We start from the raw sequence: 45,648 nt of genomic DNA, 5'->3' as shown, positions 1-45,648 counted from the left end.
GCCGCCCAGCGATCCAACGCGCACATCAAGGCGTTTTGCGACCGCCTGCGCGCCAGAGGCAAAAAGACCAAAGTCGCATTCGTCGCAGCAATGCGCAAGATGCTCACCCAGCTCAACGCCATGATGCGCGACGGCACAACTTGGAATCCCCCAAACCCATGATCCTTACCAACTCAACCCTTGACGCTCAATACAGTTGCTTTCTTTGCAGCAGCAAAGAAAGTGACTGCCGCCCCGCACAGGGGCAGTGCTAATAGACCGACGCGAAAACGGGATCCGGCGACAACCCCAAAGCGCCAAAGCTCAAAAGCCCCAAAACTCAAAAACCAAAAAGCCCCCTACGGCCAGCATCATTCTTTTGGGCTATGATCAAACCCTACCCGCAGGAGCAAAAATATGTCACAGATCGCTGACACGGCGAATCTCGAAGCTCAATCCAGAACCGAAACGCCCATTTCCCTGCCGTGGATCGAACGGCTCGTATCCATCGATACCGTAAGCCGCAATCCGAATCTCGGCCTGATCGAAACGGTACGCGACGAACTGCGAAAAGCGGGCATCGAAGCGACCATCACCAACGATCCGCGCGGCCAGTGGGCGAATCTCTTCGCCACGGTCCCGGCGCACGACGGCCAAACCGACGGCGGCATCGTGCTGTCGGGTCACACCGATGTCGTTCCGGTCGACGGTCAGGACTGGCAGAGCGATCCGTTCAAGCCCGAAGTGCGCGACGGCCTGCTCTACGGCCGCGGCTCGTGTGACATGAAAGGCTTCATCGGCGCCGCGCTCGCCATGCTGCCGAAGATGCAGGCGACGAAGCTCGCGAAACCCATCCACTTCGCGCTTTCCTACGACGAAGAAGTCGGCTGCGCCGGCGCGCCGCTGATGATCGCCGACCTGAAAAAGCGCGGCCTCAAACCCGGTGGCTGCATCGTCGGCGAACCGACATCGATGCGCCCGATCATCGCGCACAAAGGCATCAACACCTATCACTGCTGCGTGCGCGGCTTCGCGGCGCATTCGTCGCTGACGCCGAAGGGCCTGAACGCGATCGAGTACGCAGCGCGGCTCATCTGCCACATCCGCGATCTCGTCGACGAGTTTCGCGCGCAAGGTCCGTTCGACGAACTCTACGACGTGCCCTTCACCACCGGTCAGACGAGCACGATAAAAGGCGGCAACGCGATCAACACCGTGCCCGCCGAATGCAACTTCGAGTTCGAATTCCGCAATTTGCCGACGATCGATCCCGATCAGATCTTCAAACGCATCCAGTCGTACGCGCATGACACGCTGCTGCCGAAGATGCTGAAGGAACACGGCAACGCGGCGATCGAATTCACGAAGCTCGCGTCCGCGCCCGGCCTCGACGCCACCGAGCAGGCCGCGATCACGCAACTCGTGCGCGCGCTCACGCAAAATCAGGACAAGCACAAGGTCGCCTACGGCACCGAAGCGGGCTTGTTCGCGAACGCGGGCGTGCCGAGCATCGTCTGCGGGCCGGGCAACATCGAACAGGCGCACAAGGCGAACGAGTATGTGTCGCTCGAACAGCTCGTCCAGTGCGAGGCGTTCCTGGGCAAGTTCATCCACAGCATGTCCGTCGAAGCACAGCCCCGTTGACCTCTCCAGATCGACAACACGTCATGTCCACTGCCATGCAGCATTCCGACAATACGATCGACGGCACGCCGATTCCGACGCTCGACGAAATCGCCGAGCAGCATATGGCGCTCACGCCGTGGGTGACGCGCACCCCGACCTTCGAGCGCCACGACTTTCCGACGCTCGAAGGCACGCCGGTCACGTTCAAGTTCGAACTCTTGCAGGCAAGCGGCACGTTCAAGGCGCGCGGCGCGTTTTCGAATATCCTCGCGCTCACCGACAGCGAACGTTCGGCGGGCGTCACGTGCGTATCGGCGGGCAATCACGCGGTGGCGGTCGCGTACGCGGCGCAGCGCATGGAAGTGGGCGCGAAGGTCGTCATCATCAAGAGCGCGAGCCCGGCGCGCGTGGCGCTGTGCCGGCGCTACGGCGCGGAAGTCGTGTTCGCGGAGAACGTCGCCGAGGCGTTCGATGTCGTGCGGCGCGTCGAAGCGGAAGAAGGACGCGTGTTCATCCATCCGTTCAACGGCTATCGCACGGTGCTCGGCACGGCGACGCTCGGCTACGAGTGGACGTCGCAGGCGCCCGATCTCGACGCCGTGATCCTGCCGATCGGCGGCGGCGGCCTGGCCGCGGGCGTATCGACGGCGATGCGCCTCGCAAATCCGTCGCTGCATGTCTTCGGCGTGGAACCGGAAGGCTCGGATGCGATGAAACGCAGCTTCGAGGCGAATCACACGGTCAAGATGGGCGCGATGCACGGCATCGCCGATTCTTTGATGGCGCCGCATACCGAGCAGTACAGCTACGAGCTATGTCGGCGGCATATCGACGAGATCGTCACCGTGTCGGACAACGAGCTGCGTCACGGCATGCTGCAGTTGTTCGGTGAACTCAAACTGGCGGTCGAGCCGGCATGCGCCGCCGCCACCGCCGCCCTGCTCGGACCGTTGCGCGAGCGGCTGGAAGGCAAGCGTGTCGGCGTGCTGCTGTGCGGCACCAATACCGACCCGACGACCTTCGCGAAGCATCTCGCGCTCGCGCGGGAAGCGTCGGGCGACTGAAGCTTTCGCAAGCAGGCGTTTGCATGTCTTTTCTCGGGGCGCATCGTGCGCCCCGAACTCGTTTTGCGCAAACTTCACGCTGAGATTTTCTCAAAGCGTATTAATGAAAAAAATAATTGATCTTTGTGCATATCTTTGTCATTCCGGCGGCAAAGCTTGTCTGCGCACGTGCGCGCTGATAGTGTCGCCAACCAAATGCAGTCGGAAGATCTGTTTCTAAACCTGAGTACTGTTTAATCTTTTTCAATCGCCATTAGCGCCCGTTTCAAAGTTCGCGGAGCTGATTCGGCACGAACAAGAACTCTCTCCGGCAAGTACAGGCAGCAACGATCCATCGTTGCGGGAACACGCACACCTACGAATAGCGATTAAATTCAATTAATGTCTACCGCAGTATTTACAAAGCGGATAGATAGACGGATCCATTTATTACGGCGCTTTTGGACGCACCAATTTTTCAAACAATGAGCAAAATAAATCGAATCCCAGAAACGGGAATAATGCAATGCGTTTTATCTGAATTCGGCACGCGTCGCGGACTTACCGCGCGCCGATCAGTTCTGGCGCTGATGCTGGCGGCCTCATCGGCCTGCATTCCCGTTGCTCATGCAACCGAAAGCGCGCTCGGCCGGCCTGTCGCGGGCATGAGCGTCGGCCCGAGCGCGGGCATCGTGCCGCCCGAGCCGATGACCATCGTGAACTTCGAGAACATCTATCTCGACGGCTCGATCGGCGCGAACCGCTCCGTGCCGATCGCCGGCACGGCGACTGCCGGCGTCGACGCGAAGATCGACTTCACGCTCGCTACCCTGATGCGCTCGTGGGGCAGCACGGGCGGATGGAGTTTCGCGTCCGCCATCACGCTGCCCTACGTCTGGACCGACGTGAAAGCAGGCGCGTCCGTCGGACGCCTGAACGGCGCGCGCAGCGACAGCGCCGCGAACTTGTTTGACCTCTACTTCACGCCGATCGTCGCGGGATACCACTTCTCGCGCACCGATCACATCGCGCTCAGCTTCAACGTCTGGGCGCCGACCGGCCGTTACGACCCGAACGCGCTCGCCAACACGAGCCTGAACAACTGGACCTTCGTGCCTCAAGTGGCGTACACGAAGCTCGTTCCGCAGTACGGCCTGGAATTCGACGCCGTCGCGGGACTGCAGTTCTACACGCGCAATCAAGCCACCGATTATCAAAACGCCCCGCTCTTCACGCTCGATCTAATGGGCCTGAAGAAATTCGCCAATGGCGTCGGCGTAGGCCTCGTGATGGGCACCGTTCAGCAGCTCGGCAAGGACTCCGGCCCAGTCGCCGATCGGCTCGACGGCTTCGTCGGACATGACTTCTCGCTCGGTCCCATCGTCACTTACGACACCAAGGTGGGCGGCAAACATCCCGTTTCGGCGAGCTTGCGCTGGGTGCCGAGCATCGCGAGCACGAACCGGCTCAAGAGCACCAACAGTTTCATGGCAAGCGCGACGCTGGCGTTCTGATGCCTGCCCGCATCGCGATATGAATTCAACCCGAAGAAGGAGCAACGCATGAAAAAAACCTCTATCAGCACGATAACCGCGCTGCTGTTCGCTGCGGGCACCGCGCACGCGCTGGAAGCGAAGCAGCCGCCGCGCAACCCGTTCCTCGCCGCCGAGAAATATTCGATCACGCACTTCGATTCGTCGCAGAGCGATGCGTTTCCGTATGCGGTCAAGCCCGGCTTCTTCAACGTCGATATCAGCAAGGCGCCGCGCGTCGTCGCCGGTCCGGTGAACATCATGACGCTCGCGTCGACGTCGCCGAACTACATGTGGGGCGTGTCCAGCGAAGGCGTGACGTATATCGACGTGTCGAACGGCGGCTTCAAGGAAGTCGCACGCGCCCCGTCGCCCGGCAACAAGGTCATTCCGGCCGCGCTGCACGACAAGGTGCTCGGCGAGCGCTACACGAACATCAAGCAGGCCGAAGACGCAGTGTTCAAGACCTACGGCCTCGACTGGACGCGCGTCGTCAACGGCGTGTACTCGGTGGTGGACAAGGATAATCATGTCTACTACAACGATTCGGACGGCAACATCAGCATGTTCGGTCTCGTGGACGAAAAGAATCCGGCCGCCGGCATCAAGGTCATCAAGACCGTCGACATGAAACCGATCGTCGGCAAGGCGCATCTCGTCGGCACGGGTGTCACGTACGACGGCAAGTTCGTCGTGGCATCGAACGTGTCGATCAGCGTGTTCGACCGTTCGCTCGAAGGCCAGCCGCAGACGATCCGCTTTGCGCCGGGCGAATTCGTGAGCAACTCGTTCGCGATCGATCAGAAAGGCGGCATCTACATTGCGTCGAATCGCGTGATGCATAAGGTCGTTTGGACCGGCACGAAGCTCTCGGAAGACGAAGCAGACGGCGCATGGAAGGCCGAATACGAGCACGGCGATCAGCCGCCCGCAGTCAAGTTCGGCGACGGCACCGGCTCCACGCCCACGCTCATGGGCTTCGGCGACGACCAGGACAAGCTCGTGGTCATCACGGACGGCGCGAACCGCATGCACCTCGTCGCGTTCTGGCGCGACCAGATGCCCGCGGGCTGGAAGCAGATTCCGGGTACGAAGTCGCCGCGCATCGCCGGTCAGATCGGCATCACGGCCGGACTCAAGCATCCGCCGAAGTTCGTTCAGAGCGAACAGTCGGTGGTCGTGAACGGCTACGGCGCGTTCGTCGTCAACAACGTTGCCGAGAAGGGCCATCCGGACAAGCTCGTCGACGTGCTGTCGCTCGGTCCGGTCAACAAGCCGGCCTCGGGTGCCGAGCGTCTCGAATGGGATCCGAAGAAGCACGCATGGCGCTCGGTCTGGACGCGTGACGACGTCGTTTCCATCAGCATGGTGCCGAGCACGAGTTCGGCGTCGAACATGGTGTTCGTGAACGGCTACTATCCGAAGACGGGTTGGGAAATCACCGGCATGGACTGGAACACCGGCAAGACCGTGCATCGCGTGTCGTTCGGGCAGAGCAATCTGGGCAACGGCGCTTACGCCATCATCCAGTACCTGTCCAACGGAGACCTGCTCATGAATAGCATCGGCGGTCCGACGCGCGTCGTTCTGAAGGACGCAGCAGCGAAGTAAGCGGCGCGTCTTGATGCAAGAAGGGCCATCGCGACTGAACATCGCGATGGCCCTTCGGCGTTTACAGCGTCGTGCCGGACGCGCTTTTTGCGTCCGGCCACTTGACGTCACATCACCGTTGCGAGCTTTCTCCGTTCGCTGCGCAGCATGAAGACGTTCGCCGCGATCACGCCGACCGTCACGAGCGCGATGAACAAAGTCGCGAGCGCGTTCATCTCCGGATTCAAGCCAAGACGCACGCGCGAGAACACGACGAGCGGCAATGTCGTCGAACCGGGACCGGACAGGAACGCCGACAGCACGAGATCGTCGATCGAAAGCGTGAACGACAGCAGCCAACCGGCGACGAGCGCCTGCGAGATCAACGGCAGCGTGATCGAGAAGAACACGCGCAGCGGCGTCGCGCCGAGATCGAGCGCGGCCTCCTCCAGCGAAGGATTCAGCTCCCGCACCCGCGATTCCACGATGATCGCCACATACGAGATGCACAACATGACGTGTCCGATCCAGATCGTGAAGAATCCGCGATCCGGCCATCCGATGAGCTTCGCCATTTCGACGAACAACAGCAGCAGCGAAATGCCCTGAATGACTTCGGGGATCACGAGCGGCGCGTTGATCATGCCCGCGTAGAGCGTGAAGCCCTTGAAGCGCCCCATGCGCGCGAGCACGAAGCCCGCCCACGTGCCGATGACGACCGACGCGCACGCCGTGAAAAACGCGATGCGCAACGACAGCCACGCCGCGTTGATCAGTTCGTCGTCGGTGACGAGCGCGCGATACCACTTGAGCGACGGCTCGGTCCAGACGGTGACGAGCGGCGAATCGTTGAACGAATAGACGATGAGACTCAGGATCGGTATATAGAGGAACGCGAACCCGAGTCCGAGCGCGGTGATTTGCAACGGACGGCTGACCTTGATCATCGCTTTTCCTCCAGTTGCTTCGCCTGGAAGTGCTGGAAAAGCGCCATCGGCACGAGCAGCAAGAGGACCATCGCGCAAGTGACGGCGGAAGCCATCGGCCAGTCGGCGTTGTTGAAGAACTCGTTCCACATGACGCGGCCGATCATCAGCGTATCCGCGCCGCCGAGCAGTTCGGGAATCACGTACTCGCCCACCGCCGGAATGAACACGAGCAGGCAGCCCGCGATGATGCCGTTCTTCGACAGCGGCAACGTGATCTGCACGAACGCCTTCCACGGCTTCGCGCCGAGATCGTAGGCCGCTTCGAGCAAAGTCAGATCCATCTTCACGAGATGCGCGTAAAGCGGCATCACGAGAAACGGCAAATACGAATACACCATGCCGATATATACCGCGATGTTCGTGTGATACAACTCGATCGGCGAATGCAGCAGGCCGATCGAAATCAGGAAGTTATTGAGCAGGCCGTTGTTCTTCAGAATGCCGATCCACGCGTACACGCGAATGAGGAACGACGTCCAGAACGGCAGCATCACGGCCATCATCAGGATGTTGCGCGTGGCCGGATTCGAACGGGCGATGTAATACGCCATCGGATAGCCGATCAGGAGGCACAGCACCGTCGATACCGCCGCGACCAGCAGCGAGTTCATGTAGGTCGCGAAGTACAGGCTGTCCTTGACGAGGAACGCGTAGTGCGCGAAGTCGAGCGCGATATGCATCACGCCCTCTTCCATCGTCACGAGATCCGTGTACGGCGGAATGCCGAGCTGGCTGTCGGCGAAGCTGATCTTCACGACGAGCAGGAACGGCACGAAGAACAGCAGCAGAAGCCACAGATACGGACCGCCGATGACGAGCGTGCGTCCGGAAACGCCGATGCGCTTGAGCCAGTTCGTCATCATGCGGTCAGCACCACGCCCGCCGACGCGCTCCAGCGCACGTAGACTTCGTCGTCGAACGTGGGCGAATCGATCTCGCCGATCGCGAGGCTCGACAGGTTCGCGACCACGACCTTGCCGGAATCGAGCGTCACGTGATAGAGCGTGTAGCCGCCCATGTACGCGATGTTCGTCACCTTGCCGCGGCCCCAGTTGTAGGTGCCTTCGGGCGGCTTGCGCGTGAGCGCGATGCGTTCGGGACGCACGGATATCGTCACCGGCATGCCGAGCGGCCCGGTGATGCCGTGGCTCACATAGAGCCGCACCGGAAGGTCCGGCGATTCGACGAAGATGTGATCCGGCTCGTCCTCGACGACATTGCCGTCGAAGAGATTGGTCGAGCCGATGAACTGCGCGGAGAAGCGGCTATTCGGATACTCATAGACTTCGTGCGGCGTGCCGAGCTGCACGATCTGCCCTTCGCTCATCACGGCGATGCGATTGGCCATCGTCATCGCTTCTTCCTGATCGTGCGTCACCATGATGCAGGTGACGCCCACCGTATCGAGAATATTGACGAGCTCGATCTGCGTGCGCTGGCGAATCTGTTTGTCGAGCGCGGACATCGGCTCGTCGAGCAGAAGCAGCTTAGGTCGCTTGACGAGGCTGCGCGCGAGCGCGACGCGCTGCTGCTGACCACCCGACAACTGGTGCGGCTTGCGCTTGGCGAACTTCGCCATCTGCACGAGTTCGAGCGCGTTGTGGACGCGGTCCTTCAGCTCGCCGCCCTTTACGCCTTCCTGCTTCAGCCCGAACGCGACGTTCGATTCCACGCTCATGTGGGGAAAGAGCGCGTAGGACTGGAACATCATGTTGACCGGCCGGTTGTACGGCGGCATCTTCGCGAGGTCTTCCCCGTCGATCAGAATCTGCCCTTCGGTCACCGATTCGAGTCCGGCGAGCATGCGCAAAAGAGTCGACTTGCCGCAGCCCGAGCTGCCCAGCAGCGCGAACAGCTCGCCCTTCTTCACCGACAGGTTGACGCCCCGCACGGCCGTCGTCTCGCCGAACTTCTTCACGACATCGACGATCTGCACGAAGCTGTCGTCCGTGCTCGAGACCGATGGGAAACTGCCCGGCTCGCGCCGGCCGGAATTAGGCGCTGCCTTCAACGCGCTCGACTGCTCACTCATGATTGCCTGTTCGACTCCTTGCTTCCATGCGTCTTTCGTGACTCGCCCCGCCACGCGATGCGATCACGAACAAAGCCCCCGGAGGTCCAGGGGCTTCGTCGTTTCAAAAGAATAACCGGCTTATCGGATTCATCGGCCGGACTTGAATTCCGTCCAGAGCCGCGTCTGCAGGCGCTGGATTTCCGGCGGCAGCGGCTTCAGCAGGAACAGCGTCTTGATGACATCCTGCGGCGGATACACGGCCGGATCGTTCGCGACGTCCTTGTCCACGTACTTGCGCGCTTCGAGATTTGCGCTCGGGTAGTACACGGCGTTGGTGATCGCGGCGTGAACCTGCGGCGTCTCGATGTAGTTGATCCACTCGTGCGCCGCGTCCTTGTTCTTGGCGTCCTTCGGAATCGCCATCACGTCGAACCACACGGGCGCGCCGCCCTTCGGAATGTAGTACTCGATCTTGAACGGCTTCTTCGCATCGACGGCGCGATGCTTCGCGATCACGACGTCGCCCGACCAGCCGTAGGTGAAGCAGATATCGCCGCCGACCATGTCGTTGATGTAGCCCGACGAGTTGAACTGCGTGATGTACGGACGGATTTTCTTCATCATCGCGAGCGCTTCGCGATAATCGGCCGGGTTCGTGCTCATCGGATCCTTGCCGATGTAATGCAGCGCGGCCGCGAACATCTGGTCCGGCGCGTCGAGCACCGAGACGCCGCACGCCTTCAGCTTCGAGATGTTCTCGGGCTTGAAAAGGATGTCCCAGTTGTTCAGTTCGGCGTTCGCGCCGAGGATCTGCTTCGCCTTGTCGACGTTGTAGCCGAGGCCCGTCGTGCCGTACGCCCAGGGCACCGTGTATTTATTGCCCGGATCCGCGCCCTCGACGAGCTTCATCAGGTCGGGATCGAGATATTTGAGGTTCGGCAGCTTCGACTTGTCGAGCGGCGCGAAGATGTTCGCGGCGATCTGCTTGCCGGCGTAATTGCTGGTCGGCACGACGATGTCATAGCCGGAACGGCCGGTCAGGAGCTTGGCCTGCAGGGTGTCGTCGCTGTCGTAGTTGTCGTACTTCACCTTGATGCCGGTCTGCTTGGTGAAGTTGGGAATCGTGTCCTTCGCGATATAGTCCGACCAGTTGTACACGTTCAACTGCGTGTCTTTCGCGAAGGCCGCGAGCGGAGTCAACATCGCGGCGCATGCCAGGGCGCCCGCCAGCTTGGCCGTGCGGCTCGCCAGTTTCTCGTTCATTTCGATTCTCCCTTGTTCCGACTTGTCACGACGTCGTGCCGCCCGGACCCGGCGCATTTTCGCATCGCCGAGCGACCCGCGACTCCCCTAAAACCCCGAAAACTACCATTAAACGCGGACGCGACAAAAAATAATCCGCCGCTTGTCGCGCACAATGTACACGCCCTTGCGTCACGCGGCGACGGTCTTGCCGCGCGGGGCTCTGCCCGGCTTAGCGCCGCGCGCCGACAGCCGGAAAGAGCGCGCATTTTAGCCCCTAATCCCCTGCCGCGGCACGTGATAAACCCACACTCGTCAAAGTGACACGCAGGCGTAAGCCCGATGCAATGTCATTATTCGTGGTCGGTCGCCTGCGTCCCCTTGCGCCCGCCGTTTTGCGAGTCGTTTCTTCGTCGTTTCGTTGACTCGCACGAGCGCGGCCGACACGGGACAAGCCTGACGAATAGCCAGCGGAACAGTTGTTGCGAGCCAATTCGACGTGCGCCGCGAAAAGCGGCGTCTTCTGAACCGGCAACGCGCACCGTTGCAACGCTATTCGAGGCCGCCTCCCGCATGAATACCAATCCCTCCGCGCTCGCCCGGCCGTCAGCCGCGAAATCCGACGCGCAGTCGCCCGTGGCGACCCGTGAAGATCGGGAGCGCGCGCCGCGTCCGCGCAGACACTGGTATTCGTTCGCCGGCGCGGGCGCGCTCGTCGCTGTCGGCTACATGGATCCCGGCAACTGGGCGACGGCGCTCGCGAGCGGCGCGCGCTACGGTTACTCGCTGCTTTTCGTCGTCCTGCTCGCGAGCCTGATGGGGATGCTGCTGCAATGGGTCGCGTCGCGCGTGGGCGTCGTGACCGGGCGCGACCTCGCGCAACTGTGCCGCGAACGCTACAGCCGCCGTACGACGCTTGTCCTGTGGATCGCGTGCGAAATCGCGATCATCGCGTGCGACGTCGCGGAAGTCGTCGGCAGCGCGGTTGCGCTGCAAATGCTCTTCGGCCTCTCGCTCACGGCCGGCGTGCTGGTTTCGGCGGTCGGAACCTTCGCGATGCTCGCGCTGCAAAACCGCGGCAAGCGGTCCCTGCAGCGGGCGGTGTCGACGCTCATCTTTCTCGTGAGTTTGTGCTTCGTCATCGAACTCGCGCTGGCGCATCCGGTCTGGGGCGATGCGCTGCGCGGGCTCGCGCCGTCGCGCGAACTCGTCCGCGATGCCGGCATGCTCTGGCTCGCCGCCGGCGTGCTCGGCGCGACCGTGATGCCGCACAACCTTTACCTGCACTCCGCGCTCGTCAAGGAGCACGCGAGCGCGCGCGACGACGCGACCATCGGGCGCGCGCTTCGTGGCGTGAACATCGATACGTTCGGCTCGCTCGGGCTTGCGTTCATCGTCAACGCGTCGTTACTGATCGTCGCGGCCGCCGTCTTCCACGCGAACGGCCACACCGGTGTGAACGATCTCGCCGACGCCCACCGTCTCATTGCGCCGCTCGTCGGCAGTCATTGGGCGGGCGTCGTGTTCGCCGCCGCGCTGCTCGCGTGCGGCCTGAACGCGACGGTCACGGGCACGCTCGCCGGCCAGGCGGTGATGGAAGGCTTCCTGCGCCTCAAGATGGCGCGCTGGGCGCGGGCGCTCCTGACGCGCGGGCTCGCGATCGGTCCGGCGCTCGTCGCGGTCGGAAGTTTCGGCCAGCATGGTTCGAACGCGCTCCTCGTCGCGACGCAAGTCGTCTTGAGCCTGCAATTGCCGCTCGCCGTGATTCCACTCGTGCGCTTCGCTTCCGATGCCGGGCTGATGGGCCGCTGGCGCGTCGCGCGCGTGCCGCTGGCGCTGGCGTGGATGTGCGCGGGCGTGATCGTCGCGCTGAACGGCGCGATGCTCTGGCAGGCGGTGTTTTCGGCCTGACGCACCGGTTTCGATGCCATTTCGTCTGGAATGTCGGGATCGCGGCGCGGCTCGCGCTGTCAGACTGTCCTGATGCCCGCCCCGCCCCAACAGGACACGAACTACATGGCCCACGGCCCACGATCGATTTCGCTGAAAAATTCCCGCCGCTCTGCCGGCCGCGCACGCATGTTCGCGCTTCTTCTTGCCGGCCTTTGCACAAGCGGCGCTACGCACGCGACCGTCGCGGTGCTGCAACCCGCGCGCGAAGCCGCCGCCTCGCAACCGCTCGAACTGACGCTCCTCTATACCGACGATGACGCGAAATCCCTGACCGTCGATGTCCCGAAGCAACTGACCGTGAATCTGACCAATGGCGATTTGCCGCCGGCGCCGCTCACGCTCGAGCGCGATCCGACAGTGCCGGACCGTCTGCGCCTTGCGCCCGGCCAGTATCGCCGCGTGCGTTTTTCGGCGCCGTGGCCCGATTCGGCGCGCGGCGCGGTGAAGATCGATCCGGTCGGCTTCGATGCTTCGCCGATGCTCGTCACGCTCAATCGCAGCGATACGCAGACCGAGGTCGCCGCCGCGGAGAAGGCCGAGTCGCAAGCGACGACGCCCGGCCAACTCGCCGTCGCGACGGCCGCGGCGAATACCGCCGTCCAACCGGCGTCCAGCACGGACACGTTGCTCTCGGGCCGCTTCTCGACGTTCGAGCCGATCTATTTCGCGGATGGCAAAAACGGCGACAATCTCGCGAAATTCCAGTTCAGCTTCAAATATCGCCTGCATCTGCCTGACGATCCCCGCTCGCGCGGCTTCCTCGACAACCTCTATTTCGGCTACACGCAGACGGCCATATGGAATCTCTCGGCCGAATCGGTGCCGTTTCGCGACATCAGCTTTCAGCCGCAACTGTTCTATTACGTGGAGGACACCGGCTGGAAAAGCGCGCTCTTCACGCGCATGGGCGTCGCGGCGGGCATCGGGCATGAATCGAACGGCAAGAGCGGCGACGAATCGCGCTCGATCAACATCGCGTTCGTGCGCCCGACATGGGATTTCGGCGATCTGAACGGCAATCACCTGACGCTCTCGCCGAAGTTCTATTACTACCTGTCGAAGGCGGGCAACGAGGACATCGCGGATTATCGCGGCTACGTCGATTTCCTCGTGAAATACGGCAGCCCGGACGGCTGGCAACTCGCGACGACATTACGCAAAGGCTCGAAGCACTGGTACGGCAGCGTGGAATCGCAGTTGACCTATCCGCTCGCGAAGCTGATCGGCAGCGCGTGGGGCGGCTATCTGTTCGTGAGCTACTTCAACGGGTACGGCGAGGACATCCTCGATTACAACCAGCGGCATCACTGGATCGCGCGGATAGGCTACAGTATCGCGCGTTGAGTTTTTTTACGATTTTGAATGCCGCGTTGCCGCCCCTTTTTGTTCGGCGCCGATGCGGTCACGAGCTAGCCCAATGTCTTCGAATCTTCACGATCTGCCTGATAGCCCCTGCATCGGCGTGTGCTCCACGCTCTTCGACGACGTCTGCAAAGGCTGCGGCCGCACGGCCGGCGAAGTGTCCAACTGGGTGTTTCTGAACGACGACGAAAAACGCGCGATCTGGGAGCGCATTACGCGCGAAGGAACGGCGATGCGGTTTCGCAACGACAGGCTTTGACCGGCATGTAAAAACGGCCCGCTCTTTCGAGGCGGGCCGCTTGTTTCAGCGCGAGCGCGAAGCCGGTGATTACTGAATCCCCTGGCTCGCCAGAAAATCTTCGTAATTCCCGCCGAAGTCGCGCAGCGTGCCATCCGTCTTCACTTCGATGATGCGATTCGCCAGCCCGCTCACGAACTCGCGGTCGTGCGACACGAAGATCAGCGTGCCTTCGAACTTCTCCAGCGCGATCTGCAGCGACTCGATCGACTCCATGTCCATGTGGTTGGTCGGCTCGTCCATCAGCAGCACGTTGTGGCGGCCGAGCATCAGCTTGCCCCAGATCATGCGGCCCTTTTCGCCGCCCGACAGCACCTTCACGTTCTTCTTGATATCGTCCGCGTTGAAGAGCAGACGGCCGAGCGTGCCGCGCATCATCTGCTCGTCGTCGCCCTCCTTGCGATACTGGTCGATCCACTCGGTCAGCGTCTCGTCCTTCGGAAACTCTTCGTACGTGTCCTGCGGCATATAGCCGACGTTGGCGTTTTCCGCCCACTTCACCGTGCCGTGATCGAGTTCGAGCGCGCCCTTGAGCGACTTGAGCAGCGTCGTCTTGCCCGCGCCGTTCTCGCCGATGATCGCGATACGCTCGCCCGGCTGCACCGAGAGCGAAAAGTTCTGGAAGATCGTGCGGTCGTACTTCTTCGTGATTTCCTCCGCGACCACCGCGATGTTGTGCAGCTTCTTCTCGTACTCGAAGCGGATGAACGGATTCTGACGCGACGACGGCTTGAATTCCTCGATCTTGATCTTGTCGATCATCTTCAGACGGCTGGTCGCCTGACGCGCCTTCGACTTGTTCGCCGAGAAGCGGCGCACGAAGTCCTGCAGGTCGGCCACGCGCTCCTTCGCCTTCTGGTTCGCGGCCTGCTGACGCTCGCGCGCCTGCGTCGACGCCAGCATGTAGTCGTCGTAATTGCCCGGCCAGACCTTCAGCGTGCCGTAGTCCATGTCCGCCATGTGCGTGCAGACCTGGTTCAGAAAGTGACGATCGTGGGAGATGATGATCATCGTCGAGTTGTACTGGTTCAGCACGTCTTCCAGCCAACGGATCGAGTTGATGTCAAGGTTGTTGGTCGGCTCGTCGAGCAGCAGCACGTCGGGCTTCGAGAACAGCGCCTGCGCGAGCAGCACGCGCAGCTTCCAGCCCGGCGCGACGTTGCTCATCGGGCCATTGTGATCGTTGATGTTGATGCCGATGCCGAGCAGCAGTTCGCCCGCGCGCGCTTCGGCCGTGTAGCCGTCGTATTCGGCGAACTTGGCTTCGAGGTCGGCGGCGCGCATGTAGTCGTCGTCGGTGGCGTCGGGGTTGGCGTAGATCGCGTCGCGCTCGGTCATCGCGGCCCACATTTCGGTGTGGCCCATCATGACGACGTCGAGTACGCGCATGTCTTCGTACGCGAACTGGTCCTGGCGCAATTTACCGAGACGCACGTTCGGCTCCAGCATGACGTTGCCCGATGACGGCTCGAGATCGCCGCCCAGGATCTTCATGAAGGTCGACTTGCCGCAGCCGTTGGCGCCGATCAAGCCATAGCGGTTGCCTTCGCCGAACTTGACCGAGATGTTCTCGAAGAGGGGCTTGGGCCCGAATTGCATGGTGATATTGGCGGTAGACAGCACGGCGCGTCCTTTTGAATGGGGTACGACGAAAAACCTGAGATTTTAACAGCTTTTGGCGGGCTTTTGCCCGCGAGCGGCGATTCTGCCAAGCTGGCTCGGGCGGCGGATTTCGTGCCGCATCATGAAAAACGGGGCGCGGCCGTGCAGCCGCGCCCCGTTCATCCCGATGACGATCCTGTTACGTGCGCTCGGCGATGAACGCCTTCACGACGCCAGCATCGGCAGGAACGATATCGAACCTTTGTGGCAGTTTTTCAAGTCCGACGAACGCAGCCGGCCGCTCGGGCTCGCGATTGAGCGCCTCGCGGATCGTCTCGCCGAATTTGATCGGCTGCGCGGTTTCGAGGACGATCATCGGCACGCCGGGCTTCAGATTTTCGCGCGCGACCTTCACGCCGTCGGCGGTGTGCGTGTCGATCATCGTGTGATAGCGCTCGAATACGTCGCGGATCGTCTCCACGCGGTCCTCGTGGCCGCTCTTGCCCGACGCGAAGCCGAATTCCTTCACGCGCGCGAAATCGCCGCTCACCGCGAGGTCGAAGCCGCCCTTCTCTTCGACGTCGCGGAACAGTTGCAGCACGCGCGCCGGATCGCGTCCGAGCAGGTCGTACACGAAACGCTCGAAGTTCGACGCCTTCGAGATATCCATGCTCGGGCTCGTCGTGTGATACGTCTCCGCCGCGCCGCGCACGCGATACACGCCGGTCTTGAAGAACTCGTCGAGCACGTCGTTTTCGTTGGTCGCGACGACGAGTTGATCGATCGGCAGGCCCATCATGCGCGCGATGTGCCCCGCGCACACATTGCCGAAATTGCCCGAGGGCACCGTGAACGACACGCGTTCGTCGTTGCTCTTCGTCGCGGCGAAATAGCCTTTGAAGTAGTACACGACCTGCGCGACGACGCGCGCCCAGTTGATCGAATTGACCGTGCCGATCTTGTGCTTCGCCTTGTACGCGTGATCGTTCGACACGGCCTTGACGATGTCCTGGCAATTATCGAAGTTGCCTTCGACCGCCAGATTGAAGATGTTCGGATCCTGCAGCGAGAACATCTGCGCGGTCTGGAACGCGCTCATCTTCTTGTGCGGCGAGAGCATGAACACGCGCACGCCGGTCTTGCCGCGCATCGCGTATTCGGCGGCGCTGCCGGTGTCGCCCGAGGTCGCACCGAGGATGTTCAATTCATCGCCGTGCTTGGCCAGTGCGTACTCGAACAGATTGCCGAGCAGTTGCATCGCCATGTCCTTGAAGGCGAGCGTCGGGCCGTTCGAGAGTTCCAGCAGCGACAGCGTCGTGCCGTTTTCCTCGCCGAGCGTCTTCAAAGGCGTGATCTGAACCGCGCTCTCTTCGTGGCGCACGTTGCTGTACACCTGCGCGGTGTACGTCTTGCGCGTAAGCGAGCGCAGGTCGTCGGCAGGAATGTCGTCGCTGAACTTCGACAGCACTTCGAATGCGAGATCCGCGTACGACAGCGTGCGCCAGCGCGCGAGTTCGTCGGCGCTGACTTTCGGATACTCCGCCGGCAGATACAGGCCGCCGTCTTTGGCGAGGCCGCCCAGCAGAATGTCGGAGAACGTGTGGCGTTCGTCGGTGCCGGCGCCGCGCGTCGAAATGTAGTTCATCGTGCTTGCCTTTAGTTGAGCGCTTCCATGCGCAGCTTCGTCACCTTGGAGACGACCGTGGACAGCGCCTCGATCTGCGCGATCGCCGCGTTCACGTTCTTTTCGAGCGTCTCGTGCGTGATGAGGATGATGTCGGTCTCGCCCTTGTTCGCGCCGTCGACTTCTTCCGATTCCTTCTGCAGCAGCGCGTCGATGGAGATGCCCTTGTCCGCGAGAATGCGCGTGATGTTCGCGAGCACGCCCGTCACGTCCGCGACGCGCAGGCGCAAGTAGTAGCCGCTCGTCACTTCGTCGATCGGCAGGATTGGCGTGTTCGACAGGCTGTCCGGCTGGAACGCCAGATGCGGCACGCGATGCTCGGGATCGGCCGTATGCAGGCGCGTCACGTCGACGAGATCGGCGACCACGGCGGACGCCGTCGGCTCCGCGCCCGCGCCCTTGCCGTAGTAGAGCGTCGTGCCGACCGCGTCGCCGTGCACGACGACCGCGTTCATCGCGCCTTCCACATTGGCGAGCAGGCGCTTGGCCGGAACGAGCGTCGGATGCGTGCGCAGCTCGATGCCCTTCTCCGAGCGCCGCGCGATGCCGAGCAGCTTGATGCGATAGCCGAGATCTTCCGCGTAGCGAATGTCGATCGCGGCCAGCTTGCTGATGCCTTCCACATACGCGCGATCGAACTGCACCGGCACGCCGAACGCGATTGCGCTCATGATCGTGACCTTGTGCGCGGCATCGACGCCTTCGATGTCGAAAGTCGGATCGGCTTCGGCGTAACCCAGTTCCTGCGCGGCCTTCAATGCGGTCGCGAAGTCGAGCCCGCGGTCACGCATTTCCGAAAGAATGTAGTTCGTCGTGCCGTTGATGATGCCCGCGATGTACTCGATGCGGTTCGCCGTCAGCCCTTCGCGCAGCGCCTTGATGATCGGAATGCCGCCCGCCACCGCGGCCTCGAACGCGACCATCACGCCTTTCGCGCGCGCGGCCTCGAAAATTTCCGTGCCGTGCACCGCGAGCAGCGCCTTGTTGGCCGTCACGACATGCTTGCCGTTCGCGATCGCGCGCAGCACCAGTTCGCGCGCGAAGCCCGTGCCGCCGATCATTTCGCACACGATGGCGATGGAAGGATCGTCGACGACCGCGTTGAAGTCGTCCGTCACCGCGATGCCTTCCTGCTTCGCCGCTTCGGCCTTCGCCGTCGTACGCACGGCGACACGCGAAATTTCGATGCCGCGTCCCGCGCGTCGTTTGATTTCTTCCTGGTTACGGCGCAGCACCGTGAAGGTGCCGCTGCCGACCGTGCCGAAGCCCAAGAGTCCTACTTTGATCGGTTCCATGCAGCGCGAGTCTTTAAAAGAGAGATTAAGCGGAATGTCGTTTGCGATAGCCGTCGAGGAAGCGCGCGATGCGGTTGATCGAATCCGCGAGATCGTCGACGTTCGGCAGGAAAACCACGCGGAAGTGATCCGGCGTCGGCCAGTTGAAGCCGGTGCCTTGCACGAGCAGCACGCGCTCCTCGAGCAGCAGATCCGTGATGAACTGCTGGTCGTCCTGGATCGGATACATCTTCGGATCGAGCTTCGGGAACATGTAGAGCGCGGCTTGCGGCTTCACGCACGTGACGCCCGGAATCGCCGTGAGCATGTCGTACGCGAGTTCGCGCTGCTTGAAGAGGCGCCCGCTCGGGACGATCAGGTCGTTGATGCTCTGATAGCCGCCGAGCGCCGTCTGGATCGCATACTGGCCGGGCACGTTCGGGCACAGGCGCATCGACGCGAGAATGCCGAGGCCTTCGAGATAATCCTTCGCGCGGCGGCGGTTCTCTTCGATCAGCCCGGAGATCGCCATCCAGCCCGCGCGATACCCGCACGAGCGGTAACTTTTCGAAAGGCTGTTGAACGTGACCGTGACGACGTCTTCGGAGAGCGCGGCCATCGACGTGTGCGTCTTGCCGTCGTAGACGATCTTGTCGTAGACCTCGTCCGCGAAAATGATGAGACCGTGCTCGCGCGCGATCGCGATCAGATCGCGCAGCAGTTCGTCGGAGTACAGCGCGCCTGTGGGGTTGTTCGGGTTGATGACGACGAGCGCCTTCGTGTTCGGCGTGATTTTCGCGCGGATGTCGTCGAGATCGGGCATCCAGCCGTTGCTCTCGTCGCACATGTAGTGGCGCGGCGTGCCCGACGACAGGCTCACCGCGGCCGTCCACAGCGGATAGTCCGGCGCCGGAAGGAGCACTTCGTCGCCGTCGTTGAGAAGCGCCTGCATCGCCATGACGATCAGTTCCGACGCGCCATTGCCGATGTAGATATCGTCCAGTTCGACGCCCGTCACACCCTTTTGCTGCGTGTAATGCATGATCGCCTTGCGCGCGGCGAACACGCCCTTCGAATCCGAATAGCCCGACGAACCCGGCAGATTGCGGATCATGTCCTGAATGATCTCGTCCGGCGCCTCGAAGCCGAACGGCGCCAGATTGCCGATATTCAGCTTGATGATGCGATGGCCTTCTTCTTCGAGGCGCTTCGCGTGTTCGAGCACGGGCCCGCGAATGTCGTAGCAGACGTTTTGCAGCTTGTTGGATTTGAGAATCGGTTTCACGGCTGGCGCTCTGGGTCTGATGTGAATGCGGACGGGTTCTGGTGATGTCGGTCGCGTGCGGCTCGGAATTCGGGGCAGCCAGCCTCGCGCGCGGCGGACGGGCGTTGCAATAAATACCGAGGTGAAAGCCGATGGCGGCTCGCCCGGACGGCTCGCTTTTCCCGAGCGCCGAACGATGCATTTTAGACGCCGCGCCAGGTAAGGCATGGGCGATGCGGACCGGATTGCGTGTCGAAGGCGGCTTGTGGCGGCACGCGAGCGCAACGGGTGGCGCACGAGCGAGCCCGGCAGCCAAAAAGTTATAATTTACTGATTATGGCCCAGTTCCGCAATGCACCAATCGAATGCGCCGGAACCGGCGCAAACGGCGCTACGCGCGCCCGCCGGGCCTCTCTCCTTTTCCTTGCCGGATCATTGTTTTGAAACTGCACCAGGATTCCACCAGCGCGCTCAATACCATCACGAGCTACGGAGACGGTTTCGTGGCGATCAATCTCGAAAGGCACGAAGGCAGCGTGATCGTCATGCCGCAGACGCCCGTCGCGGCGTGGCCGGTGTCGTCGTTCGATGCGCTCAAGCCCGAGGATTTCGATGCGCTCGTCGAGGCCGCGCCGGAAGTCGTCATTTTCGGCAGCGGGTCGCGGCTGCGCTTTCCGCATCCGCGCCTCACCGCGCAACTGGCGAAACACCGCATCGGCGTCGAAACGATGGATTTCGGCGCGGCCTGCCGCACCTACAACATACTGATGTCCGAAGGCCGGCGCGTGGCCGCCGCACTGCTGATCGAAGCCTGAGGGGATCGCTAAGGCGGCGCTAAGGAAGCGTTGGCAGACTCCCGCCGCCCGTCCGATATCGGCAGCAGCCGTCGCTTGCCAGTCGTCAATTTTGACGGATGCCGGTCGGCCGTGCGCTACACTCCCGCCCGGCATCGTCGTTACGCCGGGCGTTTCGACGTCGGACAAGTGCGCAGCGCGCGCTCGAACGTGCGAACTCGCATCGACAATGCGTGCCTGAGCATGCACGAGTTGCATCCTCGCGCGGCGCGCATTCATCGCTCAATTCGTTTCATTAGCGCCGCGCATCGCGGCATCGGACAGGTCGACTTCATGAACGATACGCCTACCCGGCTACCGCTCACGCGTCTTTCGCTCATTCTTCTGGTACTCGCACTCGCGATCATCTGGTTCGCGCCGCTCGGGTATCGTCATCTCGTGCCCAGCGACGAAGGCCGTTACGCCGAAATGGCGCGCGAGATGTTCGTGACCGGCGACTGGATCACGCCGCGCTACAACGGCTACAAGTATTTCGAAAAGCCGCCCCTGCAAACTTGGGCGAATGCCCTCACCTTTGCGTGGTTCGGCATCGGCGAATGGCAGGCGCGCCTTTATACGGCGCTCACGGGCTTTCTGGGCGTGCTGCTCGTCGGCTATACCGGCACGCGCGTATTCAACGCGATGACGGGCTTCGCCGCCGCGGTCATCCTCGCGACGTGCCCGTACTGGAACCTGATGGGCCACTTCAACGCGCTCGACATGGGCCTGTCGTTCTGGATGGAGCTGACCCTCTGCGCGCTCCTGCTCGCCCAGCGCCCCGGACTGCCGACCCGCGAAGTGCGTCTCTGGATGTGGCTCTGCTGGGCCGGCATGGGCGCCGCGGTGCTGTCGAAGGGTCTCGTCGGCCTGATCCTGCCGGGCGCCGTGCTCGTTCTGTATTCACTCGTGTCGCGCGACTGGGCGCTCTGGAAGCGGCTCTATATCGGCAGCGGGCTGATCGTATTCCTGATCGTGACCGGCCCGTGGTTCGCGCTCGTGCAGATGAAGAACCCGGAGTTCTTCGACTTCTTCTTCATCGTCCAGCAGTTCAAGCGCTATCTGACGCCCGAGCAGAACCGCCCCGGCGCGTTCTATTACTTCGTGCCGGTTCTGATCGTGGGTTTTCTGCCGTGGCTGTCGATCGCCTTTCAGAGCGTGCGCCACGGCTTGAAGACGCCACGCCAGCCCAACGGCTTCGCGCCGGTCACGATGCTGTTGATCTGGTCCGCGTTCATTTTCCTGTTCTTCAGCGCGTCGCATTCGAAGCTCATTTCGTACGTGCTGCCGATCGCGCCGGCGCTCGCGCTCGTCATCGGGCTGTATTTGCCCTCGCTGACGAAATCGCAGTACCGCATGCATCTGATCGGCTATGCGGTATTTCTGATCGCCGCGGCCTTCGGAGCGATTTTCCTCGGCCGCGCGGGCAGCGCCAACACGCCTAACGCGCTCTATCGCGAGTTCCAGGTCTGGGTGTACGCGGGCCTCGCCGTCGCTTTCGTCGTGACGATATTCGCGCTCTGGCTGAACCGGCGCAGCGTGCTCGCGGGCGCGACGGGACTAGGCGCGGCCTGGCTGCTGCTGGGCACGATCGCGGGCTCCGGTCACGATGTCTTCGGCACGCAGAGTTCCGGCGTGCGGCTCGTGCCGGCCGTGAAGGCCGCGATGGCCAAGCTCCCGCCCGACACGCCGTTTTACTCGATCGCGAAGCTCGACCACACGATGCCCTTCTACCTCGGCCACACGATGATCATGGTCGGCGAAGCCGACGAGCTGACCTTCGGCGTCCAGACCGAGCCGCAAAAATGGGTGCCGAGCGTCGACGAATGGGTCAGGCTGTGGGATTCGGAGCGCTACGCGTTCGCGCTGATGCCGCCCGCACGCTACGACGAGCTCATGGCACGCCACGTGCCCATGCAGGTGATCGCCCGCGACGAGCGCCGCGTGATCGTGGAGAAACCGCAGCCGTGAGCGCGCGTTTTCCTCCCGGTCGCGATGCTGCGCTGCACGATCGTTCGGCATTTCGCGATGAACCGAGTATCCTTGTTCCGCATTTGAAAAACGCGCGATGAACCCGATCTCCTTTATTTGCATCGTCATCGGCGTATCGTTGAACGCATGCGCCCAGCTCCTGCTCAAAGCCGGCGTGAACGCGGTGGGCCATTTCGACATGACGCCCGCCAACATTCTGCCGGTCGGCATCAAGATCGCGACGCAGTGGCCGATCATCGGCGGGCTTGCCTGTTATGTGCTGAGCGTCGTCGTGTGGATTGTCGGGCTGTCGCGCGTGGACGTGTCGATCGCCTATCCGATGCTCTCGCTCGGCTATGTCGTCAACGCGTTCGCCGCGTGGTACCTGTTCGGCGAAGTGCTGTCGATGCAGCGGCTCATCGGCATCGGCATCATTCTGGTCGGCGTCGTGGTGCTCGCGCGCGGCTAGTTGCCGGACCGAAGCGTCCGCCGGATCAATTCATTTTTTAAACGCATAGTCCATGACTCAAACAACGCGGCCGTTCCTGCCCTTCGTGAAGCCCGATATCGACGAAGAAACCATTCAGGGCGTCGTCGAGGTGCTGCGCTCGGGCTGGATCACGACCGGCCCGCAGAATCAGCAGTTCGAGGCGGAGTTGTCGGCGTACGTGGGCGGCCGCCCGGTGCGCGCCTTCAACTCGGGCACCTGCACGATGGAAATCGGCTTGCGCATCGCGGGCGTCGGCCCCGGCGACGAAGTCATCACCACGCCGATGACCTGGGTGTCGACCGCGAACGTGATCCTCGAAGTCGGCGCGACGCCGGTGTTCGTCGATATCGATCCGGTCACGCGCAACATCGACCTGAATCTGCTCGAACGCGCAATCACGCCGCGCACCAAGGCGCTGATGCCCGTCTATCTGGCCGGCCTGCCCGTCGACATGGACAAGCTCTACGAGATCGCGCGCGCCCACAAGCTGCGCGTGATCGAAGACGCCGCGCAGGCGTTCGGTTCGACGTGGAAAGGCCAGCGCATCGGCGCGATCGGCGACATCGTGTCGTTCAGCTTCCACGCGAACAAGAATGTGACGTCGATCGAAGGCGGCGCGCTAGTAATGAATAACGAGGACGAAGCGGAACTCGCGCGCAAGTACCGTCTGCAAGGCATTACGCGCACGGGCTTCGACGGCATGGATTGCGACGTGCTCGGCGGCAAGTACAACCTGACGGACGTGGCGGCGCGCGTCGGCCTCGGCTCGTTGAGGCGCGTCGAGAGCATCACGCAGCAGCGCCGCGAACTGGCGCGCCTCTATTTCGAAGCCTTCAAAGGCGGCGCGGCGGTCGAGCTCGGCGTGGGTCTGCCGGTCGAGAACTTCACGGACCACAACTGGCACATGTTCCAGATCGCGCTGCCGCTCGAAAGGCTCAAGCTCACGCGCGCGGAATTCATGGCGCAACTGAAGGAGCGCAACGTCGGAAGCGGCGTGCATTACCCGGCGCTGCACTTGTTCACGCTGTATCGCGCGCGTGGCTACAAGGAAGGCATGTACCCGCATTCGGAGCATTACGGCGCGTCGAACGTGACGCTGCCGCTCTTCCCGGGCATGACCGCCGACGACGTGACGCATGTCGTCCGGTCCATCGACGAAATCTGCGAGCAGTTCGGACACAACGGGTAACACGGACCATCAAGGACAATCAGCGCAACATGAGTCATTTCGATTTTCCGGCGACGTCCCCCGAGCTTTCGGTGATCATCCCGGTGTACAACGAAGCGGACGGCCTCGCCGCGCTTTTCCAGCGCCTCTATCCGGCGCTCGATGCGCTCGGCACGTCGTACGAGGTGATCTTCATCAACGACGGCAGCCGCGACAAGTCGGCCGCGCTGCTCGCGCAGCAGTTCCACGTGCGGCCCGACACGACGCGCGTCATTCTGCTCAACGGCAATTACGGCCAGCACATGGCGATCCTCGCGGGCTTCGAACAGTCGCGCGGCGAGATCGTCGTCACGCTCGATGCCGACCTGCAGAATCCGCCCGAGGAAATCGGCAAGCTCGTCGCGAAGATGCGCGAGGGCTACGATTACGTCGGCACGATTCGCCAGCAGCGGCAGGACAGCCTGTGGCGCAAGAAGGCGTCGCGCGCGATGAACCGCCTGCGCGAGCGCATCACGAAGATCAAGATGACGGACCAGGGCTGCATGCTGCGCGCGTACAGCCGCCATATCATTGATACGATCAATCGCTGCGGCGAGATCAACACATTCATTCCGGCGCTCGCGTACACCTTCGCGCAAAACCCGATCGAAGTCGATGTCGCACACGAGGAGCGGTTCGCGGGCGAGTCGAAGTATTCGCTCTATAGCCTCATCCGCCTGAACTTCGATCTCGTTACCGGCTTTTCGGTCGTGCCGCTGCAATGGCTGTCGTTCATCGGCGTGATTCTGTCGGTCGGCTCGGCGGGCCTGTTCCTGCTGCTGTTGATTCGCCGCTTCATGTTCGGCGCGGAAGTCCAGGGTGTGTTCACCCTCTTCGCCATCACGTTCTTCATGCTCGGCGTCATCATCTTCGCGCTCGGGCTGCTCGGCGAGTACATCGGGCGCATCTATCAGCAGGTGCGCGCGCGGCCGCGCTATCTCGTGCAGACGATTCTCGAACAGCGCGACGGCGTATCGGTCGCCGCCAAGCCGTTGCAGGACGCCGTGCAGCAAGTGGTCGCCGTCACGCGCGAGGAAGACGACCGATGAAGCCGCGCGCAGTCGTCTTCGCGTATCACAACGTCGGCGTGCGCTGTCTGCAGGTGCTGCTCGCGCGCGGCGTCGATGTTGCGCTCGTCGTCACGCACGAAGACAGCGCAAGCGAGAACATCTGGTTCGGCAGCGTCGCGCAGGTCGCGGCGGAACATGGCATCGACACGATCACGCCTGCCGATCCAAAGTCGCCCGAGCTTTTCGGCGCGGTGGAGAAAATCGCGCCGGACTTCATCTTCTCGTTCTACTACCGGCACATGCTGCCCGTCTCGCTGCTTTCGCTCGCAAAGCGCGGCGCGTACAACATGCACGGCTCGCTTCTGCCCAAGTATCGCGGCCGCGTGCCGACGAACTGGGCCGTCATCAACGGCGAAACCGAGGCCGGCGCGACGCTGCATGAAATGCTCGCGAAACCCGATGCAGGCGCGATCCTCGCGCAAACGCCGGTGCCCATCCTGCCCGACGACACAGCAGCGCAAGTCTTCGACAAGACCGTCGTTGCCGCCGAGCAGACGCTCTGGCGCGTGCTGCCCGCCTTGCTCGCCGGCGAAGCGCCGCATCTGCCGAACGATCTCGCGGCGGGCAGCTATTACGGCGGACGCAAGCCGGAAGACGGCCGCATCGACTGGTCGCAGCCGGCGCAGCGTGTCTACAACCTGATTCGCGCGGTCGCACCGCCGTATCCGGGCGCGTTCACGGATATCGGCCCCGATCGTTTCATCGTCGCGCGGGCGCGGCTCGTGCCCGAAACGGGCGCGCCGGGCGTTTCACCCGAAAGACTCCGTGAGCTGCGGGGTTTGCCCCCGGGCCTGACCGTGGCGGATAATGCGCTGTTTGGCGTCTGCGGCGATGGCCGCGTCATCGCCATCCACGAATTGCGTCACCGGCCCCTGAACGCCGACGCGCAACCGTCGGGCGAAGAACGCACCGTCGATCCTTCCGAATTCGGCCGAATCATTCAATCCTCTCGTCATTCATGAAAAAAGTTCTGATCCTGGGTGTCAATGGCTTCATCGGCCATCACCTGTCCAAGCGCATCCTCGAAACCACCGACTGGGAAGTCTTCGGGATGGACATGCAAACCGATCGCCTGGGCGACCTCGCGAATCACGAGCGGATGCATTTCTTCGAGGGCGACATCACGATCAACAAGGAGTGGGTCGAGTATCACGTGAAGAAGTGCGACGTGATCCTGCCGCTCGTCGCGATCGCCACGCCCGCCACGTACGTGAAGCAGCCGCTGCGCGTGTTCGAGCTCGACTTCGAGGCGAATCTGCCGATCGTGCGTTCGGCCGTGAAGTACGGCAAGCATCTGGTGTTTCCGTCGACGTCCGAGGTGTACGGCATGTGCACCGACGAGCAGTTCGATCCGGAAAACTCCGTGCTTTCCTACGGCCCGATCAACAAGCCGCGCTGGATCTACGCGTGCTCCAAGCAACTCATGGACCGCGTGATCTGGGGCTACGGCATGGAGGGTCTCAACTTCACCCTCTTCCGTCCGTTCAACTGGATCGGCCCGGGCCTCGACTCGATCTACACGCCGAAGGAAGGTTCGTCGCGCGTCGTGACGCAGTTCCTCGGGCATATCGTGCGCGGCGAAAACATCAGTCTCGTCGACGGCGGCGCGCAAAAACGCGCGTTCACCGACATCGACGACGGCATCGGCGCGCTGATGAAGATCATCGAAAACAAGGGCGGCGTGGCGTCGGGCAAGATCTACAACATCGGCAATCCGACGAACAACTTCTCGGTCCGCGAACTCGCGAACAAGATGCTCGCGCTCGCAAACGAATTCCCCGAGTACTCGGACAGCGCGAAGCAGGTGCAACTGGTCGAGACGTCGTCGGGCGCGTACTACGGCAACGGCTATCAGGACGTGCAGAACCGCGTGCCGAAGATCGACAACACGATGCAGGAACTCGGCTGGGCGCCGCAAGCGTCGATGGACGACGCGCTGCGCAAGATCTTCGAAGCGTACCGCGGCCACGTGGGCGAGGCCCGCAAGCTGGTGGAACAGGCGTAAGGCGCGCGCGTGGCTCGCATCGTTCTGAAAATCGACGTCGATACGCTGCGCGGCACGCGCGAAGGCGTGCCGAACCTCGGGCGGCTCCTCGACAAGTACAGCGCCCGCGCGACGTTCCTCTTCAGTCTCGGCCCGGATCACACCGGCTGGGCGCTGCGGCGGGTCTTCCGGCCCGGCTTTCTGAAGAAGGTGTCGCGCACGTCGGTGGTCGAGCATTACGGCGTGAAGACGCTCATGTACGGCGTGCTGCTGCCGGGGCCGGATATCGGCCGCGAAGCGGTGTCGGAAATGCGTGCGATCCACGAGGCCGGCTTCGAATGCGGCATCCATACGTGGGATCACGTCTACTGGCAGGACAACGTGCGCGGGCGTGATCGCGACTGGACCGTCGCGCAGATGCAGCAGAGCCACGCGCGCTTCATCGAGATTTTCGGCGGACCGCCCGTCACGCACGGCGCCGCCGGCTGGCAGATGAACGGCTACGCGTTCGAGCAGATCGACGCGTGGGGCATGCGCTACGCATCCGACGGGCGCGGCCACACGCCGTATATTCCCGTGCTCGACGGCCGCACGCTGAATCACATCCAGATGCCGACCACGCTGCCGACGCTCGACGAAGTGCTCGGCGTCGACGGCGTCGACGAAAGCAATGTCGCGGCGCACGTGCTGCGTCATACGGCGAACAATCCGCACGATCAGGTGTTCACGCTGCACGCCGAACTCGAAGGCCAGAAGCTCGCGCCGGTGTTCGAGCAACTGCTCGCCGGCTGGCGCGCGCAGGGACACAGCTTTGCCACGATGGGCGATTACCATGCGGCGCTGGACCGCGCGTCGCTGCCCACGTACCCTGTGACGTGGGGCGAGATTCCGGGCCGCGCGGGCGAACTGATCGTCCAGCCGGGCTGAAGCGGCGCGTGGCCGCTTTCTCCCCGCCTCGCTTTTCTCACCGATAAACCAGAACGACCGGAGAAACCTACGTGTCAGTTGCAGTCGACCAGCCCGTTCCCGACTTCACCGCACCCGCGACGGGTGGCGAGTTCACCCTGTCCTCCTTGCGCGGCAGAAAGGTCGTGCTCTTCTTCTATCCGAAGGACAACACGCCCGGCTGCACCACCGAAAGCCTGCAATTTCGCGACCACTACGATCAGTTCAAGGCGGCCGGCGCGGAAGTGATCGGCATCTCGCGCGACAGCGTGAAATCGCACGACAACTTCAAGGCGAAGCTCGAGCTGCCTTACACGCTGGTTTCGGACGCTGACGAAGCGATCTGCACGCTCTTCGATGTCATCAAAATGAAGAAGATGTATGGCAAGGAAGTGCGCGGCGTGGAGCGCTCGACCTTCCTCGTCGACGCAAACGGCGTGCTGCGACGCGAGTTTCGCGGTGTCAAGGTGCCGGGCCACGTAGAGGCGATCGTCGAGGCTGTACAAGCGATTTGAGGCACGTTATATTGGTTCGCAATGAGCGCCTGCCTTCCCCATTTCCTTCGTTCCAGTGCAAGCCGCCGTGTGCCTGTGGGTACGGTGGGCATGGACCCGGGCTATGTGGATCCGGCAAGGGAAAGGCGCTCTGAAGCTGAAGTCAGCCGCTGGTTCCGGTAGTCGGAACGGCGGCTTTTTCATTTGGCGTCGCACGAAAGCCACGCTTCATCGGCTCGGGCGCGGCGTGTTGCACGCAACCTCCAAGGAGCAGATCGAAACTTAGGCGAACCGGCGATTTCGACAACGAAGCGCGCCTCCGGGCGCAAACTGCAGGATTCGTATCGCTTCGAGGGCGTACGAGCAGGATGCGACAGGCGGCGCACGATACACGACCCGATTCCTTTCGAGGGAACATCATGCCTTTGCCTACCGCCCCGGCCAAGCTCGGCCATCTCCTTCCGGCTGAAGAATACAAGGCCAAAGCCCGGCCTTCGAAGCAGTCGAAAAAACAAGCCGCGGCGAGCGATGACGACGCCTATGGCGCGGTCGAGACCGTCGCCGCCGAGCGTCCCGCCACGAACGCCGCGCACACGCTGCGCTCGATCGCGAACGAAGTGCTGACCCAGATTCCGGCCGAGCCGCCCGTCGAAGCCGTCGTGCCGCCGCCCGCACCGGGCACCGTCCCTACGCGCGGCCGAAAATCGAAGCAGACCGCCGCGCTCCTGCAGCCGACGCCCGGCGCCCGCGCCACGCCGGATGCAGTCGAAGCGCGCACGGAGCGCGCCGAAACGCCCGTCGCGACCGAAGCACCTGTCTCGGCCACGGCGCGCGATACGCGCGCGCAGAACAAACGTCGCAAGGGCACGGCTGCCGAAGCCGAATTGCGCAAGCTCTTCGTGCTCGACACCAACGTGCTGATGCACGACCCGAGTTCGCTCTTCCGCTTCGAGGAACACGACGTCTATCTGCCGATGATGACGTTGGAAGAACTCGACAACCACAAGAAGGGCATGTCGGAAGTGGCGCGCAACGCGCGTCAGGTGAGCCGGACGCTCGATGCGCTCGTCGCGCACGCGGGCAACGCCAGCAAGATGGCCGAAGGGCTTCCGCTCGCTGCGCAAGGCAATCGCGACGCGCTCGGCCGCCTCTACTTCCAGACGACGCTCACGGACATCGAGCCGGTCGAAGGCCTGCCCGTCGGCAAGGCGGACAACCAGATTCTCGGCGTCGTGCGCGCGCTGCAGAAGGAGCGGCCGGATCGCCAGGTCGTGCTGGTGTCGAAAGACATCAACATGCGCATCAAGGCGCACGCGCTCGGTCTGCCTGCCGAAGACTACTTCAACGATCAGGTTCTCGAAGACAAGGATCTGCTCTACTCCGGCGTGCGCGCACTGCCGCAGGATTTCTGGACCAAGCACGCGAAGGGCATGGAGAGCTGGCAGGACACCAAGACCGGCACCACGTATTACCGCGTGACCGGGCCGCTGTGCCCTTCGATGCTCGTCAACGAGTTCGTCTATCTCGAGCCGCAGAACGGCGAGCCGTCGTTCCATGCGGTCGTGCGCGAGCTCAACGGCAAGACCGCGCTCCTGCAGACGCTGCGCGACTACGGTCATCACAAGAACAACGTGTGGGGCATCACTGCGCGCAACCGCGAGCAGAACTTCGCGCTGAATCTGCTGATGAACCCGGAAGTCGATTTCGTCACGCTGCTGGGTCAGGCCGGCACCGGCAAGACGCTGATGGCGCTCGCCGCGGGCCTTGCGCAAGTGCTCGACGACAAGCGCTACAACGAGATCATCGTGACGCGTGCGACGGTTCCGGTCGGCGAGGACATCGGCTTTCTGCCCGGCACCGAGGAAGAGAAGATGCAGCCGTGGATGGGCGCATTCGACGACAACCTCGAAGTCCTCCAGAAGACCGATGACGCCGCCGGCGAATGGGGCCGCGCCGCGACGCAGGAGCTCATCCGTTCGCGTCTGAAGGTGAAGAGCATGAACTTCATGCGCGGACGCACGTTCGTCGACAAGTACGTGATCATCGACGAGGCGCAGAATCTCACGCCGAAGCAGATGAAAACGCTCGTCACGCGCGCGGGCCCCGGCACGAAGATCGTGTGCCTCGGCAACATCGCGCAGATCGACACGCCGTACCTGACCGAAGGCAGTTCGGGTCTCACGTATGTCGTCGATCGCTTCAAAGGCTGGACGCACAGCGGTCACGTGACCCTCGCGCGCGGCGAGCGTTCGCGCCTCGCCGATTACGCGTCCGACATTCTGTAAGCGCGCGGCTTTCAACGCGATGAAACGGCCCGGCGGAGCGATCCTGCCGGGCCGTTTCCTTTCGTCCTAACGTTCCGCACTTGCAACACTTACGGCACAGACTTCATGTAAATCCTCAAGACATCTTGCCGCACGGCCGTGCGGCGGATTAGTATCGGCACACTGTCCTGCCTGGCGGGTTGCCGCTCGCCTTTTGCAATGCGTCGAATCTGCCTGCCGCTACTTGTTACCGTCATGCTCGCCGCGTGTGGATCCGCGCCGCAGCAGACGGCACGCAAGCCTGCGGCCAGCACGAGCGCCAACCGCACTTATAGTCCGCCGCCCGGTTTTCCGAAGTTCGTCGATCACAGTGTCGGGCGCGAGGAAATCTCCATTCAGGCGATGTCGCTCGTCGGCGTGCCGTATCGCTGGGGCGGCAACACGCCCGATGCGGGCTTCGATTGCAGCGGGCTCGTGCGGTATGTCGTCGACCGCGCGGCGTCCGTGAATCTGCCGCGCACGACCGCCGACATGAGTTCGCGCGGCGAATCGGTCGAACCCGACGAGATCGCGCCGGGCGATCTGATCTTCTTCAACACGACCGGACGGCCGCATTCGCACGTGGGCATCTATGTCGGCAAGCTGCGCTTCGTGAATGCGCCATCGACGGGCGGCACGGTGCGCCTCGACTATCTGACGAACCCGTACTGGGCGAAACGATTCGACGGCATTCGCCGCGTCGCGCCGCCGAAGACCGCGCCTACCCCGTTCGATGCGCCGACTTACATCGCGTCGCCTGCGCCCGTGCAAGCGCCTGCTCCGTCATCCGCCGACGCTTTCGAGCCCCCGCCCTCGACGCTCAACGCGGCGCAACGCCAGGCTCGCGCCGCGAGCGCTACGACGCCTGGCGTCGCGACGATCAACGCTTCATCGGATCCGATTCAGGCCGCCGCCGACGCCTTCGAACCGCCGCCGCCGACATCGACCGCCGCGCGTCAGCAGGCGCGCTCCGCACAAGCCGCTGCCGATCCCTACGATTCCGCCGAGCCGCCCGTGCGCGTGATGCGCGCCTCCACCGGCTCGCTCGCCGCACCCCGCCCCGCACAGAACGACGATCCCATCGCCCGCTTCGCCACCGGCACGAACTGACGCGCGCTGCGCGTCTCTGCTATCGTGTTCCGATCATTCGTCGACGGAGCGCAACACCATGGACCTGGGACTCGCGGGCAAGGTTGTCCTGATTACGGGCGGCAGCAAGGGGATCGGATTTGCATGCGCCAGAGCGTTCGCGAGCGAAGGCGCGAAGGTCGCGATTGTTTCGCGCGACGCTGCGAATCTGGCCCGCGCCCGGGAGCAACTCGCGAGCGACGGGTATCACGTGCATCTCGCTCGCGCCGACCTGCACGAGGCCCACAACGCCGAGGATGTCGTCGAGGAAGCGAGCACCGCGCTCGGGCCGATCGACATTCTTATCAACAGCGCCGGCGCCGCGCGCCGCTACGATCCGGACACGCTCGACGCCGCGGCCTACAGAGCGGCGATGGACGCCAAATACTTCTCCTATGTCTATCCGCAGCAGGTCGTTCTCAAGCGCATGGCGGAGCGCCTGCGTAACGATCCGAAAGCCGAGCCTGGCGCGATCGTCAACATCGTGGGAATGGGCGGCAAGATCGCGACGGACATCCACATCGCAGGCGGCGCGGCCAATGCGGCGCTGATGCTCAACACCGTCGGGCTCGCGCATCACTACGCGAAGCTCGGCATCCGCATCAACGCGATCAATCCGGGCGCGACGCTCACGGAACGCGTCGAGGAAGCGCTCGATCTGGAGGCGAAGCGGCAAGGCGTGACGCGCGATCAGGTGCTCGCCGACAGTCAGGCGAAAGTGCCGCTCGGACGCTATGCGAAGCCGGAGGAAATCGCCGACGTTGCGCTCTTTCTGGCGAGCCGCCGCGCGAGTTACGTGTCGGGCGCGATCATTCCGATGGACGGAGTGTCGTCGCCGATCATCTGACGCGCTGCGGGCCCGATGAGAGCCCGCAGGCGGAACGAATCAAAGGAAGCGGTGGCCGATCCACCAGCCGGCCGCCGCGAGCGCGGCGGACGCGGGAATGGTCAGAATCCACGCCCACACGATATTGCCCGCGACGCCCCAACGCACGGCGCTGAATTTCTGCGTCGCGCCGACGCCGACGATCGCGCCGGTGATCGTATGGGTCGTCGATACGGGAATGCCGAGGAACGACGCGACGAAGAGCGTGATCGCCCCGCCCGTCTCCGCGCAGAATCCGCCGACCGGCTTCAGCTTCGTGATCTTCTGACCCATGGTCCGCACGATGCGCCAGCCGCCGAAGAGCGTGCCGAGACCCATCGACAGGTAGCACAGGCCGATTACCCAGACGGGCGGCGCTTCGGCTGTTGCGGAGGCGTAGCCGGTCGCGATCAGCAACATCCAGATGATGCCGATGGTTTTTTGCGCATCGTTGCCACCATGGCCGAGCGAATACAGGCCAGCCGAGACGAGCTGCATGCGGCGGAAGCGCCGGTCGACCTTCGAAGGCGGCGTGCGGAAATACAGCCACGACACGAGCAGCATGAAGAACGAGCCGAGCACGAAGCCGAGCAGCGGCGAGATGAAGATGAATGCGACGGTCTTGAGCAGCCCGTCCCAGTTGAGCGACCCCCAGCCGGATTTGGCGAGCGCCGCGCCGACGAGGCCGCCGATCAGTGCGTGCGACGAACTCGATGGAATGCCGTAGATCCAGGTGACGATGTTCCAGCCTATCGCGCCGACGAGCGCGCCGAAAATGACGTAATGATCGACGATCTCCGGATCGATCGTGCCCTTTCCGACGGTTGCGGCGACCTTGAGGTGAAAGATGAAATACGCGATGACGTTGAACGCCGCGGCGAAGGCGACCGCCTGCTGCGGCTTCAATACGCCGGTCGAAACGACCGTGGCGATGGAGTTGGCGGCGTCGTGAAAGCCGTTCATGAAGTCGAACGCGAGTGCGACTATGACGAGCAAGGCGACTGCCCAGATGGCGAGTTGAATCGAATGCATCGGTTGGTGTTGTTTTTACCGGCGCTCGAAGACGGCGCGGGATTGTGTCGTCGTTGCCCGCGTTGCGTGATGCGCCGCGGGCTCGGGCGGCATGATCAGGCGTTTTCCAGCACGATGCCTTCGATGATGTTCGCGACGTCTTCGCACTTGTCGGTAATCGTCTCGAGCAGTTCGTAGATCGCCTTCAGCTTGATGAGCGTCTTGACGTCGTCTTCCTCGCGGAAGAGCTTCGACATCGCCGAGCGCAACACGCGGTCCGCGTCCGACTCGAGCCGGTCTATTTCCTCGCAGATCTTCAGGATTTCGCTCGCGCGCTTCATGTCCGCCAGCAATTCGACGGCCTGCTGCACGCGCGTGACCGTGCTCGTGCAGATATGCGCGAGCTGGCTCGCCTCCGACGTCACGAAACGCACGTCGTACAGGGAAATAGCGGTGGCCACGTCCTCCATCAGGTCGAGGATGTCGTCCATCGTCGTGATGAGCTTGTGGATTTCGTCGCGGTCGAGCGGCGTGATGAACGTCTTGTGCAACAGGTCGATGGTTTCGTGCGTGAGCTTGTCGGCGCGCTTCTCGTTCGCCTGCACGTTCTGCTTGTGAACCTCGGCTTCGTCGAGGTTGTCGATCAGCAGTTCGAGCTCGCGGCTCGCATCGACCATGCACTTCGCATGCGCGTTGAAAATCTCGAAAAATTTGCCCTCGGTGGGCATGAAACGACCGAACATGAAAATCCCGATAAATGGGTCAATCTGAGTCAGACATCAAACTGACATATTGTACCTGTGTGCACTACCCGACGCACCGCGCGCATCTGACGCGCGGCCGCTATTGCCCCGGACTTGACAGCGGTTGCGGTAACTGGCCTATTCGCCGCCGTAGAAGTTTTGTGCGCCCGCGAAGTTGTCGAACTTCGTGTATTGGCCGTGGAAGGTCAGGCGAACCGGCCCGATCGGACCGTTACGCTGCTTGCCGATGATGATTTCCGCCGTGCCCTTGTCGGGGCTGTCGGGATTGTAGACTTCGTCACGATAGATGAAGAGGATCACGTCCGCGTCCTGTTCGATAGCGCCCGATTCGCGCAGGTCCGACATGATCGGCCGCTTGTTCGGACGCTGCTCGAGACCGCGATTCAGCTGCGACAGCGCGATGACCGGCACGTCGAGTTCCTTCGCGAGGCTCTTCAGCGAACGCGATATCTCGGAGATTTCGGTCGCGCGGTTTTCGCCGCCGCCCGAGCCGGACATGAGCTGCAAGTAATCGACGATGATGAGGCCGAGCTTGCCGCACTGCCGCGACAAACGCCGCGCGCGCGAGCGCAGTTCCATCGGATTCAGGCCGCCGGTTTCGTCGATGAAAAGTTGCGCCTCGCTCATTTTCTGGACGGCGTGCGTGAGCTTCGGCCAGTCTTCGTCGGTGAGACGCCCGGTGCGCATGCGATGCTGGTCCAGCCGGCCGACCGAGCCGAGCATACGCATGGTGAGCTGCGTGCCCGGCATTTCCATCGAGAACACGGCGACGGGCAAGCCGTATTCCACGGCCACGTATTCGCCGATATTCATCGAAAAGGCCGTCTTACCCATCGACGGGCGGCCCGCCACGATGATCAGCTCGCCGCCGTGCATGCCCGACGTCATGCGGTCGAGGTCGACGAAGCCTGTCGGCGTGCCGGTCACATCGCTTGGATTGGCTGTGTGATAGAGCGTGTCGATGCGCTCGACGACTTGCGTCAAGAGCGGTCCGATCTCCAGAAAACCCTGCGTGCCGCGCGCGCCCTCTTCGGCGATCGAGAACACGCGCGCTTCGGCTTCGTCGAGAATCTGGCGGACTTCCTTGCCTTGCGGATTGAACGCATCGGCGGAGATTTCATCGGCGACGGAAACCAGACGGCGCAGCACCGCACGATCGCGCACGATCTCCGCGTAACGGCGGATATTCGCCGCGCTCGGCGTGTTCTGCGCGAGCGCGTTCAGATACGCGAGCCCGCCCACTTCCTCGGCCTTGCCGGCCATCGTGAGCGCTTCGTAGACGGTGATGACGTCGGCCGGACGCGTCGAAGCAATCAGCTTGCCGATATGCTCATAAATGATGCGATGGTCGTAGCGATAGAAATCGCCCTGATGCATCACATCGGCGATGCGGTCCCATGCGGCGTTGTCCAGCAGCAGGCCGCCGATCACGGATTGCTCGGCTTCGATCGAGTGCGGCGGGACCTTCAGCGCGTCGAGTTGCGGGTCTTTGGACGGTGCGTTCATGGGGTGGAATTATCGATGAATTCAGCGCGTAGGAACAACGCTCAGACAAATAAAAAAGGCAGGAACCTCGACGGTTCCTGCCTTTCTTTCGTGCGTTGCGAGACGCGAGGCCTCGCCTGAAACTTACGCGTGCTCGCCGAGCACCGACACGTTGACGTCGACGAGGACGTCCGTGTGCAGCGCCACTTGAACCGGATGGTCGCCGACCATCTTGATCGGGCCTTGCGGCAGACGCACTTGCGCCTTTTCCACTTCCGCGAAGCCTTGCTTCTTCAGCGCGTCAGCGATGTCCGCATTCGTGACCGAACCGAACAGACGGCCGTCGACGCCAGCCTTCTGGCCGATCTGAACCGTGAAGCCGTTCAGCTTTTCGCCCTGAGCTTGTGCGGCTGCCAGCTTTTCAGCGGCGACCTTTTCGAGGTCCGCGCGGCGAACTTCGAATTCGGCGATTGCGTCCTTGGTCGCGCGGCGTGCCTTCTTGCCGGGGATCAGGAAGTTACGTGCGTAGCCGTCCTTGACCTTGACGATATCGCCGAGGTTGCCCAGGTTGACGACCTTTTCCAAAAGAATGATTTGCATTTTTGGCTTTCCTTAGTGCGTCGTCTGATTTAGGCCTTGTGCAGGTCGGTGTACGGCAGGAGCGCGAGGAAACGCGCGCGCTTGATTGCCGTGTCGAGCTGGCGCTGATAGTGCGCCTTCGTGCCAGTCAGACGAGCCGGCGTGATCTTGCCGTTTTCGCCGATGAAGTCCTTCAGCGTTTCCGTGTCCTTGTAGTCGATGTACTCGACACCGGCTGCCGTGAAACGGCAGAACTTCTTGCGCTTGAAGAGCGGGTTTTGTTGCTGACGACGCTTGTCGAATTTCTTACCAGTCGGGCGGGGCATGATTAGTCCTTTCCAATGTCCTGCAATTCTGTGATGTGAAACACCAAGGTTCGCGCGTTACGGCTTCTCTTCGCCAGAAAGCCCGTGAAGCGTGTTTCGACGCCCATCGGACAGCTTTCCAGTTTGCCGCTCGCTTCGCCGGCCGCGACCGCCTGCAGAGTCAGTTCGACTTTCCGGGCGATGCCCGCCTCGACGACTTCTGCCGCGTGTTGCAACGTGCAGCTCGCGATCGGGATGCCGGCGGGCGTGTACCGCACCGGTTCGCGTTCCACGACGCTCGCTGTCAGTTGCAGCCGGTTCACTTAAACCTTGGTGGCTGTGGCGAAAGATTCGCCTTAAGCCTGCGCTTCGGACGGCTGGCTGGCCGCCTTCTTGGCTTCTTCGCGCTGCACTTCCTTCATCATCGGCGACGGGCTGGTTTCAGCCTTCTTCATCTTGACGATAAGGTGACGCAGAACGGCGTCGTTGAACTTGAATGCGTGCTCCAGCTCTTCGAGCGTAGCCTGATCGCATTCGATGTTCATGCAGACGTAGTGAGCCTTCGCGAGTTTCTCGATCATGTAGGCCAGTTGGCGACGGCCCCAGTCCTCGATGCGGTGGATCTGACCACCGTGCGACGTGATCGTGCTCTTGTAGCGCTCGATCATCGCGGGCACCTGCTCGCTTTGATCGGGGTGCACGATAAAGACGATTTCGTAATGACGCATATTCACTCCTTGTGCTGACTTTTGGATGAAAGCCACCCGGGCGTCGGACCGGTGCGGCAAGTGAGAAGCCAAAGATTATAGCTTTTCGTGCGCGCTCGCGCAAATGCAAATTCGAACGCCTTTTCAAGCAGTTAGCGGCCGCGCGCGTGCTCGCGCTGCGGTTCGCCGGGAAGCGTCAGCCGACGGCTCCAATATCCGGGTTGCGCGTAGATTTCCTTAAGATAATCAATAAAGTAGCGCACGCGCGCAGGCACGTAGCGCTGCTGCGGATAGACCGCGAGGATGTCGTAATCGGGAAGTTCGAAGTCGTCGAGCACGGTTTCGAGTTCGCCCGATTCCAGTTGCCGCTGGATTTCCCACGTCGAGCGCCAGCCGAGCCCGAGCCCTTCCGAAGCCCAGCGATGCAGCAATTCGCCGTCGTTGCAGTCGAGATTGCCGGTCACGCGCACGGTCACGACCTTGCCATTGCGGCGGAAATACCAGCCGCGGTTCTGCCCGCCCTGCAGATTGAACGCGAGGCAATTGTGATTCGGCAGGTCTTCGAGCGTTTTCGGCCGGCCGTGCTTCTTGAAGTACGCGGGCGTGCCGCAGACGACGCGCCGGTTGCTCGCCAGCTTCACCGCGACGAAATTCGGATCGACCGCGCCGCCGATGCGAATCGACAGGTCATAGCCCTCGCGCACCAGATCGACGACGCGATCGGTCAGATTGAACGACATCTGCAATTCCGGTTTGTCGCGCAGGAACGGCGGCGCGTGCGGCGCGACGTGCATGCGCCCGAAGGCCGCCGGCGCCGACACGATCAGATGCCCGCCCACCGCGCGCCGTCCCGCCGCCAGTTCGTTCTCAGCCTGATCCCAGTCCGCGAGCAGGTTCTTGCAGCGGTCGAGGAACGCCGCGCCCTCTTCGCTCACGACAAGCCGTCGCGTCGAGCGATACATCAGCTTCACGCCGAGGCGCTTTTCGAGCGCGTCGATGCGGCGTCCCAGAATCACGGGCGACACGCCCTCTTCCAGCGCCGCCGCCGCGAGACTGCCCGCCTCGGCCACGCGCACGAACGTTTCTATCTGCTTGAAGCGGTCCATCTGCGTCTCCCGCCGATGCCTCATCACTCGGGCATTCGATACTTTTTGTTTGGAAAAAAGCGACTGACGCTGATCTTATCAAACCTTTTTCACAGACTTAAAGTGCAACGGAACCCTGCTTGAATGCAGACAGCGATTTCGGATAGAGACCCCAGGAAGGAGACAACCATGCCCAAAATGAGAGCCGTCGACGCAGCCGTCCTCGTGCTGGAAAAGGAAGGAATCGATACCGCGTTCGGTGTGCCGGGCGCGGCCATCAACCCGTTTTACTCCGCGATGAAAAAGTCGGGCGGCATCAGCCACGTGCTGGCGCGTCACGTCGAAGGCGCATCGCACATGGCCGAAGGTTATACCCGCGCGGCGCCGGGCAACATCGGCGTGTGCATCGGCACGTCGGGCCCGGCGGGCACGGACATGATCACCGGCCTCTACTCCGCCCAGGCCGATTCGATTCCGATTCTCGCGATCACCGGCCAGGCGCCGCGCGCGCGTCTGTACAAGGAAGATTTCCAGGCCGTCGATATCGAATCGATCGCCAAGCCCGTCACGAAGTGGGCTGTCACCGTGCGCGAGCCGGCGCTCGTGCCGCGCGTGTTCCAGCAGGCTTTCCATCTGATGCGCTCGGGCCGTCCGGGTCCGGTGCTCGTCGATTTGCCGATCGACGTGCAGCTCGCCGAAATCGAATTCGACATCGACACGTACGAGCCGCTGCCGGTCTACAAGCCGAAAGCGACGCGCGCGCAGATCGAAAAAGCGCTGACGATGCTCAACGACGCCGAAAAGCCGTTGATCGTCTCGGGCGGCGGCGTGCTGAACGCGGCGGCGGAAGATCTGCTCGTGCAGTTCGCGGAAACGCTCGGCGTGCCGGTCATTCCGACGCTCATGTCGTGGGGCGCGATTCCCGACGATCATCCGCTGATGGCCGGCATGGTCGGCTTGCAGACGTCGCACCGCTACGGCAACGCGACGATGCTCGCCTCCGATTTCGTGCTCGGCATCGGCAATCGCTGGGCGAACCGCCACACGGGCAGCGTCGAGGTTTACACCAAGGGCCGTAAGTTCGTGCACGTGGATATCGAGCCGACGCAGATCGGCCGCGTGTTCGGACCGGATCTCGGCATCGTCTCCGATGCGAAGGCGGCGCTCGAACTGTTCGTCGAAGTGGCGAAGGAATGGAAGGCCGCGGGCAAGCTGAAGGACCGCGGCGCGTGGGTCGCGGACTGCCAGCAGCGCAAGCGCACGATGCAGCGCAAGACGCACTTCGACAATGTGCCGATGAAGCCGCAGCGCGTCTACGAAGAGATGAACCTCGCGTTCGACCGCGACACCTGCTTCGTCACGACGATCGGTCTGTCGCAGATCGCCGGCGCGCAGTTCCTGCACGTGTTCAAGGCGCGCAACTGGATCAACTGCGGCCAGGCCGGCCCGCTCGGCTGGACGATCCCGGCCGCGCTCGGCGTGCGTGCCGCGGACCCGCAACGCAAGATCGTCGCGCTCTCGGGCGACTACGATTTCCAGTTCATGATCGAAGAGCTCGCCGTCGGCGCGCAATTCAAGCTGCCGTACGTGCACGTCGTCGTGAACAACTCGTATCTCGGCCTGATCCGTCAGGCGCAGCGCGGCTTCGACATGGACTACTGCGTGCAGCTCGCGTTCGACAACATCAACGCACCTGAGCTCGAAGGCTATGGGGTCGATCACGTCGCGGTCGCCGAGGGTCTCGGCTGCAAGGCGCTGCGCGTGTTCAAGCCGGAAGACATCGCGGGCGCGCTGAAGCAGGCGCAAGCGTTGGCGGTGGAGCATCAGGTGCCGGTCGTCGTCGAGATGATTCTCGAACGCGTGACCAACATCGCGATGGGCACCGAGATCGACGCGATCAACGAGTTCGAAGAGCTCGCCGAAACGAAGGCAGATGCACCGACCGCCGTTACGCCGCTCGACTAAAGCATCGCCGCCGCGCGTTCATGCAGGAACGCGCGGCGTGCATCCACTGACCGACCATCAGGAAAGAACAATGCCGAAATTTGCCGCGAATTTGACCATGCTGTTCAACGAAGTCCCGTTTCTCGACCGCTTCGCCGCGGCCGCGAACGCGGGCTTCAAGGCGGTCGAGTTCCTGTTCCCCTATGCCTTCTCGATCAGCGACATCCAGACGCGCCTGAAGGACAACGACCTGCAGATCGTGCTGCACAACCTGCCTGCCGGCAACTGGGAAGCGGGCGAGCGCGGCATCGCGTGTCTGCCGGATCGTGTCGCGGAATTCCGCGACGGCGTGCCGCGCGCGATCGAATACGCGAAGGCGCTGAACGTGCCGCAACTGAACTGTCTCGTCGGGATTCCGACGGCGGGCGTATCGGCGGATCAGGCGCGCGCGACCATCGTCGAAAACTTGCGCTTCGCAGCGGAAGCGCTCAAGAAGGAAGGCATCCGCTTGCTCGTCGAGCCGTGCAACGCGTACGACATTCCGGGCTTCGCGCTGAATCGCTCGAAGGAAGGACTGGACGTGATCCAGGCCGTCGGCTCGGACAATCTGTTCTTGCAGTACGACATCTATCACATGCAGCGGATGGAAGGCGAACTCGCCGCGACGATCACGAAGAACCTGCCGAAGATCGCGCATATCCAGCTCGCCGATAACCCCGGCCGCAACGAACCCGGCACGGGCGAGATCAACTACCCGTTCCTGTTCGGGCTGCTCGACGAGATCGGCTATCAAGGCTGGATCGGCTGCGAGTACAAGCCGCTCAACGGCACGGAAGCGGGCCTCGGCTGGCTGCAGAACATCGGCGGCGTGAAGCAGCACGCGACCGCTTAAACCAGACACATAGGAGGAGCTAGAAGTATGGCAACGATCGGTTTCATCGGCCTCGGCATCATGGGCGCGCACATGGCGCGCAATCTCATCAAGGGCGGCCACAAGCTGGTCGTGAACGGCAAGTTTCCGGTGCCGGACGATATCCGCGCGCAGACGCAGGTCGTCGCGGACTCGACCGAAGTCGCACAGGCGAGCGAAATCGTCATCACGATGGTGCCCGACACGCCCGATGTCGCCGCCGTGCTGTTCGCCGATGACGGCGTCGCGAAGGGTCTCACGAAGGGCAAGCTCGTGATCGACATGAGTTCGATCGCCCCGCTCGAAACGCAGGAGTTCGCGAAGAAGATCAACGCGCTCGGCTGCGACTATCTCGACGCGCCGGTGTCCGGCGGCGAAGTCGGCGCACGCGAAGCGACGCTCACGATCATGGTCGGCGGCCCGGAGAAGTCGTTCAATGTCGCGAAGCCGCTGTTCGAACTGATGGGCAAGAACATTTCGCTCATTGGCGACAACGGCGCGGGTCAGACTTGCAAGGTCGCGAATCAGATCATCGTCGCGCTGAACATCGAGGCGGTCGGCGAGGCGCTGCTCTTCGCGGCACGCTCGGGCGCCGACCCGGAGCGCGTGCGTAAAGCGCTGATGGGCGGCTTCGCGTCGTCGCGCATTCTCGAAGTGCACGGCGAGCGCATGACGAAGCGCACGTTCAATCCGGGCTTCCGTATCGAACTGCATCAGAAGGACCTAAATCTTGCGCTCGACGGCGCGCGCAAGATGGGCCTCGCCCTGCCCCACACCGCGAGTGCGCAGCAGCTTTTCAGCGTATGCGCGGCGAACGGCGGCAAGGCGTGGGATCACTCGGCGCTTGTGCGTGCGCTCGAAATCATGTCGAACTTCCAGGTGGCCGACGAGCCGCAGCAGGCCAAAGCCGCTGCGTGATTCGCGTCACCTGAACCGTGGGGCGTCCCGCGTATGGGCACGCGGGACAAATGCCGCTCTGGGCTGAGGGCGGCAAAGTGGGGTCCGAGAAGCGGCACCCGGCGGTGCGCCGGGTAAGCCTTGGTCGGTCAGACGGTTTGTCGTCGGGTGTCCGCGTCGGATTGTTGCAAACTGCGTCCTAACGCCGATGCATAGTCGGTGCTACAAATCCTTTTGTTGAAACTCAGAACTATCCGGTGGTCATCGCGACTAATCTGCCTAGACTTCGCGGGCCGTAACACCACCGTCAACCAAGGAGTGAACAATGGGAATCCTCAGCTTTATCAAGGAAGCAGGCGAGAAACTCTTCGGCGCAGCCACGCCGAGCGCGCAGGCGGCGCCCGCTGCGGCACCCGTGGATGTCGCCGCGCTAAATCAGAAGGCAGGCGAAGCCATCGCGACGTACATTCGTTCGCAGGGTCTCAATGCGGACAATCTCGATGTGAAATACGACGGCGCTTCGCATACGGTGACCGTTTCGGGTCAGGCGCCGGATCAGGCCACGAAGGAAAAGATTCTCGTCGCCGCGGGCAATGTGCAGCATGTCGATAAGGTCGACGATAAGCTGACCGTGCCGAGTAGCGAGCCTGAATCGCAGTATTACACCGTCGTGTCGGGGGACAATCTTTGGAAGATCGCCGAGAAGTATTACGGCAATGGGTCCAAGAACGATGTGATCTTCGAAGCGAATAAGCCGATGTTGAAGAGTCCGGATAAGATCTATCCGGGGCAAGTGTTGCGGATTCCTGCTGTTAACTGATTGTCTCTGCTCTACTCGAGAACGCGGACTTCGGTTCGCGTTTTTGCTTTCTGCTGAGGTGGATCTTGGTTTGCCTGCGCTTCTCGGCAATCCTGTGATCGTGTCGGTCTATTAGCGTTGCCCCTGTGCGGGGCGGCACTCACTTTCTTTGCTGCTGCAAAGAAAGTAAGCAAAGAAAGCAGCTCCTGATACGCCCGCGGTCACACGCAATTTGGGTAGTCCTCTCGTCCATCGTGGGCTGCCTAAAGAGTGCCCTCAAACACCTAATCGGGCTTGGCTCGCGCACGGTCTGAACCATCGCACCGCACACCAAACTGGTTCAGCACCAAATAGCTCCAGCCCGCTTCGCGGCCGACCGGTCAATCGGGAATGCGCGTGCTTCTCTACTAACGTCTCCATCTCACTGCAATCGCCGCCCTTTGGTTTCCCTTGCATACCCGGCGGCAGCGCGTAGCGCTGTGCCGAAGCCATTTCGTGCTGAACCAGCGCCCTCGAACTTATTGGGCGGCCGACCGTGCGCGAGCCAAGCCCGATTAGGTGTTTGAGGGCACTCTTTAGGCGAGTGCCGCCTGGGACGAGAGGACTACCCAAATTGCGTGTGACCGCGGGCCTGAAAAGCTGCTTTCTTTGCTTACTTTCTTTGCAGCAGCAAAGAAAGTGAGTGCCGCCCCGCACAGGGGCAACGCTGATAGACCGACACGAATACAGGATTCCACGACCGACCGCCAGACCAACCGGCAGCCCGCCGCCGCCCGCCCGCCCCACACCCCAAACACCCACCTCAATAAACATCAAAAACGCGCTGCACGTCCTGCACATTCGAAGCCACTGCAAGCATAAGCAGCACCCGCGCCTTATAAGGATTCAGCGTCCCCGCGCTGACCGTCCCGAGCGCATCATCGTTAGCGGCGCCGTTGCGCATCACATGTCCCGAACCCACGCGCGAAGCGCGCACCACGGCAACGCCCTGCTTCACCGCATCAGCGAGCGCCTGCGTGAGCACCGCATGCATCGAGCCGTTGCCCGTGCCCGCGACGACGATACCTCTCACGCCCGCAGCAACAAGCGCATCGACCGTCACACGAGACACATCCGCGTAGCTCGCGACGATCTCGACCATCGGCCATCGATCGGCGACAGCGAACTCGCTCGCGACGGTATGCGCCCGCACGACCGTGCGCTGAAACTCGACGCGTCCGTCCTGCACGAACCCGAGCACACCGGTCTCAGGCGAGCGAAACGCATCGACGGCATAAGTGCTCGTCTTGGTGACATCGCGCGCGCTGTGAATCTGATTGTTGAAAGCGACGAGCACGCCCTTGCCCGCCGCATCGTTCGACGCCGCGACCGTCACCGCATTGAGCAAATTCAACGGGCCATCGGCGGAAAGCGCGGTCGATGGGCGCATCGCCGCCGTCAGCACGACGGGCTTCGCGCTCTTCACCGTGAGATGCAGCAGATACGCGGTTTCTTCGAGCGTATCGGTGCCGTGCGTGACGACGACGCCATCGATATCGTCCTGCGCAAGCAGCTCATCGATACGCCGCGCGAGTTGCGTCCACAGCGCGGCGCTCATGTCCTTGCTGTCGATGCTCGCGATCTGTTCCGCGTGGATTCGCGCGATCGAGCCGAGCGCGGGCACGGCGTCGAGCAGCTTGTCGACGCCGACGACGCCCGCCTTGTAGCCCGCGGTCTTGGAGGAATCGCCGGCCTGACCGGCAATCGTGCCGCCCGTGGCAAGCACGGCGACACGAGGAAGCGAGGAAGTATTCATGCCGGCGATTGTAAAACAGCCGGCACGACTCTAAGCGGCTTCGCGAAGCTGCGCGGCGATCTGCGCTTCATCGAGTTGCGGCGCGAACATTTCGATCAGCCGATACGCATACGCGCGCAAGAACGCGCCCTTTCGCAAGCCGACACGCGTCGTGCTCGCCTCGAACAGATGCTGCGTATCGAGCGCGACGAGCTCGGTGTCGCGCTTCGCGTCATACGCCATCGCCGCGACGATGCCGATGCCCATGCCCAGTTCGACATACGTCTTGATGACGTCGGCATCGATCGCGGTCAGCACGATATCGGGCATCGCGCCCGCGCTCGCGAACGCCTGATCGACGTGCGAACGCCCGGTGAAATCGTTGTCGTACGTGACGATCGGATATTCGGCGATCTGCTCGAGCGTGATGTTCTCGCGCCCGACGAGCGGATGATCCTTCGGCACAACGACCGTGTGATGCCACGAATAGCACGCAAACGTGACGATGTCCGGATAACGGTCGAGCGCTTCGGTCGAGATGCCGATATCCGCTTCGCCGTTGATGATCATCTGCGCGATCTGCTGCGGGCTGCCCTGACGCAGCGCGAGATGCACCTTCGGAAACACCTCGGTGAACTGGCGGATGACC

41 protein-coding genes and 1 pseudogene (1 of these 42 cut by a window edge) are annotated in these 45,648 nt (G+C 62.6%); 24 read left to right on the top strand and 18 right to left on the bottom strand.

Features of this window, described 5'->3' with window-relative positions; translation table 11 throughout:
* The 5 genes and pseudogenes from NCS00_RS33665 to NCS00_RS06930 all read left to right on the top strand — a co-directional run.
* Window positions 1–162, top strand: a pseudogene (locus NCS00_RS33665) (IS110 family transposase); the annotation flags it as partial.
* 234 nt (window positions 163–396) lie between these two features.
* The gene (gene argE, locus NCS00_RS06945; protein WP_250439678.1) at window positions 397–1,623 is read left to right on the top strand and encodes an acetylornithine deacetylase; all 1,227 of its coding nucleotides are present in this window, start codon (window positions 397–399) and stop codon (window positions 1,621–1,623) included.
* 23 nt (window positions 1,624–1,646) lie between these two features.
* A complete protein-coding gene (locus tag NCS00_RS06940) occupies window positions 1,647–2,669 on the top strand; it encodes a threonine/serine dehydratase family protein (RefSeq protein WP_175980116.1) in 1,023 nt (340 codons plus the stop codon).
* A 569-nt stretch (window positions 2,670–3,238) separates the two neighbouring features.
* Window positions 3,239–4,162: a SphA family protein gene (locus tag NCS00_RS06935; protein ID WP_239294929.1), complete on the top strand. Its 924-nt coding sequence runs from the start codon at window positions 3,239–3,241 to the stop codon at window positions 4,160–4,162.
* Window positions 4,163–4,210: 48 nt separating this feature from the next.
* Window positions 4,211–5,791: an NHL repeat-containing protein gene (locus NCS00_RS06930; RefSeq protein WP_250439677.1), complete on the top strand. Its 1,581-nt coding sequence runs from the start codon at window positions 4,211–4,213 to the stop codon at window positions 5,789–5,791.
* A 107-nt stretch (window positions 5,792–5,898) separates the two neighbouring features.
* On the opposite strand, the gene NCS00_RS06925 is transcribed toward NCS00_RS06930, so the two are convergent.
* The 4 genes from NCS00_RS06925 to NCS00_RS06910 form a co-directional block, all read right to left on the bottom strand.
* On the bottom strand, window positions 5,899–6,714 hold the full coding sequence (locus tag NCS00_RS06925; protein ID WP_033536119.1) for an ABC transporter permease subunit: 816 nt from the start codon (window positions 6,712–6,714) through the stop codon (window positions 5,899–5,901).
* Window positions 6,714–7,622: an ABC transporter permease subunit gene (locus NCS00_RS06920; RefSeq protein ID WP_033536118.1), complete on the bottom strand. Its 909-nt coding sequence runs from the start codon at window positions 7,620–7,622 to the stop codon at window positions 6,714–6,716. Before NCS00_RS06920 ends, NCS00_RS06925 begins: the two co-directional genes overlap by 1 nt.
* Window positions 7,619–8,791, bottom strand: a complete 1,173-nt coding sequence (locus NCS00_RS06915; protein WP_008349801.1) for an ABC transporter ATP-binding protein — start codon at window positions 8,789–8,791, stop codon at window positions 7,619–7,621. The genes NCS00_RS06920 and NCS00_RS06915 overlap by 4 nt, the downstream gene beginning before the upstream one ends.
* Window positions 8,792–8,920: 129 nt before the next feature.
* Entirely contained in the window at window positions 8,921–10,036 is a 1,116-nt protein-coding gene (locus NCS00_RS06910; protein WP_008349802.1) for a polyamine ABC transporter substrate-binding protein, read from the bottom strand.
* Between the two features lie 552 nt (window positions 10,037–10,588).
* On the opposite strand from NCS00_RS06910, the gene NCS00_RS06905 reads away from it, so the two are divergent.
* The 3 genes from NCS00_RS06905 to NCS00_RS06895 all read left to right on the top strand — a co-directional run bounded on the left by NCS00_RS06905 (window position 10,589) and on the right by NCS00_RS06895 (window position 13,589).
* Entirely contained in the window at window positions 10,589–11,926 is a 1,338-nt protein-coding gene (locus NCS00_RS06905) for an Nramp family divalent metal transporter (RefSeq protein ID WP_250439675.1), read from the top strand.
* 168 nt (window positions 11,927–12,094) lie between these two features.
* Window positions 12,095–13,312, top strand: coding sequence for a phospholipase A (locus NCS00_RS06900; protein WP_250439673.1), 1,218 nt, complete (start codon window positions 12,095–12,097; stop codon window positions 13,310–13,312).
* 73 nt (window positions 13,313–13,385) lie between these two features.
* Window positions 13,386–13,589 carry a DUF1289 domain-containing protein gene (locus NCS00_RS06895; protein ID WP_008349809.1) on the top strand — a complete coding sequence of 68 codons (204 nt, stop codon included), beginning with the start codon at window positions 13,386–13,388 and terminating at the stop codon, window positions 13,587–13,589.
* A gap of 69 nt (window positions 13,590–13,658) precedes the next feature.
* Here NCS00_RS06895 and NCS00_RS06890 read toward each other — a convergent pair whose 3' ends face one another.
* From NCS00_RS06890 to NCS00_RS06875, 4 genes are all read right to left on the bottom strand, one after another.
* Window positions 13,659–15,251 (bottom strand): ABC-F family ATPase, encoded by a 1,593-nt coding sequence (locus NCS00_RS06890; protein WP_008349811.1) that lies wholly within the window; start codon window positions 15,249–15,251, stop codon window positions 13,659–13,661.
* A 178-nt stretch (window positions 15,252–15,429) separates the two neighbouring features.
* Window positions 15,430–16,875: a threonine synthase gene (gene thrC / locus NCS00_RS06885; RefSeq protein WP_250439671.1), complete on the bottom strand. Its 1,446-nt coding sequence runs from the start codon at window positions 16,873–16,875 to the stop codon at window positions 15,430–15,432.
* Window positions 16,876–16,886: 11 nt separating this feature from the next.
* Window positions 16,887–18,209 (bottom strand): homoserine dehydrogenase, encoded by a 1,323-nt coding sequence (locus NCS00_RS06880; RefSeq protein ID WP_008349813.1) that lies wholly within the window; start codon window positions 18,207–18,209, stop codon window positions 16,887–16,889.
* Window positions 18,210–18,234: 25 nt separating this feature from the next.
* Window positions 18,235–19,473, bottom strand: coding sequence for a pyridoxal phosphate-dependent aminotransferase (locus tag NCS00_RS06875; RefSeq protein ID WP_175980108.1), 1,239 nt, complete (start codon window positions 19,471–19,473; stop codon window positions 18,235–18,237).
* Between the two features lie 419 nt (window positions 19,474–19,892).
* On the opposite strand from NCS00_RS06875, the gene NCS00_RS06870 reads away from it, so the two are divergent.
* The 12 genes from NCS00_RS06870 (at window position 19,893) to NCS00_RS06815 (ending at window position 32,721) form a co-directional block, all read left to right on the top strand.
* Complete coding sequence (locus NCS00_RS06870) at window positions 19,893–20,267, top strand: Mth938-like domain-containing protein (protein WP_008349815.1); 375 nt, start codon at window positions 19,893–19,895, stop codon at window positions 20,265–20,267.
* 312 nt (window positions 20,268–20,579) lie between these two features.
* Entirely contained in the window at window positions 20,580–22,253 is a 1,674-nt protein-coding gene (locus tag NCS00_RS06865) for a glycosyltransferase family 39 protein (protein WP_250439689.1), read from the top strand.
* A gap of 97 nt (window positions 22,254–22,350) precedes the next feature.
* The gene (locus NCS00_RS06860) at window positions 22,351–22,722 is read left to right on the top strand and encodes an SMR family transporter (protein WP_008349817.1); all 372 of its coding nucleotides are present in this window, start codon (window positions 22,351–22,353) and stop codon (window positions 22,720–22,722) included.
* A 52-nt stretch (window positions 22,723–22,774) separates the two neighbouring features.
* Window positions 22,775–23,932 (top strand): DegT/DnrJ/EryC1/StrS family aminotransferase, encoded by a 1,158-nt coding sequence (locus tag NCS00_RS06855; RefSeq protein WP_250439669.1) that lies wholly within the window; start codon window positions 22,775–22,777, stop codon window positions 23,930–23,932.
* Between the two features lie 29 nt (window positions 23,933–23,961).
* Complete coding sequence (locus NCS00_RS06850) at window positions 23,962–24,999, top strand: glycosyltransferase (protein WP_008349819.1); 1,038 nt, start codon at window positions 23,962–23,964, stop codon at window positions 24,997–24,999.
* Window positions 24,996–25,982 (top strand): formyltransferase, encoded by a 987-nt coding sequence (locus tag NCS00_RS06845; RefSeq protein ID WP_250434657.1) that lies wholly within the window; start codon window positions 24,996–24,998, stop codon window positions 25,980–25,982. Before NCS00_RS06850 ends, NCS00_RS06845 begins: the two co-directional genes overlap by 4 nt.
* Window positions 25,979–27,025 carry a bifunctional UDP-4-keto-pentose/UDP-xylose synthase gene (locus NCS00_RS06840; RefSeq protein WP_008349823.1) on the top strand — a complete coding sequence of 349 codons (1,047 nt, stop codon included), beginning with the start codon at window positions 25,979–25,981 and terminating at the stop codon, window positions 27,023–27,025. Before NCS00_RS06845 ends, NCS00_RS06840 begins: the two co-directional genes overlap by 4 nt.
* Window positions 27,026–27,034: 9 nt before the next feature.
* Entirely contained in the window at window positions 27,035–27,931 is an 897-nt protein-coding gene (locus NCS00_RS06835) for a polysaccharide deacetylase family protein (RefSeq protein ID WP_008349825.1), read from the top strand.
* Between the two features lie 71 nt (window positions 27,932–28,002).
* Entirely contained in the window at window positions 28,003–28,464 is a 462-nt protein-coding gene (locus NCS00_RS06830) for a peroxiredoxin (protein WP_008349827.1), read from the top strand.
* 398 nt (window positions 28,465–28,862) lie between these two features.
* Window positions 28,863–30,728 (top strand): PhoH family protein, encoded by a 1,866-nt coding sequence (locus NCS00_RS06825; RefSeq protein WP_250439666.1) that lies wholly within the window; start codon window positions 28,863–28,865, stop codon window positions 30,726–30,728.
* Between the two features lie 198 nt (window positions 30,729–30,926).
* Window positions 30,927–31,856 carry a C40 family peptidase gene (locus NCS00_RS06820; protein WP_033536115.1) on the top strand — a complete coding sequence of 310 codons (930 nt, stop codon included), beginning with the start codon at window positions 30,927–30,929 and terminating at the stop codon, window positions 31,854–31,856.
* Window positions 31,857–31,914: 58 nt separating this feature from the next.
* Window positions 31,915–32,721, top strand: a complete 807-nt coding sequence (locus tag NCS00_RS06815; RefSeq protein WP_250439664.1) for an SDR family oxidoreductase — start codon at window positions 31,915–31,917, stop codon at window positions 32,719–32,721.
* Between the two features lie 39 nt (window positions 32,722–32,760).
* Here the strand turns inward: NCS00_RS06815 and NCS00_RS06810 are convergent, their stop codons facing one another.
* The 8 genes from NCS00_RS06810 to NCS00_RS06775 form a co-directional block, all read right to left on the bottom strand.
* Window positions 32,761–33,771, bottom strand: a complete 1,011-nt coding sequence (locus tag NCS00_RS06810; RefSeq protein WP_008349834.1) for an inorganic phosphate transporter — start codon at window positions 33,769–33,771, stop codon at window positions 32,761–32,763.
* Window positions 33,772–33,866: 95 nt separating this feature from the next.
* A complete protein-coding gene (locus NCS00_RS06805) occupies window positions 33,867–34,493 on the bottom strand; it encodes a DUF47 domain-containing protein (RefSeq protein WP_008349836.1) in 627 nt (208 codons plus the stop codon).
* A 138-nt stretch (window positions 34,494–34,631) separates the two neighbouring features.
* On the bottom strand, window positions 34,632–36,020 hold the full coding sequence (locus NCS00_RS06800) for a replicative DNA helicase (protein ID WP_008349838.1): 1,389 nt from the start codon (window positions 36,018–36,020) through the stop codon (window positions 34,632–34,634).
* A gap of 123 nt (window positions 36,021–36,143) precedes the next feature.
* Window positions 36,144–36,599, bottom strand: coding sequence for a 50S ribosomal protein L9 (gene rplI, locus NCS00_RS06795; RefSeq protein ID WP_008349840.1), 456 nt, complete (start codon window positions 36,597–36,599; stop codon window positions 36,144–36,146).
* 29 nt (window positions 36,600–36,628) lie between these two features.
* A complete protein-coding gene (gene rpsR, locus NCS00_RS06790) occupies window positions 36,629–36,904 on the bottom strand; it encodes a 30S ribosomal protein S18 (RefSeq protein ID WP_007000150.1) in 276 nt (91 codons plus the stop codon).
* A 2-nt stretch (window positions 36,905–36,906) separates the two neighbouring features.
* Complete coding sequence (priB, locus tag NCS00_RS06785) at window positions 36,907–37,206, bottom strand: primosomal replication protein N (RefSeq protein ID WP_175980102.1); 300 nt, start codon at window positions 37,204–37,206, stop codon at window positions 36,907–36,909.
* Window positions 37,207–37,239: 33 nt separating this feature from the next.
* A complete protein-coding gene (gene rpsF / locus NCS00_RS06780; protein ID WP_008349848.1) occupies window positions 37,240–37,611 on the bottom strand; it encodes a 30S ribosomal protein S6 in 372 nt (123 codons plus the stop codon).
* Between the two features lie 131 nt (window positions 37,612–37,742).
* Window positions 37,743–38,696 (bottom strand): LysR family transcriptional regulator, encoded by a 954-nt coding sequence (locus NCS00_RS06775; RefSeq protein ID WP_008349850.1) that lies wholly within the window; start codon window positions 38,694–38,696, stop codon window positions 37,743–37,745.
* A 168-nt stretch (window positions 38,697–38,864) separates the two neighbouring features.
* On the opposite strand from NCS00_RS06775, the gene gcl reads away from it, so the two are divergent.
* From gcl to lysM, 4 genes are all read left to right on the top strand, one after another.
* Entirely contained in the window at window positions 38,865–40,640 is a 1,776-nt protein-coding gene (gene gcl / locus NCS00_RS06770) for a glyoxylate carboligase (RefSeq protein ID WP_175980101.1), read from the top strand.
* A 70-nt stretch (window positions 40,641–40,710) separates the two neighbouring features.
* Window positions 40,711–41,511, top strand: a complete 801-nt coding sequence (hyi, locus tag NCS00_RS06765) for a hydroxypyruvate isomerase (RefSeq protein WP_175980100.1) — start codon at window positions 40,711–40,713, stop codon at window positions 41,509–41,511.
* 27 nt (window positions 41,512–41,538) lie between these two features.
* Window positions 41,539–42,447, top strand: coding sequence for a 2-hydroxy-3-oxopropionate reductase (locus tag NCS00_RS06760; RefSeq protein ID WP_008349855.1), 909 nt, complete (start codon window positions 41,539–41,541; stop codon window positions 42,445–42,447).
* Window positions 42,448–42,751: 304 nt separating this feature from the next.
* Window positions 42,752–43,246, top strand: a complete 495-nt coding sequence (gene lysM / locus NCS00_RS06755) for a peptidoglycan-binding protein LysM (RefSeq protein ID WP_244808052.1) — start codon at window positions 42,752–42,754, stop codon at window positions 43,244–43,246.
* Window positions 43,247–44,027: 781 nt separating this feature from the next.
* On the opposite strand, the gene NCS00_RS06750 is transcribed toward lysM, so the two are convergent.
* On the bottom strand, window positions 44,028–45,029 hold the full coding sequence (locus tag NCS00_RS06750; protein ID WP_350029718.1) for an asparaginase: 1,002 nt from the start codon (window positions 45,027–45,029) through the stop codon (window positions 44,028–44,030).
* 21 nt (window positions 45,030–45,050) lie between these two features.
* Window positions 45,051–45,648, bottom strand: the 3' portion of a protein-coding gene (locus NCS00_RS06745) for a CysB family HTH-type transcriptional regulator (protein ID WP_008349894.1). Its footprint extends 329 nt past the window's final position; 598 of the gene's 927 nt are visible here — the last part of the coding sequence; its start codon lies beyond the right edge, outside the window — the gene reads right to left on this strand; the stop codon is at window positions 45,051–45,053.

Source organism: Caballeronia sp. AZ1_KS37 (assembly GCF_023631165.1).
In the GTDB taxonomy this organism is placed as follows: Bacteria; Pseudomonadota; Gammaproteobacteria; order Burkholderiales; family Burkholderiaceae; genus Caballeronia; species Caballeronia zhejiangensis.
Note: the sequence above shows the minus strand (reverse complement) of the source record. Positions and strands in the feature narration are given on the sequence as shown.

Coding starts and splice junctions, on each gene's coding strand:
- argE (WP_250439678.1), top strand. CDS start 397: ATGTCACAGATCGCTGACACGGCGAATCTCGAAGCTCAATCCAGAACC.
- NCS00_RS06940 (WP_175980116.1), top strand. CDS start 1,647: ATGTCCACTGCCATGCAGCATTCCGACAATACGATCGACGGCACGCCG.
- NCS00_RS06935 (WP_239294929.1), top strand. CDS start 3,239: ATGCTGGCGGCCTCATCGGCCTGCATTCCCGTTGCTCATGCAACCGAA.
- NCS00_RS06930 (WP_250439677.1), top strand. CDS start 4,211: ATGAAAAAAACCTCTATCAGCACGATAACCGCGCTGCTGTTCGCTGCG.
- NCS00_RS06920 (WP_033536118.1), bottom strand. CDS start 7,622: ATGATGACGAACTGGCTCAAGCGCATCGGCGTTTCCGGACGCACGCTC.
- NCS00_RS06915 (WP_008349801.1), bottom strand. CDS start 8,791: ATGAGTGAGCAGTCGAGCGCGTTGAAGGCAGCGCCTAATTCCGGCCGG.
- NCS00_RS06910 (WP_008349802.1), bottom strand. CDS start 10,036: ATGAACGAGAAACTGGCGAGCCGCACGGCCAAGCTGGCGGGCGCCCTG.
- NCS00_RS06905 (WP_250439675.1), top strand. CDS start 10,589: ATGAATACCAATCCCTCCGCGCTCGCCCGGCCGTCAGCCGCGAAATCC.
- NCS00_RS06900 (WP_250439673.1), top strand. CDS start 12,095: ATGTTCGCGCTTCTTCTTGCCGGCCTTTGCACAAGCGGCGCTACGCAC.
- NCS00_RS06895 (WP_008349809.1), top strand. CDS start 13,386: ATGTCTTCGAATCTTCACGATCTGCCTGATAGCCCCTGCATCGGCGTG.
- thrC (WP_250439671.1), bottom strand. CDS start 16,875: ATGAACTACATTTCGACGCGCGGCGCCGGCACCGACGAACGCCACACG.
- NCS00_RS06880 (WP_008349813.1), bottom strand. CDS start 18,209: ATGGAACCGATCAAAGTAGGACTCTTGGGCTTCGGCACGGTCGGCAGC.
- NCS00_RS06865 (WP_250439689.1), top strand. CDS start 20,580: ATGAACGATACGCCTACCCGGCTACCGCTCACGCGTCTTTCGCTCATT.
- NCS00_RS06860 (WP_008349817.1), top strand. CDS start 22,351: ATGAACCCGATCTCCTTTATTTGCATCGTCATCGGCGTATCGTTGAAC.
- NCS00_RS06855 (WP_250439669.1), top strand. CDS start 22,775: ATGACTCAAACAACGCGGCCGTTCCTGCCCTTCGTGAAGCCCGATATC.
- NCS00_RS06850 (WP_008349819.1), top strand. CDS start 23,962: ATGAGTCATTTCGATTTTCCGGCGACGTCCCCCGAGCTTTCGGTGATC.
- NCS00_RS06845 (WP_250434657.1), top strand. CDS start 24,996: ATGAAGCCGCGCGCAGTCGTCTTCGCGTATCACAACGTCGGCGTGCGC.
- NCS00_RS06840 (WP_008349823.1), top strand. CDS start 25,979: ATGAAAAAAGTTCTGATCCTGGGTGTCAATGGCTTCATCGGCCATCAC.
- NCS00_RS06825 (WP_250439666.1), top strand. CDS start 28,863: ATGCCTTTGCCTACCGCCCCGGCCAAGCTCGGCCATCTCCTTCCGGCT.
- NCS00_RS06820 (WP_033536115.1), top strand. CDS start 30,927: ATGCGTCGAATCTGCCTGCCGCTACTTGTTACCGTCATGCTCGCCGCG.
- NCS00_RS06815 (WP_250439664.1), top strand. CDS start 31,915: ATGGACCTGGGACTCGCGGGCAAGGTTGTCCTGATTACGGGCGGCAGC.
- NCS00_RS06810 (WP_008349834.1), bottom strand. CDS start 33,771: ATGCATTCGATTCAACTCGCCATCTGGGCAGTCGCCTTGCTCGTCATA.
- NCS00_RS06805 (WP_008349836.1), bottom strand. CDS start 34,493: ATGTTCGGTCGTTTCATGCCCACCGAGGGCAAATTTTTCGAGATTTTC.
- NCS00_RS06800 (WP_008349838.1), bottom strand. CDS start 36,020: ATGAACGCACCGTCCAAAGACCCGCAACTCGACGCGCTGAAGGTCCCG.
- rplI (WP_008349840.1), bottom strand. CDS start 36,599: ATGCAAATCATTCTTTTGGAAAAGGTCGTCAACCTGGGCAACCTCGGC.
- rpsR (WP_007000150.1), bottom strand. CDS start 36,904: ATGCCCCGCCCGACTGGTAAGAAATTCGACAAGCGTCGTCAGCAACAA.
- rpsF (WP_008349848.1), bottom strand. CDS start 37,611: ATGCGTCATTACGAAATCGTCTTTATCGTGCACCCCGATCAAAGCGAG.
- NCS00_RS06775 (WP_008349850.1), bottom strand. CDS start 38,696: ATGGACCGCTTCAAGCAGATAGAAACGTTCGTGCGCGTGGCCGAGGCG.
- gcl (WP_175980101.1), top strand. CDS start 38,865: ATGCCCAAAATGAGAGCCGTCGACGCAGCCGTCCTCGTGCTGGAAAAG.
- hyi (WP_175980100.1), top strand. CDS start 40,711: ATGCCGAAATTTGCCGCGAATTTGACCATGCTGTTCAACGAAGTCCCG.
- NCS00_RS06760 (WP_008349855.1), top strand. CDS start 41,539: ATGGCAACGATCGGTTTCATCGGCCTCGGCATCATGGGCGCGCACATG.
- lysM (WP_244808052.1), top strand. CDS start 42,752: ATGGGAATCCTCAGCTTTATCAAGGAAGCAGGCGAGAAACTCTTCGGC.